The 57,521-nt window shown below is 60.9% G+C and carries 50 protein-coding genes (1 of these 50 running past the window's edge); 27 read left to right on the top strand and 23 right to left on the bottom strand.

What is annotated here, in order from left to right:
• Positions 1 to 162, top strand: partial view of an IS21-like element helper ATPase IstB gene (gene istB / locus J8I87_RS11770; RefSeq protein ID WP_209931628.1) — the end only. 618 nt of this gene lie to the left of the window's left edge; the window shows 162 of its 780 coding nt (coding positions 619-780); its start codon lies off the left edge, out of view; it ends in the stop codon at positions 160 to 162.
• A 1,754-nt stretch (positions 163 to 1,916) separates the two neighbouring features.
• On the opposite strand, the gene J8I87_RS11765 is transcribed toward istB, so the two are convergent.
• Positions 1,917 to 2,465: a hypothetical protein gene (locus J8I87_RS11765; RefSeq protein ID WP_209931627.1), complete on the bottom strand. Its 549-nt coding sequence runs from the start codon at positions 2,463 to 2,465 to the stop codon at positions 1,917 to 1,919.
• 683 nt (positions 2,466 to 3,148) lie between these two features.
• Between J8I87_RS11765 and J8I87_RS11760 the strand changes: the two genes are divergently transcribed.
• The 5 genes from J8I87_RS11760 (at position 3,149) to J8I87_RS11740 (ending at position 10,513) form a co-directional block, all read left to right on the top strand.
• A complete protein-coding gene (locus J8I87_RS11760; protein ID WP_209931626.1) occupies positions 3,149 to 4,039 on the top strand; it encodes a hypothetical protein in 891 nt (296 codons plus the stop codon).
• Positions 4,040 to 4,220: 181 nt separating this feature from the next.
• Positions 4,221 to 5,945: an ATP-dependent nuclease gene (locus tag J8I87_RS11755; protein WP_209931625.1), complete on the top strand. Its 1,725-nt coding sequence runs from the start codon at positions 4,221 to 4,223 to the stop codon at positions 5,943 to 5,945.
• Complete coding sequence (locus J8I87_RS11750; RefSeq protein WP_209931624.1) at positions 5,938 to 7,332, top strand: UvrD-helicase domain-containing protein; 1,395 nt, start codon at positions 5,938 to 5,940, stop codon at positions 7,330 to 7,332. Before J8I87_RS11755 ends, J8I87_RS11750 begins: the two co-directional genes overlap by 8 nt.
• 87 nt (positions 7,333 to 7,419) lie before the next feature.
• On the top strand, positions 7,420 to 9,579 hold the full coding sequence (locus tag J8I87_RS11745; RefSeq protein ID WP_409518747.1) for an AAA family ATPase: 2,160 nt from the start codon (positions 7,420 to 7,422) through the stop codon (positions 9,577 to 9,579).
• The gene (locus J8I87_RS11740; RefSeq protein ID WP_209931622.1) at positions 9,572 to 10,513 is read left to right on the top strand and encodes a hypothetical protein; all 942 of its coding nucleotides are present in this window, start codon (positions 9,572 to 9,574) and stop codon (positions 10,511 to 10,513) included. The genes J8I87_RS11745 and J8I87_RS11740 overlap by 8 nt, the downstream gene beginning before the upstream one ends.
• 197 nt (positions 10,514 to 10,710) lie before the next feature.
• Here the strand turns inward: J8I87_RS11740 and J8I87_RS11735 are convergent, their stop codons facing one another.
• Together J8I87_RS11735 and J8I87_RS11730 are read right to left on the bottom strand one after the other, a co-directional pair.
• Positions 10,711 to 11,142: an SgcJ/EcaC family oxidoreductase gene (locus J8I87_RS11735; protein ID WP_209931621.1), complete on the bottom strand. Its 432-nt coding sequence runs from the start codon at positions 11,140 to 11,142 to the stop codon at positions 10,711 to 10,713.
• Positions 11,143 to 11,390: 248 nt separating this feature from the next.
• Positions 11,391 to 11,627 (bottom strand): hypothetical protein, encoded by a 237-nt coding sequence (locus tag J8I87_RS11730; protein WP_209931620.1) that lies wholly within the window; start codon positions 11,625 to 11,627, stop codon positions 11,391 to 11,393.
• 512 nt (positions 11,628 to 12,139) lie between these two features.
• Between J8I87_RS11730 and J8I87_RS11725 the strand changes: the two genes are divergently transcribed.
• Positions 12,140 to 12,448 carry a hypothetical protein gene (locus J8I87_RS11725; RefSeq protein WP_209931619.1) on the top strand — a complete coding sequence of 103 codons (309 nt, stop codon included), beginning with the start codon at positions 12,140 to 12,142 and terminating at the stop codon, positions 12,446 to 12,448.
• A gap of 604 nt (positions 12,449 to 13,052) precedes the next feature.
• On the opposite strand, the gene J8I87_RS11720 is transcribed toward J8I87_RS11725, so the two are convergent.
• On the bottom strand, positions 13,053 to 14,003 hold the full coding sequence (locus J8I87_RS11720; RefSeq protein ID WP_209931618.1) for a hypothetical protein: 951 nt from the start codon (positions 14,001 to 14,003) through the stop codon (positions 13,053 to 13,055).
• A gap of 244 nt (positions 14,004 to 14,247) precedes the next feature.
• On the opposite strand from J8I87_RS11720, the gene J8I87_RS11715 reads away from it, so the two are divergent.
• Positions 14,248 to 14,415, top strand: a complete 168-nt coding sequence (locus J8I87_RS11715; RefSeq protein WP_209931617.1) for a hypothetical protein — start codon at positions 14,248 to 14,250, stop codon at positions 14,413 to 14,415.
• A gap of 897 nt (positions 14,416 to 15,312) precedes the next feature.
• On the opposite strand, the gene J8I87_RS11710 is transcribed toward J8I87_RS11715, so the two are convergent.
• Both J8I87_RS11710 and J8I87_RS11705 read right to left on the bottom strand, forming a co-directional pair.
• Positions 15,313 to 15,777, bottom strand: coding sequence for a hypothetical protein (locus J8I87_RS11710; protein ID WP_209931616.1), 465 nt, complete (start codon positions 15,775 to 15,777; stop codon positions 15,313 to 15,315).
• An 86-nt stretch (positions 15,778 to 15,863) separates the two neighbouring features.
• On the bottom strand, positions 15,864 to 16,778 hold the full coding sequence (locus J8I87_RS11705; protein ID WP_209931615.1) for a hypothetical protein: 915 nt from the start codon (positions 16,776 to 16,778) through the stop codon (positions 15,864 to 15,866).
• Between the two features lie 516 nt (positions 16,779 to 17,294).
• Here J8I87_RS11705 and J8I87_RS11700 point away from each other — a divergent pair.
• The gene (locus J8I87_RS11700; RefSeq protein WP_209931614.1) at positions 17,295 to 18,077 is read left to right on the top strand and encodes a TIGR02391 family protein; all 783 of its coding nucleotides are present in this window, start codon (positions 17,295 to 17,297) and stop codon (positions 18,075 to 18,077) included.
• A 316-nt stretch (positions 18,078 to 18,393) separates the two neighbouring features.
• Here J8I87_RS11700 and J8I87_RS11695 read toward each other — a convergent pair whose 3' ends face one another.
• The 5 genes from J8I87_RS11695 to J8I87_RS11675 form a co-directional block, all read right to left on the bottom strand.
• The gene (locus J8I87_RS11695; protein ID WP_209931613.1) at positions 18,394 to 19,113 is read right to left on the bottom strand and encodes a HEPN/Toprim-associated domain-containing protein; all 720 of its coding nucleotides are present in this window, start codon (positions 19,111 to 19,113) and stop codon (positions 18,394 to 18,396) included.
• A 76-nt stretch (positions 19,114 to 19,189) separates the two neighbouring features.
• Positions 19,190 to 19,906 (bottom strand): HEPN/Toprim-associated domain-containing protein, encoded by a 717-nt coding sequence (locus tag J8I87_RS11690; RefSeq protein WP_209931612.1) that lies wholly within the window; start codon positions 19,904 to 19,906, stop codon positions 19,190 to 19,192.
• 120 nt (positions 19,907 to 20,026) lie between these two features.
• The gene (locus J8I87_RS11685; RefSeq protein ID WP_209931611.1) at positions 20,027 to 20,824 is read right to left on the bottom strand and encodes a HEPN/Toprim-associated domain-containing protein; all 798 of its coding nucleotides are present in this window, start codon (positions 20,822 to 20,824) and stop codon (positions 20,027 to 20,029) included.
• Between the two features lie 112 nt (positions 20,825 to 20,936).
• Entirely contained in the window at positions 20,937 to 21,602 is a 666-nt protein-coding gene (locus J8I87_RS11680; RefSeq protein ID WP_245253877.1) for a HEPN/Toprim-associated domain-containing protein, read from the bottom strand.
• Positions 21,577 to 21,798 carry a hypothetical protein gene (locus tag J8I87_RS11675; protein WP_209931609.1) on the bottom strand — a complete coding sequence of 74 codons (222 nt, stop codon included), beginning with the start codon at positions 21,796 to 21,798 and terminating at the stop codon, positions 21,577 to 21,579. The genes J8I87_RS11680 and J8I87_RS11675 overlap by 26 nt, the downstream gene beginning before the upstream one ends.
• Before the next feature lie 491 nt (positions 21,799 to 22,289).
• Between J8I87_RS11675 and J8I87_RS11670 the strand changes: the two genes are divergently transcribed.
• Both J8I87_RS11670 and J8I87_RS11665 read left to right on the top strand, forming a co-directional pair.
• Entirely contained in the window at positions 22,290 to 22,778 is a 489-nt protein-coding gene (locus J8I87_RS11670; protein WP_209931608.1) for a hypothetical protein, read from the top strand.
• Positions 22,779 to 23,137: 359 nt separating this feature from the next.
• Positions 23,138 to 23,551 carry a hypothetical protein gene (locus J8I87_RS11665; RefSeq protein ID WP_209931607.1) on the top strand — a complete coding sequence of 138 codons (414 nt, stop codon included), beginning with the start codon at positions 23,138 to 23,140 and terminating at the stop codon, positions 23,549 to 23,551.
• Between the two features lie 106 nt (positions 23,552 to 23,657).
• Here the strand turns inward: J8I87_RS11665 and J8I87_RS45665 are convergent, their stop codons facing one another.
• Complete coding sequence (locus J8I87_RS45665; protein ID WP_280923069.1) at positions 23,658 to 23,780, bottom strand: hypothetical protein; 123 nt, start codon at positions 23,778 to 23,780, stop codon at positions 23,658 to 23,660.
• A 226-nt stretch (positions 23,781 to 24,006) separates the two neighbouring features.
• Entirely contained in the window at positions 24,007 to 25,089 is a 1,083-nt protein-coding gene (locus tag J8I87_RS11660) for a tartrate dehydrogenase (RefSeq protein WP_209931606.1), read from the bottom strand.
• Positions 25,090 to 25,197: 108 nt separating this feature from the next.
• Here J8I87_RS11660 and J8I87_RS11655 point away from each other — a divergent pair, with 108 nt between their 5' ends.
• The 9 genes from J8I87_RS11655 (at position 25,198) to J8I87_RS11615 (ending at position 36,937) form a co-directional block, all read left to right on the top strand.
• Positions 25,198 to 26,118: a LysR family transcriptional regulator gene (locus tag J8I87_RS11655; RefSeq protein ID WP_209931605.1), complete on the top strand. Its 921-nt coding sequence runs from the start codon at positions 25,198 to 25,200 to the stop codon at positions 26,116 to 26,118.
• A 72-nt stretch (positions 26,119 to 26,190) separates the two neighbouring features.
• Positions 26,191 to 26,466, top strand: coding sequence for a hypothetical protein (locus J8I87_RS11650; RefSeq protein ID WP_209931604.1), 276 nt, complete (start codon positions 26,191 to 26,193; stop codon positions 26,464 to 26,466).
• 243 nt (positions 26,467 to 26,709) lie between these two features.
• Positions 26,710 to 28,011: an MFS transporter gene (locus J8I87_RS11645; RefSeq protein ID WP_209931603.1), complete on the top strand. Its 1,302-nt coding sequence runs from the start codon at positions 26,710 to 26,712 to the stop codon at positions 28,009 to 28,011.
• Positions 28,012 to 28,037: 26 nt separating this feature from the next.
• The gene (gene nirB / locus J8I87_RS11640) at positions 28,038 to 30,599 is read left to right on the top strand and encodes a nitrite reductase large subunit NirB (RefSeq protein ID WP_209931602.1); all 2,562 of its coding nucleotides are present in this window, start codon (positions 28,038 to 28,040) and stop codon (positions 30,597 to 30,599) included.
• Between the two features lie 88 nt (positions 30,600 to 30,687).
• Complete coding sequence (nirD, locus tag J8I87_RS11635) at positions 30,688 to 31,035, top strand: nitrite reductase small subunit NirD (RefSeq protein ID WP_209931601.1); 348 nt, start codon at positions 30,688 to 30,690, stop codon at positions 31,033 to 31,035.
• Positions 31,036 to 31,055: 20 nt separating this feature from the next.
• Positions 31,056 to 35,270, top strand: coding sequence for a bifunctional nitrate reductase/sulfite reductase flavoprotein subunit alpha (locus J8I87_RS11630; RefSeq protein ID WP_209931600.1), 4,215 nt, complete (start codon positions 31,056 to 31,058; stop codon positions 35,268 to 35,270).
• A 138-nt stretch (positions 35,271 to 35,408) separates the two neighbouring features.
• Positions 35,409 to 35,870: a MarR family winged helix-turn-helix transcriptional regulator gene (locus tag J8I87_RS11625; protein ID WP_209931599.1), complete on the top strand. Its 462-nt coding sequence runs from the start codon at positions 35,409 to 35,411 to the stop codon at positions 35,868 to 35,870.
• Positions 35,871 to 36,206: 336 nt separating this feature from the next.
• Positions 36,207 to 36,482, top strand: a complete 276-nt coding sequence (locus J8I87_RS11620; protein ID WP_209931598.1) for a hypothetical protein — start codon at positions 36,207 to 36,209, stop codon at positions 36,480 to 36,482.
• 38 nt (positions 36,483 to 36,520) lie between these two features.
• Positions 36,521 to 36,937 (top strand): organic hydroperoxide resistance protein, encoded by a 417-nt coding sequence (locus J8I87_RS11615; RefSeq protein WP_209931597.1) that lies wholly within the window; start codon positions 36,521 to 36,523, stop codon positions 36,935 to 36,937.
• Positions 36,938 to 36,995: 58 nt separating this feature from the next.
• Here J8I87_RS11615 and J8I87_RS11610 read toward each other — a convergent pair whose 3' ends face one another.
• Entirely contained in the window at positions 36,996 to 37,430 is a 435-nt protein-coding gene (locus J8I87_RS11610) for a hypothetical protein (RefSeq protein WP_209931596.1), read from the bottom strand.
• Between the two features lie 460 nt (positions 37,431 to 37,890).
• Here J8I87_RS11610 and J8I87_RS11605 point away from each other — a divergent pair, with 460 nt between their 5' ends.
• From J8I87_RS11605 to J8I87_RS11595, 3 genes are all read left to right on the top strand, one after another.
• A complete protein-coding gene (locus tag J8I87_RS11605) occupies positions 37,891 to 39,216 on the top strand; it encodes a 2-hydroxycarboxylate transporter family protein (RefSeq protein ID WP_209931741.1) in 1,326 nt (441 codons plus the stop codon).
• 100 nt (positions 39,217 to 39,316) lie between these two features.
• Positions 39,317 to 41,200, top strand: coding sequence for an ATP-binding protein (locus tag J8I87_RS11600; protein ID WP_209931595.1), 1,884 nt, complete (start codon positions 39,317 to 39,319; stop codon positions 41,198 to 41,200).
• A complete protein-coding gene (locus J8I87_RS11595) occupies positions 41,190 to 42,554 on the top strand; it encodes a sigma-54 dependent transcriptional regulator (RefSeq protein WP_209931594.1) in 1,365 nt (454 codons plus the stop codon). Before J8I87_RS11600 ends, J8I87_RS11595 begins: the two co-directional genes overlap by 11 nt.
• 16 nt (positions 42,555 to 42,570) lie before the next feature.
• Here the strand turns inward: J8I87_RS11595 and cynR are convergent, their stop codons facing one another.
• The gene (gene cynR / locus J8I87_RS11590) at positions 42,571 to 43,470 is read right to left on the bottom strand and encodes a transcriptional regulator CynR (protein ID WP_209931593.1); all 900 of its coding nucleotides are present in this window, start codon (positions 43,468 to 43,470) and stop codon (positions 42,571 to 42,573) included.
• A gap of 267 nt (positions 43,471 to 43,737) precedes the next feature.
• On the opposite strand from cynR, the gene cynS reads away from it, so the two are divergent.
• Positions 43,738 to 44,208, top strand: coding sequence for a cyanase (cynS, locus tag J8I87_RS11585; protein WP_209931592.1), 471 nt, complete (start codon positions 43,738 to 43,740; stop codon positions 44,206 to 44,208).
• A gap of 121 nt (positions 44,209 to 44,329) precedes the next feature.
• Positions 44,330 to 44,812, top strand: a complete 483-nt coding sequence (locus J8I87_RS11580; protein WP_209931591.1) for a DUF1348 family protein — start codon at positions 44,330 to 44,332, stop codon at positions 44,810 to 44,812.
• A gap of 286 nt (positions 44,813 to 45,098) precedes the next feature.
• On the opposite strand, the gene J8I87_RS11575 is transcribed toward J8I87_RS11580, so the two are convergent.
• The gene (locus J8I87_RS11575; RefSeq protein ID WP_209931590.1) at positions 45,099 to 46,028 is read right to left on the bottom strand and encodes a LysR family transcriptional regulator; all 930 of its coding nucleotides are present in this window, start codon (positions 46,026 to 46,028) and stop codon (positions 45,099 to 45,101) included.
• A 118-nt stretch (positions 46,029 to 46,146) separates the two neighbouring features.
• Between J8I87_RS11575 and J8I87_RS11570 the strand changes: the two genes are divergently transcribed.
• On the top strand, positions 46,147 to 47,004 hold the full coding sequence (locus J8I87_RS11570) for an oxidoreductase (protein WP_209931589.1): 858 nt from the start codon (positions 46,147 to 46,149) through the stop codon (positions 47,002 to 47,004).
• Between the two features lie 85 nt (positions 47,005 to 47,089).
• Here J8I87_RS11570 and J8I87_RS11565 read toward each other — a convergent pair whose 3' ends face one another.
• From J8I87_RS11565 to J8I87_RS11555, 3 genes are all read right to left on the bottom strand, one after another.
• Positions 47,090 to 47,962 (bottom strand): hypothetical protein, encoded by an 873-nt coding sequence (locus J8I87_RS11565; RefSeq protein WP_209931588.1) that lies wholly within the window; start codon positions 47,960 to 47,962, stop codon positions 47,090 to 47,092.
• 257 nt (positions 47,963 to 48,219) lie between these two features.
• Entirely contained in the window at positions 48,220 to 48,525 is a 306-nt protein-coding gene (locus J8I87_RS11560) for a hypothetical protein (protein ID WP_209931587.1), read from the bottom strand.
• A gap of 194 nt (positions 48,526 to 48,719) precedes the next feature.
• Positions 48,720 to 49,553, bottom strand: coding sequence for an NAD(P)-dependent oxidoreductase (locus J8I87_RS11555; protein ID WP_209931586.1), 834 nt, complete (start codon positions 49,551 to 49,553; stop codon positions 48,720 to 48,722).
• A gap of 99 nt (positions 49,554 to 49,652) precedes the next feature.
• On the opposite strand from J8I87_RS11555, the gene J8I87_RS11550 reads away from it, so the two are divergent.
• Entirely contained in the window at positions 49,653 to 50,720 is a 1,068-nt protein-coding gene (locus J8I87_RS11550; RefSeq protein ID WP_245253875.1) for a LacI family DNA-binding transcriptional regulator, read from the top strand.
• A gap of 61 nt (positions 50,721 to 50,781) precedes the next feature.
• Here J8I87_RS11550 and J8I87_RS11545 read toward each other — a convergent pair whose 3' ends face one another.
• The 4 genes from J8I87_RS11545 to J8I87_RS11530 form a co-directional block, all read right to left on the bottom strand.
• Positions 50,782 to 52,068, bottom strand: coding sequence for an MFS transporter (locus J8I87_RS11545; protein WP_209931584.1), 1,287 nt, complete (start codon positions 52,066 to 52,068; stop codon positions 50,782 to 50,784).
• Between the two features lie 313 nt (positions 52,069 to 52,381).
• Positions 52,382 to 54,970 (bottom strand): PAS domain S-box protein, encoded by a 2,589-nt coding sequence (locus tag J8I87_RS11540; protein WP_209931583.1) that lies wholly within the window; start codon positions 54,968 to 54,970, stop codon positions 52,382 to 52,384.
• Between the two features lie 250 nt (positions 54,971 to 55,220).
• A complete protein-coding gene (locus J8I87_RS11535) occupies positions 55,221 to 56,123 on the bottom strand; it encodes an alpha/beta hydrolase (protein WP_209931582.1) in 903 nt (300 codons plus the stop codon).
• Between the two features lie 299 nt (positions 56,124 to 56,422).
• Positions 56,423 to 57,364 carry a LysR family transcriptional regulator gene (locus J8I87_RS11530; protein ID WP_209931581.1) on the bottom strand — a complete coding sequence of 314 codons (942 nt, stop codon included), beginning with the start codon at positions 57,362 to 57,364 and terminating at the stop codon, positions 56,423 to 56,425.
• Positions 57,365 to 57,521 lie beyond the last annotated feature (157 nt).

The following is a 57,521-nucleotide window of genomic DNA, read 5'->3' as shown; positions in this document are numbered from 1 at the left end:
GCATTCCCCGACAACCGCATCCTCGGTGCTGCCACGCTCGATCGGCTACGGCACGGCGCCTACCGTGTCGTCATTGAGGGTGAGAGCTTCCGCAAGCCGAAACCGATGCCCGAAAACGGCGAAAACGTGGTTGCAAAATCAGGCAAAAAAACGCATTCTTGAGTCCCTTCGAAATCGCGTTTCGGGGCCATTCCAGGTGGCCTCATTACGCCGATCATCCCCGGCTCGATTACGCCGATCCGTGACACCATGTAAGTTACGGATCCGGAGCGAGCGATCGACGTGGTGGGCTTCGGTTGACGGCGGTCGGCATTCCTGCTCCAAGTCAGCGGTATAGCCGTCCAGAGGCAGCATGACGGTGCGAGATCCGTGACATTTCAATTTCGCTCGAACATGGAAACGATATCGGCAGCCCAAGCAGTGAGATTTCAGCTAGGGACCATATCGTTGGCAGACGAAGCCTGAGACGACTGGGAACCCTCAGGCCGCCGTGATGGCTTTTCTGAACCCCCGCGATTTAGCGATGCGCTGAGGTGAAGTATCCCGGACCTGCTGTGGCGGTCCGGCTGCAACTGGCGATGTCTTGGGAATGCCTGCAATTTTCCGCAGGCTGAGTCCGCCGTTCCTCTCTGAAGTGGGGCCGATTTCGATGATATACATCGTCTGTCACATGTCGACTGCGCACACTGCCACCGACGTTAGGGCCGCCTCTTCCGAATGAAGAGCTTCCGTGGTGACCGCTAGCGCGGGCGGGTTAGGACCCGTGGCGCCCTCGGGAGATCCGACCACGGGGACGGTTCCCGAGATAACGGACGCGTTGGTGAAGCTAGATGCGCGAGACCTGAAAATAGTCTGGCGGAACTATTGCAGTTAGCGATAGTGGAAGGAACCTCGGCACGAGTGCCTGGGGGCCTTCGGCTATTCCTTTCTATCCTCGATCGAGGATATCTACGCTATACCCTAAGGGAGAATATGTTTGATAAAGCATATGCGCAATCTTTGGAGGCGATATGCGCGCGCGGAAGCTGGTTGCTGCCCAGGGGGACACGTGCCTGCGGAACCGCATCGGGGAGCGTATTCACACGGTACATGCTCAATCTTCTGGGGCGCGGGGATCTGATCTTTTTGCTGACCAGGGAAGGCGTATGTGGCAGGGCACCTTTCAGGGCCGCGAACGCGGTGGCTTTTTCGTCCTCCGGGTAAGGGAGGTACGTTGCCCGTACGCGCAGAGAGAGCCAGCCTTTGGAGCGGATGTGGGCTGCATCGAGCGCGAACGTGAAGGTCTGGGTTTGGTCTGGCTGAGATTGGGCGGCTACACGAAGGCGGTTTTGTCGGGGCATCAAGCGGGCGCGGGTCACTAGCGAAGAACTGCTGGCAGGCACTTGCTTTGCCGGGCCAGAATTGCAAGACTGCTCCGACAACCGCCTTCGACTGCGAGTCGTCAATCAGCCAAGGACGGGGGCTACTGGGATGGTGCTTAGTCAATAATCGACGTACCCGGGCCCGAGCGGCGTCGAATCAAACCTCGTACTTTTCGTGCGATTCGACTCCAGTGTTCGCAACAATGGTCGTGATCGGAAACCGAACCTTAGAGCACGACCGGCTCCCGCTAGCACTCACTCGATAGCGAGGTATAGACCGGCGCGCACGGATTCAGGGGCGTGTTGCGGCATTTTCTAGATGGTCTAATATATTTCCTGTTGCTAGGTGAAGCGTTGCTGGGTACTTTGCCATTATCCTCTCTAGCGAGTCGTGCTTTGACTTTATGTTTTTTATGATCCGACTGGGAGCGGATTTGGGGATTATCTTTGATATCTCTGCGATGACATTCCTTATGCGACTGTATTCTGACGATACCTCCCCAAATGTTTTCCCTAGAAATTCCTGACCATCTTTTCCGTCCACATATAGAACGTTTAGAAAGTTTTTAAAAAACTCGTCATGAGTTTGAAAGAGGCGATTAAAGTGCAAATATTTTGCTCGTTTGATATATTGGGATCGTGGTGGAAAGGGTTAATTAAAAATACTAACTCTATTGAAAATGGTTTCCCATCCAACTTAGGTAGCCATCGCCGTTTTTCGTAATTGTTGTCGTAATTACGCGCATCCCTGTAAAGTGAGCCAATAGATGCAGTCAGAGCGCTTAAGTCATAATTTTTAAGAGTCTCGCGACTTTTCTCCATATTTTCCTGATGTTTTCGTGTCTCTGAGTTGATTTCAGCGCATAAATTTGCAATTTTTATTAAGTCTGAATCGAATTTGTTTAATTCGATAATAAATATCGCCTCCGTTATCTTCGGATCATCTGATTTTCTCTTAATCAATGCCTCTAGGCTTTTGTTGTGTTTTGTTAAGAGTTGTATGAAATTATCGTGGGGTCGCTGACTTATAACAAACTCCAGTAAATTTCGTGGGCTATATTGGAATTTTGTTGTATCGACTTGATCAAGTTTGCTCGATAACATGAGCGCCTCCTTATAATATGAAAGCCTAACGCAGTACATCCCTCGAAATCTGCAAAACGAGGGGCTGTGGAACAATTTGAACGCGAATATTAGACCCGCGCGCTTATTTTGCCGTCCACGCAGTTGTTGGAGCAAGTCCGCGAGCGCACTCTCTGAAAGCCACTTTAGCCGTCGTATCGATCCGTCTTCGATGCAGAGGGAGCAACGCTCACGCGCTTGGCGCCGCAGGCATGGCTGACCGCCTGGGGCTTCGGGGGCAAGAGTCTCCCTTAGGTCGTGCATTGCCGATCGACGTGACTTTCTGGGCAAATCTTAGAAACTCGGAACTTACCGTCGCAAGGCGGACGCTCGGAACTCACCAGTTTCGACTCCTTAAGCGAATCGCGGAAAACGTGGTTGCGCGATGAACACTGAAATCCGGCCAGCCGAGGGGCGCGCGCTTGCATCAGGAAACCGCGTGTTGAGACTTTGCACGACCGTATCACAATCGCCGCGTCGCACCGTGATCCGAGGATGCAACAAAAAATTTTTCAGTGCCGGCCCTAAATTTTGACTTGCTTATGCCGATGTTGTCTTGCCGGGACCTGTCGTTGGGCGGTGTATCCCGAGGCAAATTGACGCTGATTAGTCAATGGCAGGGGTCCATTGCCAGAAGACCAACCGCAATACACAACTGAGGGCACATGGCAGTTTCGTTGAAGTCTGTAATGAGTTTTGGCGCGACCGCGCTAGTGGGCGTTCTTGTCGGATATCTCGGGCAGTTTGAGGCAGCCCTCGATGCCGACAAGGCTGAGAATCACACAAGAATGTTGGATATCCAGAAAGTACCGGAATTGACATGGGGATCACATTCGCCGGTTCCGAATGTGCGTTTCACTTACGAGAACACGCAGACGAACCAACGAATCGACACCATCGCCGGCACCGATGTCTACCTCTATAACTATTCGGATCGAGACGCACCCGAGGTGCAGATCCTCATCACGGCGACGAATGCCGACGGCACGTTGCCTGTGTACGTTGGGGCAAGGATGCTCGACGGGGGCGTCGAAGACTTCGAACTAGAGCAAACGATGAAACCGGTCGCCCACGGCCAAGCTCTCGCATTCTCATTCAAGGTGCCGTCGGTCAACAGACGTGAAGGCGGCGCGGGCAGACAGTTTGAACTCTACTTCGCGGGAAAAGCTGCTCCGCAACTTGCAGTGTCTGCAACTGCCCCCGGTTTCGATAGCCGCCCATGGGATCCCGCGCACTTCTCTGAAAGCCAGGTTGCAAAGCTTCCGTGGCTGCAGCGATACTCTTCTCGCGTGTCGTTTATGGCGCTAGTCATCGGCGCCTTGGCTGCCCTTGTGTTCCAAGCCGTGTTTCTGCGAAACCGTGAGAAAAGGCGAATGTTGGCGTTGACCGAAGTGGTGGACAAAAGTCTTCGTCAAAGCGCATCCACCAATAGTCTTGCGGATGATGAACGACGGGCATTGGCTTCGGATGTCGCCCTGAATTGTTGGCGATCGCTCTATGATTCGATGCTTCGCCTAGAGCAGTGGTTCTCCAGCAAGCCGGAACGGGTTTCGTAATCGAGACGTGTGAAGGCCGCCTGAAGTATCACGGCGGCGCTTCTCGCGGAGTCATTTTTCGGCGTGCCAATGTAGATCGATTGATTGATGGCGAGCATCGACTAAGGGCGTCTGGAGGTACTGTGGACGCTCACGGGATGAAGCATGGGCTATTGGCCTCTAACGCCCCGGAGGGATGGAAATGCAAATACGACAACTTAAGGTCACAAATTTTCGGGGCATCGCATCGTTAGACTGGTCCCCCGGGCTCTCGTTCTGTTGTCTGATTGGCCCCGGTGATTCCGGCAAGTCGACAGCCCTTGACGCGATAGAAGCAACGTTGTCTTCCCGGTGGTTCTCATTTACTGAGGCGGATTTCATCGGCGGTGACACCACGAAGACGATTGAAATCGAAGTCACGGTGGGCGAGCTGTCCAGAACCCTCAAGTCGGATGAGCGGTTCGGGCTTTATATCCGCGGCTGGTCCTCCGAGGGTGCGATCCGGGATGAGGCCGACAATGACGACGAGCCGGTCCTAACCGTTCGGCTCAGCGTAGATGCGACCTTAGAGCCAGTTTGGGAGGTTTGCTGCGATCGAATCGAAGACACACGGACACTTTCCAATCGCGATCGCGCTCTCTTCGGTCTTGTTCGTCTAGCGGGTGATGACGCTCGGCACCTGGCGTGGGGTCAAGGGTCTGTGCTATCTCGACTAACGGGCGACAACGAGGAGGCCTCGGCCAGATTGGCGCAAGCCTACAAGGCTGCTCGAGACAGCGCGGGTTTGCACGAGATCGAGGCTCTGATGGAGGCCGCGACGGCGGCTGAAGGGTTTGCCAAAGGCATGGGTGCCTATGTCGAAGGGGCGTACGCACCCGGGCTAGAACTTGGTCGCGGGGGTCTCTCCACTGGCTCCATCGCCCTGCACGACCTGGGAATTCCTTTGCGAATGGCCGGATTGGGAACCAGGCGCCTGGCGACCCTTGCGATCCAGAAGTCCGCCGTATCGGAAGGCGCCATCGTTCTCGTCGATGAAATCGAACATGGGCTCGAGCCTCATCGCATCATGGGTGCAATCTCCCAGCTTCGGCGGGACCAGACCGTCGCGTCCGAGGCGAATCGACCAGTTGGTCAGATCATCCTTACGACTCATTCTGAGGTCGCATTGGCCGAGGCAGGAGCAGGGTCGCTCTTCGTCTGTCGGACGTCACGCCCGGACCGCGCGACTATGCTGACCAAGCCCGCGGCGCCCGACCCCATCCATGCTCTGATGCGGTTCAACCCGCGCGCGCTGTTCGCGCGCCGCATCCTGGTCAGCGAGGGGATGACCGAAGTGGGTATGCTTAACGGTCTGCGGGAGTTCTGGCCACCACGTCATGAGGATTTGCCATGTGAACACAAGGGGGCGTCGGTTGCGGATGGCAACGGCGGGCAAACTGTGTCAATGGCATTGGGACTGGCACAATTGGGATATTCGGTCGCAGTTTTCCGCGACTCCGATGTGCCGTTGACGGAGGAGGCAGCGGCTTCGCTGGATGGAGCAGAGATTCCGGTGTTTGAGTACGGAGGTGGGTTGGACTCCGAGCACGCATTGTTTTCTGCGGCGACCGACCGGCAGGTTCAGCGTCTGCTTGAATACGCCCGCGAGGAACGTGGGGTAGGGAAGATCAACGACAACCTTTGCGCTGCGTTGGGCCTGAATCGCTTGGTAATAATGGACGATTTTGCGGTGTGGGAGCTGATTTCTGAGTTCAATGGACACGAGTTGCGCGAGAAGATCTCAGGAGTCTTCGGCGCGAAGAAGTGGTTCAAGGATCAACGCATCGGTCGCGGTCTCGCTCCTATTGCGTGGGACATTGCAATGACGCGCCCCGAATCCCCGATGGCACTAGCGCTGGCCGCTGCTGAGGCTTGGTTATATGCTTGAAGCCGAAGAGCTTTTGGGCTTCAGTAAAGGAGCCATCGTCGCGCCGGCAGGGCACGGAAAAACTGAGCAGATCGCCAAGGTAGCGGCGCTCGGACGACGTACGCTAATTCTTACTCATACCCACGCCGGGGTCCATGCCATCCGGTCGAGGCTCAGGCGTTTGAAAGTACCGCATGCGGCGGCAGTGGTTGATACAATCGCTGGCTGGTCAATGCGGTATGCCCATGCCTTCCCCGGAATTGCACAGCCTTGCGAAGGTATGCCGCAAGGGGCGCAGTGGGACGACCTATACAGAGGAACCATTCGAGCTCTTGTTATCGACGCGGTTCGTCAAGTGGTCGAAGCCTCCTACGACCGCATTCTGATCGACGAGTATCAAGATTGCAACGGCTTGCAGCATGAGCTTGCGACGACGTTATCCAACATCGTCCCGACTCTGGTCTTTGGCGATCCGATGCAAGGCATCTTCGAGTTCGCCGGTGCGACTCTCAACTGGGCGACGACCATCTTCCCGTGGTTTCCCCTGGTCGATGAGCTTGATGTTCCTCATCGTTGGGAGAATCGTAATCCGGAGCTTGGAGAGTGGATTGCGGAGGTTCGGGAGAGGCTGATGCGGGGTGAGGGAATTGACCTATCGGTCGGACCGGTCGCTTTCCACCGCGCCGATACGGCGTTCGATATGGGGCCGTTGTTCGATGGGTTCGACGGCGTTCAAGGCAGCGTCGCTGCTATTCATTGCAATAAGGGAATCTGTTACCGACTGGCTCGCGCAGCGGGCGGTGGCTACCAGGCTATTGAAGAGGTGGCTGCGAGGCGGTTGCAAGAGTTCTGCACAGCTTGGGATACTTGCGATTCACGTCAAAGCCGAGTCGATGTCATCACGAGTCTCGTAGACGATTGCGTCAATGTGAAGGCGCTAGAGGATGGCGAGGAGGACAATCTTGCCGATCTGACAACCAATGCGAGAATTAGGCTAGCAGTAGCCAATCTTTTTGGTCCCGGCGCAGCGGAGGCGGGGGCGACAGTCTTGTCGTTGATTCCTCGGCGTGCGCGCTACCAGCTCTACCGCAGAGAGCTTTGGCGCGATGTCGAGCGCGCCATGGCGGATGTTGCGGCTGGCCGCTGTGTATCGATGACAGAGGCTGCTGAGCGAGTAAGGCAGCGTGCGAGCCTCGCGGGACGTCGGCTTCCGCAGAGAACTGTGTCAACGCCATTGTTACTGAAGGGGCTTGAGTTCGATCACGTGGTGGTGCCCGACGCCTCGCATTTCGCCCGAGAGCAACGTGCGCAGGCGAAGCTCTTCTATGTTGCAATTTCCAGGGCTACGCATTCGTTGACCATTTCCGCACCGGACAATTGGGTGCGCTTTCAAAGGCCGGACCTTTAAGCCTATTACATCCTCGGAGGCCGCTGAGGGTTGCTTTGCTTCCTTTAAGAATAACGAATCGCTATCTGGTCAAAGAGATAGGACACAATGCGACAATTGAATCGTTCTCAAGCACGCACTCCGCAGTTTTTTTCTTCCGAAAGGGCGGAATTGTACAGGCAAAAAATTCGTGAATACCTGGAGCGGCCCGATTTTCACAGGCCTCCCGAGTTTGGGTTGGAGAATAATGACCGGGACGAAGTGCAAAGTGCACTGCGCGAGTGGACCTATGGTAAATGCGCTTACTGTGAAAGATACGCTGTAGTCGATAGCAACGTTTGGGGCATAGATCATTTCCGACCCTTACGGGCGGCAGACCGGGGAAGGGGAAGAATAGACCGCCTTCATTATTGCTGGCTAGCGGTGGAGTGGGAAAACCTTTACTACGCATGCCATACGTGCGTATCGATAAAGGGTAATCTATTTCCCATACTTAGAGGGCGTGGCGAATTAGGTGCGAGTTTGGAGTCGTTACGCCGGACTGAGAATCCAGCGCTGATTGATCCAGCCTACGATAGGGTAGAAAAGCATTTGACCGTAGCGCCGTCAGGAAGGATGTATGGTCTCACATGGCGAGGAGCTGAGACAATTTCACTTCTGAACCTGAATCGTCAAGAATTGCTTGACGGTCGCGAGGATGCGCTGGGTGCGTTTGTTTCGAAATGGAATGATGCCTTCGAACGAAGGGAGAGGTCAGGCTCGTCTCTGATGTTCGACCAAGTTAGAGACGTACTTGCGCCTGAGGCGAGCTTCTCGGGCGCGATAGCCCTTCTGTTACATGGGTTGCTGCCAAAAAGAGTTCGTAGGAAGGATTTGCATTCGATATCGGAATCGCATTTTCGAGAAATCCTCGACGCTATCGGGTCGATCAACCCGGACGAGGTTGACCGTGAGATTGAAGCGCGCAACCACGCGAGAGGTTCGCGATATTTTTTTGGGCAAACGCACCGGCGTGCACGGCCGATCCGTCGCATTAAAATCCGAAACTTCAAGGGAATTCGGGAGGCCAACGTTGACTTCCCGATGCCTGAAGGGAAAGACGCCCAATGGGTCGCGTTCGTTGGGGCAAACGGTGTCGGCAAAACTTCTCTGCTTCAGGCTTTGGCGCTTGGACTGGCTGGACCGGTTGTAGCATCGGAGATCATCGACGACGCGAAGACGATTCTCTTCGAGGATGCGTTAGATGGGGAGATAAGGCTCGAGTTCTGGCACTCCGATGAGGCGAACGTCCTGACATTCGAGAAAACTAGTCGTAGGTTTGGCGGATTCGCTTCAGCGCCGTCTCCTGTCCTTGCGTACGGGGCGTACCGCCTGCTAGCTCGGAAAGTCATGTTGCAAAAGCAACGTCGCAATGATTTCCGTCTGCTATCGCTTTTTGATGAACATACAAAGATTAATGGGCCGCACGGCTGGTTCACGAAGCTAAGGGGGCAAAGATTGCGTGATGCAGCAGACCTCGTGCAACAGTTGATGCTGGATCCGACTGCGATGGTGGACATCGTAGACTCGAAGATCGAAGTGCGAGTAAGTGGACGCGAGCAGCCGATCGATGCAATGAGCTCCGGGTTGCAGAATATATTCTCCCTTGCGACCGATATTTTGGAGGTCGTGTACTCTTGGGGGGACAGTGCTTTAGGAGGGCAAGCGACAGTCTTGATTGATGAACTGGACGCCCACCTGCATCCGGCCTGGAGGCTTCGTATCGTAGAGCGACTGCGACGGGCGTTCCCGATGATTCATTTCATCTACAGCACACACGACCCTTTGACCTTGCGAGGCGTCCGTGGACAAGATGTCAAGATCCTGAATGCGTCCCAAGAGGGGACCCTGTCAGCTCGGTCGGCGCCGGGAGACATCGACGGGCTATTCATCGATCAGCTTCTCACATCCGACTTGTTTGGGCTCAATACTACGTTGGACGAGAAACTGGATGGTGAGTTTGTCCGGTACTACGATCTGTTGGCGCGGGGTGATTCTCGTTTGAACGCTGGTGAGCGAGATGAGCTGCGAGGACTTGAAGAGTCTCTGCATGACGAAGGTCTGATGGGCGTGACCCAGCGCGAAAGAATCATGTATCGCGTGATAGACAAACAACTTGCCACCTTGCGAAATGTTGGAGATGGAGGGGAACTTTCGGAGGACGCGATCCAGATCATCGAAGAGCTCGTGCAACGTGATGAAGAGTACAAGGGGCTGCTAGGTGATTAAACGAGACCGGCCATTTGGCAGCGAACCCGGGGTTTTGCGAAGCGACAGCGCGACGAACGAACAAAAGCGAGCTTCTGATTACTACGCGACGAAACCCGCTGGTTTCCCGGCGTTCTCCGGCTTTAATGTTTATCGAAACTCGGAGGTGAAGCAGGCGCTTGACGCGATTTTTGAAAAGAAGTGCGCGTACTGCGAGTCGAGATTCGTGAATCAAGGGGTCCAGGTTGAGCATTTTCGGCCCAAGGGGGGAGTGCAGCTGACGCGAGCCCCTGCAGCTACAATTGGCTATTGGTGGCTCGCCTCGGAATGGACAAATCTACTCCCCGCATGTAGTGATTGCAACACGGAGACTGATCATTTTCTGCCCGACGGATCTGTGAGGAAACTCGGGAAGGGAAACTACTTCCCCTTGATGCCTGGTCAGGGATGTGCGCCCTCGAGGGGATACCTCCATACAGAAACGCCGTTACTCATCAATCCAACGCTCGATGATCCACATCGTTATCTCGAGTTTACTGTCGGGAGTTTTGGTGGGCGAACCCGGTCCTTTGTTCGTCCTGCCGAACTCGACCCTGTTGGTTTGATGAAGGCGGAGGCGACAATAGACGGCTTCGGCCTGAACCGCCGACGGTTGGTCGCAGCACGTACGGCCAGATTGACTTCACTGGAGCGGGAGCTATTTGCTTGGCGAAGGCTGGTAATGTCAGCGGACAAGATGGCGTCCGAAGCTGATAAGGAGGCGACCCTGATGGAGGCGAAGACGCTCCTCAACGATATCCTGAGCAATTTCGTCAAACGAAACAAGCCTTACTCTGCTGCTTGCTTCGCGTTCATCAAAGAGTGGCTGGCAGGCGATCGGCCGGGAACTATGCCTCGGCAGATCAACGACGACGTTGATGACGAAGACGAGGACGACAATGAAATCGTCATCTGACGCGCTGCCCCGTAAACGCCGAGAATGCCGTCCAATACGGGGAAGCTGCAGATAGACATTTGTGATAAGGCCCGTGGGAATCGGACGGGAGGCACGTTCGGGAGAAAACAAGACTGGCCGGGCGATTGAGGCCGGCACCTTGCGACTCGTCCTTGTCCAGTCGTGCCGCCCGTATTCTCTTTCAAACCGTTCGCGCCTCAGCCTTCGGAGACTTCCGCCTGCCTCTTCATCACCGACTCGCGATACCAGCGAGCAACGGTGCTGCCGATGCGCTCGGTCGGTTTCCCTACCTCGGCGTTTTCGAGGTACGCGAGGATGCCCAGCGCGCACTGGCCCGCCGGATGAGCCGCACCGGCGGTGAGTCGACTCCAGAAGTGCTTGACCGCTGCATCGTTGTGGATCGCGACTACGTCGATCAGTTCGTTCTCCAGCGTGGAATCGCTGTAGATGGTGGCATGGATGGGGGCATGCAGCTCGATAATCGCAGCGACGCCGCGCACGTAGTGTCCAAACCTGTTCACGAACGCGGCATCCTCATGGAACAATGCTCCGAGGGACTCCACGTCGTGGCTGTTCCAGGCGGTCTGAAACGCGTGAAGCGCGTCTTCGGGTCGTCTTATTTGAATCATGTGGACTCTCACAACTGCCTATGTTGCGCCGCCGCCAACGGCATTGAGCGCTTGTTGTCGGGCGGCCAAAGTATATTCTGCCCTATCACGGAATGTCTGCTCGTGGGCCGCACGCGGCCTTTAGCTACGGGTGCGAGACGGCTTGCCTTCCTGGTGGTCCAACTACGAGTTCGCGCCTGCCCGCAAACATATCAGGCCCAAACTGGGTGCTTTCCCAGACCGCTTTCCGTGGCGAGCGCGGTTATCGTCTACTCGTGATCGACTCGCGGCAGATCCGCAAGCGTTCGGCCTGGACCGGAATTGTCCGCCACCGTTTCGATCCATTCGCGGCCCACCTCATCCACGACGCTCCGAACCTCGGGACCCGCGACGCGTTGCCCGTCCAGCGGGAAGACGGTCACCACCGTATCGCCTTTGGCCAGCGCGTCGACCACCTCGATCACCGGCGATTCGTGTGGCACAACCTCAAATTGTTCTCCGCTCACGGATACTTGTCCCCAAAGTACGTGGGTGACCCGTCGCGAATCCGGATCAAGTCGAACTGCGGTAATCGCGTGCACTGTCATTTGAAGTTCCTCGTTGGCTGATGAGTCGTGCGATGAAAGGGCTTCTGCTCGGCAACTCGAACTTATGATCCGCCAACAAAGGCGGCTGTCGAGATGAATCGGTCGCTCAAATATCCCAGCGCGTGAAGCAGGAGCATTCATGGCCGACGGCCTTCGGCAGTCTAGCCTATTCGCGCCGACAATCCGGCCAGTCTATCGTTTTCGGTCCGCGAACCGGGCTGAAGCCACGTTATTAGTTTGCAAGTTCTTGTTTCTCATGGAGCCGCGGCATCAGTAATTCCGTCTCTCCGCAGAACGGGCAGCGACACAGCACATCCTGGTCAGCGGCCCTTGCACACAGGGTTGTTTCCACATCTCGCCATGCGACGTTCCAACATGCGTCACACGACGCCCGCAGACACAGCTTCACGCGTCGAAGCGTCGTGCTGAGCATGCCGCTTCATAACCGCGTCGCGCCAGGCTTTCGCAACGATGGTTCCGGTGCGTTCGACGGCAACGCCTTGTCTTGCTTGCTCAAGGCAGCACGCGACGTCGAGCGCCTTTTCGCCGCAGCGCTCGCCATCCGGTCGCGCGAACTCGAGTTGCGTCGTCAGTCCGTTTCTCGCAAGCTCGGCGGCAATCCAAGCGAATGCTGCGGAAGGGTTTCCAGGTCGCTCTCCCACGGGCAGAGCCAGCAACATTTCCGCGTTCGTTTCGTCGAACGCGTTGATGCGGAGAATTCGCTCGAGCTCGCTCAGTAGTTCGTGGGCGGCGCCACCGGTCATCATCGCAGCTGTCGTTCGCCAGTCGGGCATGTGTCGCGACATGGCGTCAACCAGCATTGTGACGTTGAAGTCCCGCCAGAATCTCCGATGCGGCCGATACGCATATTCGAGAGCAAGTGCGAGATGCATCGGCGTTAGGTGCGACTGGTCGAAACGGCAGTCCGCGAAGTAGGAGAGGAGCACGTCGGCGGTATCGGCGTAAATGGCTGTCGCGGGATCGGGCGTGAGATCAGATTTGTTCATCGGGTTACACCAGGTTGAGTTTGCTGGCTATCGAAAAAGCCGTTCCCCGAAGGTCGATTGCAGACCGACTGGAGCCGCAGCTAGCCTCGGAGGTATAGCCCGAAAGTGGGTGGATGTGAGTCGGAAAAAGGACGCCTGTTTGCTCTGCGATTTCTGGCGGCCGAAGAAATTGGCTTGTAGATAACGAGATTTGAGGCGGTCTGGAGCGTCGACCGCGGGGGCCTAGTGGGCTGGGCGGTTCGCGGATTGCGTCCGGACGGCCCGATGAGCGGCGGCCGTCGGCGACTACACTACATCTTGTGTTGTTTGGATGAGCCTATCCGGAATGCATCCGAAATCACATCGGATTCATCGCCGGGCTACTTCCCGTCATATCGAAGGTTACCGACAGCGTTTGCACGGTGGATAGCTTGCGCTCGACGCTGGCATCCAGGCTTACGATGTAAACATCAAAGCCGACACCACCCGACTTGTCTGTGACGACCTCGAAATCTATTTCGACCGTGAGTTGATGTGGCTTAACGCAAGGCTGTATGTTATGGTCCATTCGCAGCAAGCCCTCGCGCACAAGCCACAGCGCGGCCGCCAGCTTGTGGGCGACCAGTTCCGGCGGCACCTTGAGTGGCGGCAGCTTATCCGACGACTCGCTGGCAGATGCAGCGTTCGGCGCAGATGCCGCGTCCGCCGGCGCGCGGTCCGCCGCATCCGCCGCCTCGTTGAGAGTGGCAGCCTCCTCACGATAGATTTGTTGAAGATTCTTCTTCTGCATTTCAATCGCCGCTGCATATTTATCCGCCATTATGCGGTCGCCCTGGTCGGTAAGGGCCAACTTTGCCTTGCTGTATGCCTCGATTTTCTTCGAAGCCGCGTCCGCGTCGGACTGATACTCAGCGGCCGTCTTCGCATGCCGAATGTCCAGGTCGAGTGAAAGCTTTTGCGTTCCGATATCTTGATAGCTAGCGGAAAACTTTGGATCGATTTTCAGGATCGTGCCGACGGGAATCTTCGGACCTACGTCGCCCGATATTGAGTTGGTCGCAACGACATTAAGGCCAACAGTCGCGTTCGCGGGAACAATTACTACCTTCGGTGCACCGGTGGCCATGCAGATAGATGGACCCGCAACTGTCTCTTGTTTCGAATCCTGAAAAGCGCGAAGTTCACCACGAACATAGTTCAGGATAACGCTCACATCCTCCGTATCCGGATTTGGCGCAAAAACGGATTTTCCGGTCGAACAGCAGCCAGCGAGTAGCAGTACGCCGGCAAGTACCTTAGCTGCTTTCATGTCATCGCCCTCGGATTGTTATTGGAGCCGGCTCGTTAGCAGGCGACAGATAGGATGACAGGCAGTGGTTACCGGTGAAAGGTCAGATCTGTTCGGCATCGCACACTTGGCAGCATGATTCGCTGCGAGTGCATAGAGAGGCAAACCAGCAACGTGACGGTTGCGATGATGGCGTGCGGTCCTGCTTCAGTAGCGGGATGCTTCAATACGACTGGCCGACCATATCGACGGCAGACACGTAGGTATGGCGGCGCTGATGGCAGCGCTCAGTCCGAACGTCCTACTCTGGTATCTCGATTCACGAGGACCGATGTCGTTTGGTTGGTTCCATCGCCGCGAATTCGGCGGAGAGGCTCGCTTGAACACCATCAACGAGCTGCGGATTGGGATCGTCGCTGGCGGTAATGCCTGAGTTTTGCCTTCGCATCATTTATGCAAACACGCCCAGGCATGCGATCATTTGCAGCATTTCCGGCCGTTAGCGGTATGCTCTTTACGTATGCTGAATCTGTCGGTTTTTTGTGCGTAAGAAGGATGTAAATGACAATTGGTGAACTGAACTGCTTCGATACGCTGGGCCGTCAGAACATATTCTGTTGCAGCTTGACTCAGACGGGTGATAAATGATTCTTTCGCGTGCGGCCGAAAGGGGCATCGCCCACTAGCGACTTCTTTGAATTGACGGTCGAGGAAGTCGACTGTAGTTGCGTACGCGTAATCATGATGCACAATCACGGCTATGCTCCCGTGAAAGCGAAGAGGATCCCGGACGCGCTAATCCCTGAAATTCGTCGTGTCCTCGGACGCGAGGTGCAGTCTAGCCCGACGTTGGGAAGTTCGCGTGACGTTCGCCGCGAACCGCCGGCAGAGAAAGTCTGGCAGAGGCTCGTTGCCGCCGGTCTTGCTCGCTACGACGCGACGACTGATGTTTTCCACCTTCTTGACTGACATGTACCTTGCAGTTCGGAGACCGGTGACAAGAGCGCAAGCAGGCAATTGACCGCCCGCCGACGAGTTGGTCGCTGCGATAGCATCTCGCCGACGACTCGTTCACCCGTTCGTGCCACGTTGCCGAAAGTGCGGCGAACAAGGTTCTTTGCAAACCGGTGGAACGCGCGCCTCACCGTCGCCGCCGAGACAGCGGGGGGCTGTGCGTGGCCAGGCCGGCTCCGCCAGCGGCCGCAATTGGCAATTCGAGTCACCTTGCTGCGTTGCTCACAGCGCACGCAAGGTGACCGATGGACTGACCGAGAGGTTCGCACACGACGGCCACTCCAAGAGAAGACGATGTGTCCCGGAACGCGGCGCTCTACTCGCGTTCCTGCGCTTTCAAGACATCGTCCAAAGCAGCCTCGGCGTTGTCTTCGGGATCGTCGTATCCGTACAACTCGTCGATCGTTAAAAGCTCGCTGTCGTCTTCGGAATTGGATTCGTCGTCGTTCTCGTTATCTTCTTCGAGCGGTGTGTCTTCAACTCCGGAGTTTTGCGCTGGCGAATAGCTCCTTGCCGAAGCGATCATGTTGACGGCCGCATCTTGAGCGAAGGACTCCGCCTGCGCGCGTTCCGCATGAATATCAAGTTTCGCCTGCACAGCGGCCGCGTTGATCTTGTGCCAGGAAGAGACTTCGTCCGGCATAACGTCTACGCCATGCCTTGCAAGGTTTCTGGCCGTTAATTCGTTCGCAGTCGGAGTCGAATAATCCTGCTGGAGTTTTTCGTACTCGGAATGCTGATGCAGGATGTTCGCAGTGCCTGCCACGATTTCTGACGACATATAAATCTCCGGTTATAGATGGAGGCGAAAATAAGCCAAAATCCGCCGTCGACGAAGGGCTCTGGGCTCGAGAAAACGGTGTTCATTCACGAGGACAGTAAGGCGTATTGCGCCGGGAAGAAAACGCGCATCACGCATTTCAGAAACGGTTCTCGCCGGATACCGAAGTAGTCGGCGAGCGGGAAGGCCGAATCGAGGGGTAGGGTGAACAATCCACGTTCCAGGCTCGTCATCGCTACGGGGTCCACGGGTGGTTCCGTATTGATGCCATCTGCGTTGAGTTTCACCCTTATATCCGTCAGCAGCTGAGCGAATTCGGCCTGTGTGTTTATATTGTCGACATCGACGCGGCGGACTAAAGGTTTGGTTGGGACGAAGCCGCGACGACCGACGAGCCACTGCCGTGCTGAACTCGGGTCGAACTCGACAAGCGCTCCGTCCTTTTTGAAGGCCAAATCGCCGGCCGCCATCGCGTTCCTAACAGTCCGCGCGTCGACGCCTGCAAGGGCAACCAAAGTTTCAACCGTTACCCGGCCAAGCGGACGTTCGAGCTCAAGTCGACCTTCGGAAAGAAAAACCAGATCATTAAGCAACTTTGCCTTATCGGGATACACGGCGCTGAAAAGTGCGGTGATCCTCCGTCCGAATTTGTTTATGTCATACATGCTATGACCGCCCTCATCAGGCATGCCTTTCACTCCGAAATCGTAGATCGCCTTGATGCATTTCCACGCATCCAGCTTCGGCAACTGTTGCTGAATGCGGTGGCGAACGTCAATGTCGAGTGGTTGGCCAAGGTAGGACGGACCAAGCGGGGGGATTTCGAACTGAAACAGGCGTTTGTCCAGACCGGTCTCTCCGAATACGTCATCCAGCGACTTTAGCGTATGGACGAGCAGGTCCACAAAGAGCGACTGCAGCTGCTCTTCGTCAATTGAACGTGGTGTGAGCTCCCAGCCCCGCCAACTGTGTGGCGAAACTATCGAATGCGGTTGCTTCATGATGATTTCCGAGAAACGTTCATTTATGATTAGCGTGGAGGAAAAACTTGCGTTTGTCAACGTTAAATTGATGACTTCCGGGAAATGATCATTTGTGTGTGCGATGCGCTGCTGGAATCAGAATGTGTCGGCGGCGCCTGTGGCTTTCCGCGCGGGTTCGAGATGACCGTGCTCGAAATGTGCCTTGGGTAGCTCCTCGTCGCTCTCGGGTGTAACCCCGCGCGCAGTGTCTACGCGCCGTATTCGCGCTTTAGCGCGGCGCCGACGGCGCTTAGGTAGAGTTCAACCCATGTCGACGCCATCGGATGCACGGGCATTCTCGTTCAATGGAAGCGGACGCTTAGAAACCGGGAGTTCGGCACGCATGGGCCGATAAGCGCGGGTCGACCAGGATTTGCCTGCGCTTCGGTACAACCATGCCTCTTGCTCGGAAGGGTGACCGCACGACGCAATGCGTAACCGGTGTCCGTAGTGACGCTAGAATCGTCGACGGATCAAACTGACGGTTCACCTAGGATGCCGAAATCGAAACTGAGCGTCGCCCAGATGCGCGCTGGGATTCCGAAGCTGAAGAAGCGCATGGGAGAGCTTGCGGCCATTGACGTGCAAGCACTGTCGAATCCCGACGATCCCGCGCTTCATTCGATCGAGAAGAAGCTTCACGACACGATCTCTGAGCTTTACTCAGGATCGTCAGATTGGCAGCAGTTCAGGCCGCGTGCGCTCATCGACGCTCGCTTTCGGATGGGCTACGAAACAAGTGCCCTGAAGATGCGACAAAACCTACGTGACGGCATCGCACGAGAGATCGCAAATATTGAGACCATCATCGAACTTTTCAATGAGAAGCTTGCCGACGGTCACGACTCGCCAGCGGAAAGAGCACAACGTGCTTTCGAAGGCCTATCGCTGCATGCTGATATTGACCGCCACTGCACAAAGCTATTTGAGGATGGACATTATGCGCAGGCTGTTGAGAACGCCTGCAAGGTGCTGGAGATGCTGGTGAAGATGCGCAGCCTTAAGGATGATGCGAGCGGCACAGATCTTATGCAATCAGTATTCAGTCCGAAAAAGGCCGTGTTGAAGTTCAACGAGCAATCCAACGACAGCGAGCGCAGCGAACAGCAGGGGATGATGTTTCTATACGCCGGGGCCATCGCTGCCCTTCGAAATCCCCGAGCTCACGGACTTGTCGAGGATTATCCGGACCAGGCGGTCGAGTATTTGATGTTCATCAACATGCTAGCGAAGGCCCTGGACCGCACCTCGCTGGCTGAGAATCCGGAGAAACCGTGACAAGTGCAACCGGTACAAGAACTGACAGTCATTAAGCGGCAGCGAGCGGTGTCCAAAAGGCGGGGAGAGCGCGGCGGGACGCGTAGCTCGAGAGTTCCGCAAAATAGCGGCGCACCCTGTACACGCCGATATGGCCATGCTGGATGCCGCGGAAAAAGGAATGGCGCGAGGCGAACGTGGACGTGCTGCGCATAACTGAAGACATCGGTACGGGCAAGCCGCGCTGATCTTCGCGCGGAAAACGAAGTCCGAAGCATTTCGGCTAATGTCTTCAGGCATCCGGGTCGCCGATGGCTGGATTCGATGTCGCAAAACATCAAGCTAGTGTGCTTTCTTCGCCGGCAAGTATGAGATCCTCGAAGCAGTACACGCAGTCGTTCTCGACCAGTTCAGTGATGTTGAGCGCACATTCAGCGTCTTCGGGGATGACCTCTAGCATTGCAACGGCCAAGTGGTCGAATGCGGAGCATGGAAAGCCCCACAGCGCGTGGCACGGGATCAGGTCGGCGTCACGTGCCGGAAACTGGTTGGTAAGGATGATGTCGGCCAGTGCCTTCGTGTCAAAGCTCGGGCCAGTTGGCATAGGTGGGCTGATACCATTCTTGAGGCGCGACACTCGGCTCCTGATGACTTCCTGGAGAGCAAGAAGCCAATCGTCGAGAGTTGTTGCTTTGAGAGCGTTTGTTCGCTGAGGGACCTCGACGCACTCATCACCAACGTAGAACGATGGCGCATTATGCCGGATCATTTCGCGTTTGTACCGCTCGAATTCTGCTTCCAGCGCCGGCCGGTCATAACCGCGTTTGCGCTTAAGACGCCAGCCGAGTTCGTCGGCCGTCGTGAGATACAGGTAGTCTGTTTCCGGCTCAAGCCACTCCAGACGATTTTCCGGCAAGTCATGGACAGTCAAATTGCGCTGTCCTTTGGTCCTTTTCCGAATGATCCGATCGTCGCGAGTAAAGAGCCAACGATCGTAGTTATCTTGTTCCCAGCCGACCGGGTAGCTGTCGAACATGTAGTATGCGCGGAAGGTCATGTCTTTAGATGTTCAGTGATGTGTTGAAACAGTAGCGACAATTTCCACTTTGGATTCGCCCCTTCAGACGGTGCGATCACCAGAAATGGCGAATTTGCTCGCTGAAGCCTGCAATTCTTGCGAAATGTCCGGCGGCGCTTTTTCGCTCCATTCCCACAATCAGATCATCGAAGGAGTACGCTCTGCTGCTTAGAACAAGCTCGCTGACATCGAGGACACACTCCGCCGTCTCGGACAGAGCCTCAAGCATCGCCACGGCCATGTTGTCCAGACCGGAACAGGGGAACGCTTTGACGCCGTGCTGCAATTCGATGTGCCCATCGAACAAGAAGTCGTTGCGTGCAATGAGCCCGATTAGAATCTCGACGTCCACAGAGCAGTTCGCTGAATCCGCGGTCTTGCAAGGGGCGTTGAGGTCGTGGCAGCGGTTCGTGAAGTACTCTTTCAGCGCGAAGAGCCAATCGTCGAGCGTCGCTCCTCTGAATGCTCCCATCTGCTCACGTGCCGAATATCTTCCGGCGCAGATGTCGTCCCGGAAATAGAACGGCATCTCTCCCGCCTTGGCAGCGTTCTGCAGGTACCGCAGGAAATCGAGTTCCAGCGAAGTACGGTCGTAGCCTGCGCGCGCGAGACGTTCGCGCAGATTCTTCGAGGACGTAACGTATAGGTATCCAGGGAAGGCGTTATCCCGAATAACCCGGTCGTCACGCGTGAACCGCCATCGACGATAGCAGTCCTCCGTGCTCTTTAGCTCGTAACCATCGATGGTGATACGTGAGATAGGTCGTGTCATGTTTCTTTGGATCTGTGTTGGCGGCATAAAACATAGTCGCGACGGACACGTTACGGGCCTGATAGCGTGAAGGGCTCCCCGGTCTGTGCCATCGATGAGCGACGCGCTCGCCGATCGTTGTCAAGCAAGCGCGCTCTCTTCAGCAGCCAGGATGAGGTCATCGAAGCAGTACACGCAGTCGTTCACCACCAGCTCGGTGACGTCCAGGACGCACTCAGCGTTCGCTGGGATGACCTCTAGCATTGCAACGGCAAGGTGTTCGAGCAGGGAACACGGGAAACCCCACAGATCGTGGTGAGGTCGAAGGTGTGAATTGCAAGGATACTGGTCTGTCAGGATGATGTCGGCCAGCGCCTTCGTATCGAAGGTAGGACCGTTTGGCATAGGAGGACTAGTAAATCCCTTCGCGCGTGTTGCTCCACGCTCAACGACGTCCTTGAGGGCCATTAGCCAATCGTCGAGAGTTGTTCCTCGAAGCGCGTCTGCTCTCTCTGGAACACGCTTCCGCGCGGCTTTCGCTTCTTCCGCGTAGTAGGCCGACGTGCTAACGTAGAACGTGGGTGCCGTGTCGGCGATCATCTCGCGTCTATAGCGCTCAAATTCGCTTCTGAGCGATGTCATGTCCTGGCCATACTTCGTGTCTTCGTCGATGTAGGTGATCGAACTCACTGGGCAGAGGCAAGGGATAAGACTAAGGCGTCGTCGGAGCTCCTCGGCGGTTACGACATACAGGTAGTCCGTTTCCGGCTTATCCCATTCCGCACGATTCTCCGGAAGATCGCGGATGAGAACGTTGCGTTCTCCCTTGGTCCGGTGTCGAATCACTCGATCTTTTCGAGTGAATAGCCAACGGTAATAGCTTTCTTCTACCCAGTGAGCTGGATAGCCATCGAACATGTAGTAGGCGCGAAAAGTCATTTTTAGGGGCGTATAGATTATGAGGACCGGGGAGACGGGGGCAGAGCCTGCACCGCCGAGTCGACGATTTTTTTAATTGACGAATTTCAGGTCTGTTGTGTCAAAGGACCGGTCAAATGTTGTACCTGTCATCACCGGACGTTTCATCTACCGTTGTCAGATCGTCGAAGCAATAGACAAGCTCATGGTTGACCAGGTCCGTAACGTTGAGAATGCATTCGGCACTGTCCGGCACAACTTCGAGCATCGCGACAGCCATACAGTCCAAGCTGGCGCAGGGGAATGCGGTCAGCAGATGCTCCGTCTCGATAGGGTAGATCGTCGATTCACTGTACGTCAGGATATCAATCAGAACGTCGACTTCGGCAGGCCGACCCGGCTCATCGACAAGCTCAGGCGGGTTGGTAAAGCGCGCCTTGCGATTGGTGATGTTTTCCTTCAAAGCGAACAGCCAATCGTTAAGCGACGCGCGCCTGAAGGCCTCAGCGCGTTGGGCGGAGGTGTACCGTCCTATGCAGCAACGAGTGCGGAAGTAGGACTCTGCACCCTCTACCGAAATCTTCTGCAACGTCCTCAGGTACTCCAGCTCCAACGCTGTGCGGTTATAGCCTGCTTCTGCAAGGCGTTTGCGCATGACAGCAGCGGAAGTGACATACGAGTATTTCCGGTGCGACGTGTGACGAATGGCTCGGTCTTCGCGCTTGAATCGCCATCTGCGGTAACGAAACCGCGTGGTTTGTAGTGGATAGCCGTTAATCGTGATGAATGCGCTGGGCATGCCCATAATAGATTTGTGTCAGGTAATTCGGACGGAATCCGAGATTGAGTTGTCGGCGGAACAGCAGTGTTTCCGCCGTCTGTTGAATAAACGATAGCATGGCAATTGCAAAATTCGTGAGATGTCGGACATTATTTTTTGATTTACCGATACTCTTATTAAAATCTCTAAATAAATAAGCGCTGGTTTCTGTCATGGCTCGTTTTGGCGCCCGGGGTGCTGTTCATCTTGTCTGGGTAGCTTTAGAAGAATCGCCTGCTACGCCATGGCGGCCGCGGTCGGTCCGACGTCGGACAGCCCATGGGGCAGGACTCCGCTATGCAAGACCCGATGCCGCTCCAAGCTTACGTCAGCAACGTTCCGCCATCCTGCCTAGCGGCTGCAGAAGAGCGCACGTTGGTTCTGCAAACAGTCAAATTAAAAAAAAGGGTCACAACGTTAGCGAGGGGAAATTTTTTTATGGTCGAAAATCGCTGATAAAAATAAAGTAGATTTTAAAAACTTAAGTTTGAATTGGAAAAATCCTCCTTTTATCGCTTGTCTCGTCCAAAATTCGAATGATATAAATCAGCCCAGACGTCTGACGGCCGATATCGAAGATAGCCGGTAACTTCGTAATCGGGCAGTGGCGACAAAAAGATACCTTGTGGTATTTCGAATAACTGCTTTATTTAAAGAGGTGTTTTCATGAGCGGTCCCGTTTATTTCGTTGCTTGCAAGAACATGGAGAAAGTCGACCGGGAGGCTGTCCTGAGCGATCCGGATTTCGACGAGACCGTGCACGTAGTCACGGAGTCGAATCGGGACTGCCCGAGCATCACGGAAGGCATGGAAGAGGGCGCCATGTATCGATACGACGAGTCAAATTGGTACCGCGTCGCTGACAGGTGGTGGGCGTACGTGGACTGGGTTGTCAAGCTAATGAAACTGGTCGGCCTTGATAACCCGCCTGAGCAAGACAGCACTGTCGCGTTCCGCGACATCTTCAGGTACGGCCGCAACGATTCCGGAACGTTTGGGCCTGTTGCGTCGAAGAAGCTCGCTGAAGACTTCGCTCTTTGGGACGAACGCGCGAGGGCTCTTGGTGACGAGGACTTTTACTACTATTACGGAATGGTCCGCCACATGTTCGAGATGGCTGCTGAAGGCGGCGCGTGCTGGCTTCAGTCGTGGTGAGTTGCCACTGAGACAGGGAATCAACGTCTGCCGGCGTAAGGGCCGTTGCCTGCGCATTGCATGTTGAACACGCCTCCAGCTCGATTCTTCTGGTTGACGTCGATGCGTGAAGTGTTGAGACGTCGCCGGCCAAGATCAGGCTTCCTTCACGAGCTACTTTGACGCGCATCTAAAAGACTTCCCGTGCAGCCGTGGAGTTTTGTTATTGCGTCATCTGCATCACCCAACACTATACCTCGTGCCCGATTAGATAAATCGACGCAAGGGGGCTGTGTGACGCACATGCGCAGCAGCCGAAATGAAAGATGCGAGCAGCCAACTGCTGTTTGCATCGTATCTGGCTTTTCAAGAGGTATGTTATGAGTGTTGTGTTTCGGGCTCGCCGAGGGCTGACGAAATTGCCGGGACTGCAGGATGCCGGTGACTTATCTGACGAGAAGGTGCTTATCGTGGGAAGAGAGCCGATGGTTCAGGACCTTTGGGAGGTGGACGACCAGAAGTACTATGCCGCGTACTCTTGCGCGGAAGTCAGGTACTTTTCGTTTCCTCACTTGTCGGTGTGCCACAACTGGATTGTGGGGCTTGCGTACATGGTTGGCTGCACCGAGGCGCTACTGGAGGCAGGTGCCGCCGTTCCTTTCCGAGATTTCTTTCGATGGTCGGACGAGGGATTGGAAGCCGGTCCCGAAGCTTCTGCGAGCCTAGCTGCGGAGTTTGCGGAATGGGACGACCGAGCAAAGATGGTTGCGTACGAGGGTGATGGCCAATTCTAGCGAGCGCATCATGCGGTGCGCTCGCTTTTTCCGTCTTGCCGGGACTATTGGTACAACCTTTTTTGTCCATGTACAGACTTTTTTGTCTATGTACACGCTTTTTTGTCTATGTGCGGAGTTTTTTGTCTTTGCTTAGATCGAGAAAGCTGACGAAGTAAAGCAGCATCACGAACGGAATGATCCGCCACATGAGCTTGCGCGAAACTCGCGATTCGAGTGCCGATTGCATGTGTCTCCTCCTTGGAGGTTGAGCCGGACCGTGCCGGACAATCCAGGATTTGCGCGCTGTTTGCCGCGCTGTTTGCCGCGGTGTTTGCCCTTTACGGGTCAGTTGTTGTTGTGAGCGCAAATCCCTCGGGCGCGCGTCATTCGAAACAACGCGCGCCGCTTCGCATCGTCCGCTGCCGCAGTGGCGTGAGCCGCGCGGCGACGGACCTGGTCGCGCATGCGACGAGTTACGCGGCTACCGCCACTTTTTCGACGAGCGCGCACACGGCGGCCGTCACTTGCGCCGTCGTTGCCGTGCCGCCGAGATCGCCCGTATGCAGCGACGGGTTTGCCGTGACCGTTTCGATCGCGCTCATCACGCGCTTCGCGGCATCGGATTCGCCGAGGTGTTCGAGCAGCATCACGACCGACCAGAATGTGCCGATCGGATTCGCGAGGCCCTTGCCCATGATGTCGAAGGCCGAGCCGTGAATCGGTTCGAACATCGACGGATAGCGGCGCTCAGGGTCGATGTTGCCCGTCGGCGCGATGCCGAGGCTGCCCGCGAGCGCGGCGGCGAGATCGCTGAGGATGTCGGCGTGCAGGTTGGTGGCGACGATCGTGTCGAGCGACGCGGGACGGTTGATCATGCGCGCCGTCGATGCATCGACGAGTTCCTTGTCCCATTTGACGTCGGGGAACTCCTTTGAAATCTGCAGTGCGACCTCGTCCCACATCACCATCGCGTGGCGCTGCGCGTTGCTCTTCGTGATGACGGTGAGCAGCTTGCGGGGACGAGACTGCGCGAGACGGAACGCGAAGCGCATGATGCGCTCGACGCCGGCGCGCGTGAGAATCGACACGTCGGTGGCGGCTTCGATTGGATGGCCCTGGTGCACGCGGCCGCCCACGCCGGAATATTCGCCCTCCGAGTTTTCGCGCACGATCACCCAGTTCAGGTCTTCGGGCTTGCAGCGTTTAAGCGGTGCGTCGATGCCGGGAAGAATGCGCGTCGGCCGCACGTTCGCGTACTGGTCGAGGCCCTGGCAGATTTTCAGGCGCAGGCCCCACAGCGTCACGTGATCGGGCACGTCCGGGTCGCCCGCCGAGCCGAACAGGATCGCGTCCTTGCCGCGGATCGCATCGAGGCCGTCCGCGGGCATCATCGCGCCATGCTCGCGGTAATAGTCGGCGCCCCAGTCGAAGTTTTCGAATTCGAAGCGAAAGCGGTTGCTCGTGCGCGCCAGCGCTTCCAGCACTTCCTTGCCCGCCGGCACGACTTCCTTGCCGATGCCGTCACCCGGGATCGTCGCGATGCGATAGGTCTTCATGTCTCGCTCCTTCAAATGATAGGGAATGGGACCGACTTTACCTAACCGGGAGTGCAGTAACCGGTGCTAGACTCAAAGCATCTTTAACTTCATTTCACAAATCGAACCGTGTCCGAGACCGTTCAGCCCACCGACCTGAGTTTCTTTTCGACGCTCGGCGCGTCCGGCAGTCTGAGCGCGGCGGCGCGCGAGCTGGGGTTGACGCCCGCCGCCGTGAGCAAGCGTCTGACGCAGATGGAGCAGCGCGCGGGCGTGCCGCTCGTCAACCGGACGACGCGCCGGATGATGCTGACCCCGGAGGGCGAGGTGTATCTGGAGCATGCGCGCCGGATACTCGATGAGATCGATGCGCTTTCCGAACTGCTCGGCAGCGCGAAGAAGAGCCCGAAGGGACTGCTGCGGGTGAATGCGACGCTCGGCTTTGGGCGCAGTCACGTCGCACCTGCCATCTCGCGCTTCGTCAACCGGCACCCGCAGGTTGCGGTGCAATTGCAGTTGTCGGTCGCGCCGCCACCCCTCACCGACGATGCGTTCGATGTCTGCATCCGTTTCGGCGAGCCGCCCGATAGCCGTGTAGTCGCGCGGCGTCTTGCGCCGAATCGGAGGCTGCTGTGCGCGGCGCCTTCGTACATCGCGGAATATGGCATGCCGCTTACCCCGCACGAGCTGGTGAGGCATAACTGCATCGGCATTCGCCAGGGCGATGAAGCGTATGGCGTGTGGCGATTGACGACGGGCCGCGGCGCGGCGCGCAAGACGGAGGCGGTGCGCATCAACGGCAATCTGACGACTAACGATGGCGAGATCGCGGTGAAATGGGCGCTCGAAGGGCACGGCATTCTGATGCGCGCGGAGTGGGATATCAACGAATATCTCGCCGATGGAAGGCTCGTGCAGGTGCTGCCCGCGTATGAGACGCCGGGCGCGGATATTTTCGCTGTTTATTCGCAAAGGCATCAGATGTCCGCGCGGATTCGCGCGTTTGTCGATTTCATTGCGGCGGAGTTGAGGGAGGCGCGGGCGGGGTAGGAGTGTTGATTCGATTGGACTTGACGTTCATGGAGGTTGCGACGCCATGCCAGGCATACCCCTTCTGTTCATGTGACGAACGATTCGGAAACCTATGCTTTGAATGCTCAATGCGCCGCTCATAATCGCGTGCAGGAACTCAACGCCGTCTTCTTCGGTTTCGTGGTCAGCTGTTTCGCCGGTGCGCTCGGCACCGCTATTCCGTCATTTGTGATGTCGCCTCGCAAGACCCGTCCCGGTCAACTCGTCATCTCTCGCACCCGCGACGGTCGCACCGATATCGGCACCAACAACGCACACGCACAGTGCTGCGCCGCACCACCGCTGTGCCGCGAGGCATCATCATGAGCCAGCGCGCGTGCCCGGCGACCCGCCCTCCAAAACCCCGCCAACGCAATCCCAACAAGCCTCGCAGCGCCTGAGTATCCGCATGGCACACCCCTTGCGTTGATACCCCGCGTTGCGACCTCAATGACGAGCCGCACAGCAGCATCCCCAAGTAGTGACACTGACGAATTGGACAACGGCGTCCCCTGAATCTGGTCTCGCACCAGCTTCGTGGGACGCCGCAGTCGTTTACAGGCCCGCAATATGACCGACAAAGCCACCTCGATCGATCTGCTGAACTGGCGCACGCCTGCCATGCGCGCGTTCCACTTCGCGTGGATGGCGTTCTTCGTCTGCTTCTTCGCGTGGTTCGCGTGCGCGCCGCTGATGCCGCTCATCAAGCAGGAATTCCATCTGTCGGCGGATCAGGTGGCGAACATCAATATCGCCGCTGTCGCGATCACCATTCTCGTGCGCCTGATCGTCGGTCCGATGTGCGACCGTTTCGGCCCGCGCAAAGTCTACGTCGCGTTGATGGCAGCGGGCGCGCTGCCCGTGCTCGGCGCGGCGCTCGCGCACAGCTATACGGCATTCCTGTTGTGCCGCCTGGGTATCGGCGCGGTCGGCGCGAGCTTCGTGATCACGCAGTACCACACGTCGGTGATGTTCGCGGGCAACGTGGTCGGCACGGCAAACGCGACCAGCGCCGGCTGGGGCAATGCAGGCGCGGGCGCCGCGCAGATGCTCGTGCCGCTGATGCTCGCGGGCATCGTCGCGATGGGCGCGAGCGATTCGCATGCATGGCGCCTGACGCTCGTGCTGCCCGGCATCGCGATGCCCGTCATGGCCGCGCTCTACTGGCGCTATACGCAGGATTGCCCGCAAGGCAACTTCGCGCAACTGCGCGAGCGAGGCATCGCCATCGACAGCGGCAAGAAGGGTGGCTGGTCCAGTCTGCTCGCGGCGTCGCGCAACTATCGCGTATGGATGCTGTTCGTCACCTACGCCGCGTGCTTCGGCGTCGAAGTGTTCATCCACAACGTCGCGGCGATCTACTACGTCGATCATTTCCAGCTGTCGCTGCGCGATGCCGGACTCGCGGCAGGCAGCTTCGGTCTGCTTGCCGTGTTCGCGCGTCCGCTGGGCGGCCTCGCATCCGACTGGAGCGCGAAGCGTCGCGGCCTGTCCGCCCGCTCGATGCTGCTGTTCGCCCTCATCGCCGGCGAAGGCGCGGGCCTGCTGCTGTTTTCGCAGGCGAGCCACGCGGGGCTCGCCGTGTTGGCGATGCTCGTGTTCGGACTCTTCACGCACATGGCCTGCGGCGCGACCTATGCGCTCGTGCCGTTCATCGATCGCAAGGCGCTGGGCGGCGTTGCGGGCATCGTGGGCGCGGGCGGCAACGTCGGGGCCGTCGCCGTGGGCTTTCTCGCGAAGGGCATGGGCGACCTGCATCAAACACTGCTCACGCTCGGCGGGCTCGTCAGCGCATCGGCGATCTGCGCAATCGCGGTGCGCTTCTCCGCCGAGCACGCCGCACGCGAAACCGCGCTCGGCGCAGCCAATTGAATCTCCTCTCTGACAGGATCGGCGACATGAAAGTCATCGTTATCGGCCACGGCATGGTCGGCCACAAACTGCTCGAATGCCTCGCGGAACAGTCCGCCGCCCGCCCCGACATCACGGTGCTGTGCGAGGAGCCGCGTGCTGCGTACGATCGCGTGCATCTGTCGGAGTTCTTCTCCGGCAAGAGCGCCGACGACCTGTCGCTCGTCGCGCCGGGTTTCTTCGATCGCGACGACATGGTGTTGCGCCTGAATGCAAAAGCCGTGTCGATCGATCGCAACGCGCATACGGTGACGGTATCGACGGGCGAGACGCTCGCCTACGACAAGCTCGTGATCGCGACGGGCTCGTATGCATTCGTGCCGCCCGTGCCCGGCAAGGATCGCACCGACTGTTTCGTGTATCGCACGATCGAAGACCTCGAAGCGATGCAGGAATGCGGCGCGCGTTCGAAGACGGGTGTCGTCGTGGGCGGCGGCCTGCTGGGTCTCGAATGCGCGAAGGCGCTGCGCGACATGGGCCTCGACACGCACGTGGTCGAATTCGCGCCGCGCCTGATGGCGGTGCAGGTGGACGACGGCGGCGGCAAGATGCTGCGCGGCAAGATCGAAGAACTCGGCGTGAGCGTACATACGCAGAAGAACACGCTCGAAATCGTCGATGGCGAAGCGGGCACGCACCGCATGCGGTTCGCCGACGGCAGCCATCTCGACACCGACATGATCGTGTTCTCCGCTGGCATTCGTCCGCGCGACGAGATCGCGCGCGCGAGCGGCCTCGCTGTCGGCCCGCGCGGCGGCATCGTGATCGACGACCATTGCCGCACGAGCGACGCCGATATCTATGCGATCGGCGAATGCGCGCTGTGGAACGGCCAGATTTTCGGCCTCGTCGCGCCCGGCTATGAAATGGCGCGCGTGACGGCGAAGCATCTGCTGGGCGAGCAGGCCGAGTTCGGCGGCGCGGACATGAGCACGAAGCTGAAGCTGATGGGCGTCGATGTCGCGAGCCTCGGCGATGCGCACGGCGCGACGGCGGGCAGCCGCACCTATCAGTTCAGCGACGAGCGCAAACAGGTCTACAAGAAGCTCGTTGTGTCCGATTGCGGCAAGTATCTGCTGGGCGGCGTGATGGTCGGCGACGCAAGCGAGTACGGCACGCTGCTGCAAATGATGCTGAACCGGATCGAATTGCCGGAGTCGCCTGAATTCCTGATCCTGCCGCAAGCGGACGGCAACGCGAAGCCCGCGCTCGGCGTCGATGCGTTGCCCGGGAGCGCGCAGATCTGCTCGTGCAACAACGTGTCGAAGGGCGCGATCTGCGCGGCCGTCTGCGCGGGCGCGACGACGATCGGCGACGTGAAGAACGCGACGAAGGCGGGCACGGCTTGCGGCGGCTGCGTGCCGCTCGTCACGCAGGTGATGAAGGCCGAGATGAAGAAGCAGGGCCTCGCCGTCAACAACCATCTCTGCGAGCACTTTGCGTTTTCGCGCCAGGAGCTGTATCACCTCGTACGCGTCGAACGCATCAAGACGTTCGGCGCGCTGCTCGACAAGCACGGTCATGGTCTCGGTTGCGATATCTGCAAGCCTGCCGTCGCTGGCATTCTGGCGTCGTGCTGGAACGACTTCGTGCTGAAGAAGGAGCACGCGAGCCTGCAGGACACGAACGACTACTACCTCGCGAACATCCAGCGCGACGGCACCTATTCCGTCGTGCCGCGCATGCCCGGTGGCGAAGTGACGCCGGAAGGGCTGATCGCCGTTGGACAGGTCGCGAAGAAATACGGTCTTTACACGAAGATCACGGGCGGCCAGCGCGTCGATCTGTTCGGCGCGCGCGTCGAGCAGCTTCCGTCGATCTGGGAAGAGCTGATCGCAGCGGGCTTCGAGTCGGGCCACGCGTACGGCAAATCGTTGCGCACAGTGAAGTCGTGCGTGGGCTCGACGTGGTGTCGCTATGGCGTCGACGATTCCGTCGGTCTCGCCATCGATCTCGAGAACCGCTACAAGGGCCTGCGCGCGCCGCACAAGATCAAGTTCGGCGTGTCGGGCTGCACGCGCGAGTGCGCGGAAGCGCAGGGCAAGGACGTCGGCGTCATCGCGACGGAGAAGGGCTGGAACCTCTATGTGTGCGGCAATGGCGGCATGAAGCCGCGCCACGCGGAACTGATCGCATCGGATCTCGACCGCGAAACGCTGACTCGCTACATCGATCGCTTTCTGATGTTCTACGTGCGCACGGCCGACCGCCTGCAACGCACGAGCGTATGGCGCGACAACCTCGAAGGCGGCCTCGACTATCTGATCGACGTCGTCATCAACGACAGGCTCGGCATCGCGGCGGAACTCGAAGCGGAGATGCAGCACGTCGTCGATACGTACGAATGCGAATGGAAGAAGGCCGTCACGGACCCGGAGACGCGCAAGCGCTTCCGTCACTTCGTCAACAGCGACAGCGGCGACGACAACGTGAGCTTCGTCGCGACGCGCGGCCAGATCCGCCCGGCAACGCCCGACGAGCGCCGTCAGCGGCCGGTTCGCATTCCCGTCGTCGCGCAACAGCGGGCGGAGCCCGCCGAAACGGTCTGAGCGGACCAGCGATATCGACACCAACACCGTCGTTCACTCATCGACAGAAATCATTCACAGAAATTCATCGACAAGAACGGAGCCTGACATGAACAACGATCGCCTGCCCACCACCTGGACCTCCGTCTGCACGCTCGACGACATCGTGCCGAATACGGGCGTGTGTGCGCTCGTCAACGGCGAGCAGGTCGCCGTGTTCCGCGTGGAGGGCGAGCGTGGCGGCGTGTTCGCCATCGACAACTTCGATCCTGCTTCGCAGGCGGCCGTGCTGTCGCGCGGGTTGATCGGCAGCCTCGGCGAGCGCGTCGTCGTTGCGTCGCCGATCTACAAGCATCACTTCGATCTGCGCACGGGCGAATGCCTCGAAGCGCCGGACAAGTCGGTCGGCGCGTTCATGACGCGCGTCGAAGATGGGCGCGTCTGGGTGTCGGCCTGAGTCTTCAACGGATCTTTGCCATGGCGTGCGAGAACATCAAGACGGTTTGCCCATACTGCGGCGTCGGTTGCGGCATGGTGCTGCACGTCGAGGACGGGCAGGTCATCAAGATTTCCGGCGACAAGGATCATCCGACCAACTACGGGCGCCTGTGCACGAAAGGTCAATCGGCGCATGTCGCGCTGCGCAAGTCGGGCCGCCTCGAAAGCGCGTTCGAGCGCCGCAGCCGCGACGAAGACCCGATACCCGTTGCCGTCGATCAGGCGATCCCGGCGACGGCGCGGCGTCTGCGCGCGATACTCGATCAGCACGGTCCCGATGCGCTGTCGTTCTATGTGTCGGGCCAGATGTCGATCGAGGCGCAGTATCTCGTCAACAAGCTCGCGAAGGGCTTTATCGGCACCAACAACATCGAGTCGAACTCGCGTCTGTGCATGGCGAGCGCGGGCAGCGGCTACAAGCTTTCGCTGGGCGCGGACGGTCCTCCCGGCTCATATCAGGACTTCGACAAGGCGAACCTGTTCTTCGTGATCGGCGCGAACATGGCCGACTGTCATCCGATCCTCTTTCTGCGCATGATGGAGCGCGTAAAAGCGGGCGCGAAGCTGATCGTCGTCGATCCGCGCCGCAACGCGACGGCCGACAAAGCGGATCTCTTCATGCAGATCCGCCCGGGCACCGATCTCGCGCTGCTCAACGGCCTGCTGCATCTGCTGCACAAAAATGGTCACACGGACGCGCGCTTCATCGCCGGTTTCACGGAGGGCTGGGACGCGATGCCCGCGTTCCTCGACGACTATGCGCCGCAGAAGGTCGCCGCCATCACGGGCATCGACGAGGCCGCGATCCGCCAGGCCGCGCAGTGGATCGGCGAAGCGCCCGAGTGGATGAGCTGCTGGACGATGGGTCTGAACCAGAGCACGCACGGCACGTGGAGCACGAACGCGATCTGCAATCTGCATCTCGCGACGGGCAAGATCTGCCGTCCCGGCAGCGGTCCGTTTTCGCTGACGGGCCAGCCGAATGCAATGGGCGGGCGCGAAATGGGCTACATGGGCCCGGGCTTGCCGGGCCAGCGCTCGGTGCTCCTCGAAGAAGACCGCGCATTCGTCGAAGACTTGTGGCAGGTGCCGCACGGCACGCTGCAAACGGCGACGGGCACAGGCACCGTCGATATGTTCTCGCGCATGGCGGCAGGCGGCATCAAGGCTTGCTGGATCATCTGCACGAACCCGGTGGCGAGCGTCGCGAACCGTCAGAACGTGATAGCCGGATTGCAGGCCGCCGAGCTCGTGATCGCGCAGGACGCGTTTCTCGACACGGAGACCAACCGGTACGCCGATGTATTGCTGCCCGGCGCGCTCTGGGCGGAGGCGGAAGGTGTGATGATCAACTCCGAGCGCAACATGACGCTGATGCAAAAGGCCGTCGATCCGCCGGGCGCCGCGCTCGCCGACTGGCAGATCATCGCGCGCGTTGCGTGCGAGATGGGTTTTGCGCAGGCGTTCACGTATGCGTCGGCGGCGGAGGTGTTCGATGAGATCGTGCGCGCGTCGAATCCGAAGACGGGCTACGATCTGCGCGGCGCAAGCCATCAGCGTCTGCGCGAAACGCCGCTGCAATGGCCGTGCGCGCCCGCTGCCGCAGACGGGCGAAACCCGCTGCGCTATCTCAACGACGGCGTCAGCCAGACGCTGAAAGTGCTGCCCGACGGCACGCGTCCCGCGCTCGCCTTTCCGACCGCGAGCGGCAAGGCGGTGTTCTTCGCGCGTGCGCATGTCGATCCCGCCGAAATGCCAGGCGCGGAATTTCCCATTGTGCTGAACACAGGCCGTCTGCAACACCAGTGGCACACGATGACGAAGACCGGCAAGGTGCCGATGCTGAACCGGCTGAATCCCGCGCCCTTCGTCGAGCTGCATCCGGAAGACGCGGCGACGCTCGGCATCCGCGACAAGGATCGCGTCGAGATCCGTTCGCGCCGCGGCCGTGCGGTGCTGCCCGCTGTCGTCAGCGAACGCGTGCGGCCCGGCAACTGCTTTGCGCCGATGCACTGGAACGATGTGTACGGCGACGACCTGTGCATCAACGCCGTGACGAGCGATGCCGTCGATGCGATCTCGCAGCAACCCGAGCTGAAGTTCTGCGCAGTGGCACTGACGCGCGTCGAGCCTGGGCTGGCGGGCGCGGCGCACGGCGCTGACGAAGACATTCGCGAAGATACTCACGAAGACATTCACGCAGCGCCGGCAGCCGCGAGCGGAAGTCCCGCCGCACTGGCCCGTCAGCAACAGGAACTGGATATGTCCCGAATCGACGCTTTTGCCGCCATGCTGGGTATCACCGACATGCCCGCGCCGACGCTGGACGATGCGGCCCGTGTCTACGTGGCCGGCTTCGTCAGCGGCCTGCGTTCGTCGAAGGGCGAGGCGCGCGGCGTGCCTGCGTTGCCGCTCAACGCACCGTTGCCCGCCAGCGCGCGGCTGTGGTTCGACGGCGTGCTCGCGGGGCTGTTCAGCCGCACTGCGCCGCACGCAGCCGATCTGCCCGCCGTGCCGACGCCGGCGCACCAGCCTGCGGCGGATGGCGCGCCCGCCGTGCGCATCGCGCATGCTCGGCCCAAGGTCGTGTTGCTGTGGGCATCGCAGACGGGCAATGTCGAATCGTTGACTGAGCGTTACGCGACGCAACTGATGGAGTCCGGCTTCGAGATCCGCATGTCGTGCATGGCGGACTATCGCGTCGCCGCGCTCGCGCAGGCGAAGTACGTGCTGTTGATGACGAGCACGTTCGGCGACGGCGATGCGCCCGACAACGGCCAGAGCTTCTGGACCGCGTTGCAGGCGTCCAATGCGCCGCGCCTTGCCGATCAGCAATACGCGGTGCTCGCGTTCGGCGATCCCGCGTACGACCAGTTCTGCGGCCACGGACGCAAGCTCGATGCGCGCTTCGCGGAACTGGGCGCGCAGCGTCTTTGTCCGCGCGTCGATTGCGACACGGACTTCGAAAGCGCTGCCGACAAATGGCTCGACGCCGTGATCGCGAAGATCAAGCAAGACGATGCGTCGTTGTATGCGGTGCCCGCCGATGGCGTCATTCCCGCCGTGCTGCCGGGCGCGACGCCTTCGAAGACGAGTCCCGCCCAATCGCGCCTCGTCGAGAATCTGCGCCTGAATCGCAATGGCTCGAAGGACACGCGCTATTTCTCGCTGGCGACGAGTGGCACGGACCTCGAATACGAAGTCGGCGATGCATTGGGCGTGTGGCCGAAGAACTGCCCCGAGCTGGTCGACGAGCTGATCGATCTTTCCGGCGTGAAGGCCGAGGCGACGGTCCATGTGCCGGGCGCCGGCGACATGCGCATCGCCGACGCGCTGAGCCGCCACTACGAGATCGCGCGGCCGAGCGCGGAGGCGTTGCAACTGATCGCATCGCGCAGCCGTGACGATTCGCTCGCGAAACTGCTTGCAAACGAGCGCAAGGCCGATCTGAAGAAATGGCTGTGGGGCCAGCAGCTCGCCGACGTGCTGCACGAGTTTCCCGTCGATCTGTCGGCGGGTGAGTTGCTCGGCGTGCTCAAGCGCCTGCAGCCGAGGCTCTATTCGATCGCATCGAGCCCGAGCGCGCATGCGGGCGAGGTGCATCTGACCGTCGCGGCCGTGCGATACAACAACGGGCGGCGCAATCGCAAGGGCGTGTCGTCGACGTTTCTCGCCGATCGCGCGGACGACGTCAGCGTGCCCGTGTTCGTGCAGAAGTCCGCGCACTTCCGCCCGCCGCGCAACGGCGATACGCCGATGATCATGGTCGGCCCCGGCACGGGCGTCGCGCCGTTTCGCGGCTTTCTGCACGACCGCGCGGCGCGCGGCGCGAAGGGTCGCAACTGGCTCTTCTTCGGCGAGCAGCACGCGGCGACCGATTTCTACTATCGCGACGAACTGGAAGGCATGCAGACGGGCGGCCTGTTGACGCGCCTCGATCTCGCGTTCTCCCGCGACCAGAAGGACAAGGTCTACGTGCAGGACCGCATGCGCGAGCAGGGCGCGAGCCTTTGGGCCTGGCTCGAAGAAGGCGCGCACTTTTACGTGTGCGGCGACGCGAGCCGGATGGCGAAGGACGTCGATGCCGCGCTGAAGGACGTCGTCATGCAGCACGGCGGCATGAGCGTCGAGCGCGCGGACGAATACGTGAACGCGATGACGAAGGACCGGCGATACGTGCGGGACGTGTACTGAGCAACGGGCGCGGTCTGCCCGTCGCGGGCGGCGCAGCGCCCGCAACCCGCGCCGAATGTCAAGCATTTCCGATTAAATCGCATCCGATGTATAATGGGGCATTAGCGGGACCTCCGTCTCGCGCCGATGAGGATGCAAATGAAGACTACCGCGAAGGCAGAAGCCGCGAATCCCGTGCTCGCCGAGTACCTGTGCTTCGCCGTTTACTCGGCGAATCTCGCGTTCGGCAAGGCCTATAAGCCGATTCTCGAAGAATTGGGGCTGACCTATACGCAATACATCACGGTGATCGCGCTGTGGGAGGAAGACAACCAGACGGTCAGCAGTCTCGGTGAAAAACTGTTTCTCGAATCGAACACGCTCACGCCGATCCTGAAGAAGCTCGAGGCGATGGGCTATCTGGAGCGGCATCGCGATCCCCAAGACGAGCGCCAGGTGCGCGTGAGCCTGACGAAGAGCGGCCGGCGCCTGCGCGAAAAGGCATTCGGCATGGACCTTGTCGAAGCATGCGGTCTGTCGCCCGACGAGTTCACGAAGATGCAAAAGGGCATCGTCACGCTGCGCAACAACCTGATCAAAGCGGTGAACGAGCAGGAATGAGCGCGGCGGCGGGTCGCAGCCGGGTGCGGCGCGGCCGCCGTGCCCCCGCGGCGAGCCGGCGCAACGCGGCGCGAATGAACGTGAATTGGCATGAATCGGCATGAATCGGCGTAAAGCGGCCTCGGGCCGCTTTTTATTTCCCTATATAAATCGGACGCGATTTAATCGCATGCTTGACAAGCGGATTTTTTCCTCTAGAATGCATCGTACGCGATCTAATCGTGTGCGGTTAAAGAGGTGGCAGCGGCCCCGGCCGGCATGCACCACCCGATCAAACAGCGTTTTCTTATCGACATTGCGCCCTCAGCCGAGGGCCTTCAACTAGCGGAGTTAAAGATGAACAAGTTCTTCAAGGTCGCAGTCTGGTTTGCTTTCGGTGTGGCAGCTTCCACGTCCGCTTTCGCGAGCGGTTATGGCCCCGCGCCGCACTACAACCCGCTGCAGGGCGCGCCCGCGTCCCAGCAAGGCCCCGCTGCCATCGTCGCCGAGGCGGGACGTGATGCCGTCAGCCAGGACATGGCGGCAGTGGGCGGGGTAGCCGATCAAGCGTTCCAGGCGGGCCGCCGTACCGTCACGAACGAATTCCTCGGCTCGACGTTCAAGCATCACTAAGCCGCACACGACAACGCACGCAAATAAAGGAAAACATCATGGCACGCATCGAAAACGTTCTGTACACGGGCAAGACGCACACCACGGGCGGCCGCGAAGGTGCGGCGCGCAGCTCGGACGGCCGTCTGGACATCCAGCTTTCGTCGCCCGGCTCGAATGGCAAGGGCACGAATCCGGAGCAACTGTTCGCGGCGGGCTGGTCGGCGTGCTTCATCGGCGCGCTGGGTCTCGCGGCGCGCGCGTTGAACGTGACGCTTCCGGCTGACACGGCCGTGGACGCCGAAGTCGATCTCGGCACGGGCGAGGGCGGTTACTTCCTGCAAGCGCGCCTGAACGTGAGCCTGCCGGGCGTGAGCCGCGACGTTGCGCAAAAGCTCGTCGATACGGCCCATCAGACTTGCCCTTACTCGAAGGCGACGCGCGGCAATATCGACGTCGAAATCGCGCTGGTTTGACGCGCGCGCGGGCGGCGGGTCCACGGCACCTCAGATCCGGCTGAGGCGCGTGGACCCGCTAGCGCCCGTCAGGCCGCGACCGCGGCGGCTGAGGATTGCTGGCGGGATTGGTGTCGTACCTGAAAACCCGTTCGATGCCCGCGTCGCGATCCAGCGCCGACAGCGCTGCTTCCAGCGAATCGGCGGCTTGCTTGCCGTACACCTCTTCGCCTTCCACATACACGGTGAACGATCGCAGGTATTTCGCCTTTTTCCCGGCGTTTTCGATTGTTTGCCGGGTCCACTCGTAGAGCGGATACGCTTGCGTCCCGGCCGCTTCAGCTTCGTTGACGTAGTCGGCGAACGCGTCGAACTGGCATTTCAACGATGCGCGGTGCCGTCGCAGTACGTCGCGCAGCGGCGCATACGAGTCCGATGCCGGGTCCGTCCGCAACGCTTTCGCGCGCTGGTCGGAAACCGTGATCCGGATCTGGAACTGCCACGTGTCGTGCATGATTGCTCCGCTTCGATCGCTCGCGCAATTCTATCGAATGGCTGAAATCTCAGCCTCGCCTTTGGGCTGATTCTGAAATCTCGGAACGCGATGCTCAGTTGCGCCTTTCGCGTCGAAATAAACCATTAGAAATCAGTGGGTTGAGATGTGTCGGCCAGGCTCGAACATTGGCATGGGCCTTGCACTATAGGCGTCCACTGGCCGCGAGGCCATCACGCGACCCAAAGAACACATCGATGGAGACAAGCTCAATGGTTACCCCCAATTCCCCGCGCCGTTTCACGCGCCGCTAGCCGCCAGCCGCCGACGCGCGACCGCACAACCCGTTTTGCCGCCGGAGCGCGGCCCGTTTCATCGAATCGCTGACGCCGCCCCCTCGGCCGGCCATGCGGTCCGCGACCGACAATCAAGGAGACACGCTTTGCAAACCACTTCACACGCCCCCGACATTTCGCAGCCGATGCCTGCCCATCAGCCCGTCACCAAGACCCGCTTCTGGCCGGAGGGCTGGTGGAAGCTGATGGAATACCGGATCGGCATCATTCCGCTGCCCGTCTATTTCATCCTGCTCGCGCTGATCGCGGGCTTTGCGGTCACGGGCAAGGTGCCCGGCGAGATTTCGATGGCGATCGCCGTGCTCGCGTTCTTCGGCTTCACCTGCGCCGAACTGGGCAAGCGTCTGCCCATTCTGCGCAACATCGGCGCGGCGGCGATCTGCGCGACCTTCGTGCCGTCCGCGCTGACCTACTACCATCTGTTGCCGAAGCCCGTCCTCAACCTGACGACCGAGTTCACCAAGTCCACCAACTTCCTGTACCTGTTCATCGCGTCGATCATCGTCGGCAGCATTCTGAGCATGGACCGGCGCGTGCTGATCCAGGGCTTCCTGAAGATCTTCGTGCCGCTCGCCGTGGGCTCGATCGCGGCCGCCATCGTCGGCACGGCTGTCGGCGCCGCGTTCGGCATGGGCGTGCGCCACACGCTGCTGTACATCGTCGTGCCGATCATGGCAGGCGGCGTCGGCGAAGGCGCGATCCCGCTGTCGATCGGCTACTCGGAGATCATGCATTTGCCGCAGGGCGAGCTGTTCGCGCAGGTGCTGCCGCCCGTGATGCTCGGCAGCCTCACGGCGATCGTGCTGTCGGGCGCGCTCGACATGCTCGGCAAGCGCTTCCCGCATCTGACGGGCGATGGGCGTCTGCAGGTGGGTGAAACGGACGATATGAATCCCGTCGAAGAGGAAATCCGCGGCCATATCGATGTCACGCATATCGCGGCCGCCGGCATCACCGCGATCACGCTGTATCTGCTCGGCCTGATGTGCCGCAACCTGTTCGGCCTGCCCGCGCCCGTCGCGATGCTGTTCCTCGCGGTGCTCGTGAAGCTCGCGCGCGCCGTGTCGCCGCAGTTGCAGGAAGGCGCGTTCGTCGTCTACAAGTTCTTCTCGACGGCCGTCACGTATCCGCTGCTGTTTGCGATCGGCGTGGCGATGACGCCTTGGGACAAGCTGATCGCCGCGTTCACGTTCGCCAACATCGTGACGATCGTCGCGACGGTCGCGACGCTGATGGGCACGGGCTTTGTGGTTGCGCGCCTGTTGAAGATGTACCCTATCGACACGGCGATCGTGAACGCCTGCCACAGCGGCCAGGGCGGCACGGGCGACGTCGCGATCCTGACGGCGGCGAACCGCATGACGCTGATGCCGTTCGCGCAAATCGCCACGCGTATCGGCGGCGCGATTGTCGTGACGCTGACGCTGATCGTGCTCGCGCATTTCGGATGACGTGTCCGATGCGGCGCGACGGCAGGGCGGCGCGCCTCGCGCGCGCTACGCCGTTTCGCGCCCGGCTTACGCGCATTCCGACAGCCGGGGCTGGGCATCGATGAGGTTGAACGTGCGCGTGAGAATAAAAGGGATTCCGTTGTGGGGCTGGGCCGCGGCGGCCGCGCTGTATTTCGGCGCGGCCGCCGCGGCCGTCGAGTTTGCATGGGACCGCGCGATCGATGCGCTTGCCGAAGTCGGCGCGCATCGGCTCGATCTGTACGCGGCCAGCCTGAAAAGCGAACTCGGCCGCTTCGAGATGATGCCCGCCATCGTCGCGCGCCAGGACAGCGTGCGCGCGCTGCTGGGCGCGGGCCCCGCCGCTTCGCCCGAGCTGCTGCGCGAAGTCAATGCGTATCTGCAGGCGGTGAACGACGAGGCCGGCAGCCTCGCCGTCGATGTCATCGACCTGCAGGGTTCCGTGATTGCCGCGAGCAACTGGAATCAGCCGCTCACCTTCGTCGGCACCAACGTTTCCTACCGCCCGTATTTCAAGGACGCGCTCGCGCACGGCTCGGGGCGCTTCTTCGGCATCGGCACGAACACGGGCATGCCCGGACTCTACTTCGCGAGCGCCGTGCGCGACGCGGGCAAGCCGATCGGCGCGGCAGCCGTGAAGCTTAGCGTCGATGCGCTGGAATCGGCGTGGCGCACGCCGGGCGAGGCGGCGATGGTGATCGACGGCAACGGCGTGATCGTGATCTCGACGGTGCCGGGATGGAAATTCACCGCGTTGCGGCCGATCACCGCGCAACAGCAACGCGACATTCAGGCGTCGCGGCAATACGCGGGCCGCAATGTCGATGCGTTGCCGTATCGCCGTACGGGCGACTGGAACAGCAACGCATGGCTCGGGCGCTTTCCGGATTGGCGCCGTCCGGGCCGCACCACGCGGTTTCTGGTGATGTCGCGGCCCGCGCCGCAAGCAGGCGACTCGGTGATGGTGCTGCTCGACGTCGCGGGCGCGCGCCGTCAGCAGCAACTCGCGCTCGCGTTCGTGACGGGCGCGTTTCTGATCGCCGGGCTGTATGCGTTGTACGCGATCCAGCGCCGCCGCACGATCGCCGAAAAGCTCAACGCGCAGGACGCGCTGCGGCTCGCCAACGATCGCCTGGAGATGACGGTCGCGCAGCGCACGGCCGCGCTGACGACGGCGAACGAGCGCATGCAGCAGGAGATCGTCGAGCGCAAGCGGACCGAGCAGCGGCTGCGCGATTCGCAGCAGGAGGTCGTGCATGCGGGCAAGCTCGCCGTGCTCGGACAGATGGCCGCGGGTCTCACGCATGAGCTGAACCAGCCGCTCGTCGCGATCCGCACGCTCTGCGACAACGCGCGCAAGTTCGTCGAGCGCGATCAGCCCGCGCAGGCTGTCGCGAATCTGGAACGCGTCGCGCGGCTCGTCGACAGCATGGCCGTGCTGACGGGCGAGCTCAAGACGTTCGCTCGCAAGCCGGACGTCGAGCGAGTGGCCGTCTCGCTGAACGAAGCCGTTGCCCATGCACGGCTCATCTACGAAGCGCGCATTCGCGACGAACGCGTGCAGCTCGACGTGAACATACCGTCCGGCACGACCGTATGGGCCGAATCGAGCCAGTTGCAGCAGGTGATCGTCAATCTGCTCGGCAATGCGCTCGATGCCGTGCGCGATGAACAGAAGCGCGCGATCACCATCGCGGCCGCCGAGCCCGACGAGCGCGAGCGCGTGCTCTTCACGATCGCCGACACGGGCGCGGGCATCGCGCCGGAGGTGCTCGCGCATCTGTTCGAGCCGTTCGTCACGACCAAGCCGCGCGGGCATGGACTGGGCCTCGGGCTCGCGATCACGTCGCGCATCGTCGAAGGATTCGGCGCGAGAATCGCCGCGTCGAATCGAGCGGACGGCGGCGCACAATTCACTATCGAATTCGCGGCAGCGACGTCGCAAAGGATGGTCCATGGGAGATGAGATTCGAGTGCTCGTCGTCGAGGACGACGAGAACGTGCGCTTCGGCGTCGAGCAGGCGGTCGCGCTGGCGGGGTTCCCCGTGAGCGCCTACGGGTCGGCGAAAGAGGCGCTCGCGGAACTCGGGCCGGGCGCGCCGCTCGTTATCGTGTCGGACGTCAGGATGCCGGGCATCGACGGATTGCAGCTGCTCGACAAGGTGATGGCGATCGATGCGCAGATTCCCGTCGTGCTGATCAGCGGGCATGCCGATATCTCGACGGCCGTGGGCGCGATGCAGGTCGGCGCCTACGATTTCATCGAAAAGCCGTTCTCATCCGACCATATCGCGGGCCGGGTGGCGCGCGCCGTCGAGAAGCGCCGTCTGACGCTCGAAGTGCAAGGCCTGCGGGCCGCGCTGCAAAACTGGCAGGGCATCGAGGCGCTGGTGCTCGGCAAGTCGCCTGCGATGGCCGAAGTGCGTAAGAAGATCCTGCGTCTGGCGGGTACGTCGGTGTCGGTGCTGATCACGGGCGAGACGGGCACGGGCAAGGAACTGATCGCGCGCAGCCTGCATGACTTCGGTGGCCGGCGCGACAACCATTTCGTCGCGCTCAATTGCGGCGGCTTGCCCGAGCAGGTCTTCGAAAGCGAGCTATTCGGCCACGAGGCGGGCGCGTTTACGGGCGCGATCAAGAAGCGCATCGGCAAGATCGAATGGGCGAGCGGCGGGACGCTGTTCCTCGACGAAATCGAAACCATGCCCGTCGCGCTGCAGATCAAGATGCTGCGCGTGCTGCAGGAGCGCACGCTGGAACGGCTGGGCGCGAACGAATCGATCGCCGTCGATTGCAGGGTGATCGCGGCGTCGAAGGCCGACCTCGCGGAGCTGGCCGCCGACGGGCGCTTTCGCGCGGACCTGCTGTACCGGTTGAACGTCGCGCAGATCGAGCTTCCGCCTTTGCGCGAGCGCCGCGAAGACGTGCCGCTGCTATTCGAGCATTTCGTGCTGGCGGCCGCGCGCCGCTTTGGGCAGCCTGCGCCCGTCGTGTCCGCGTCGCAGGTGTCGGAGCTGATGACCCACAAGTGGCCCGGCAATGTGCGAGAACTGCAGAACGTCGCCGACCGCTTCGTGCTCGGACTGACGGGCGACAGCCTGCTGGCCGAGGGTGGCCGCGCGGCAGCGAACGGCGGCACGCTCGCGGAGCAGCTTGCGTACTTCGAGCGCATGCTGATCGAGGACATGCTGCGCCGTCATGGCGGCAACGTCGCGGATACGAGCGACGCACTCGGCATGCCGAAGAAGACGCTTTATCACAAGCTACGGCAACTCAAGATCGCCGCGCGCGACGCGCAGGGCGAAGAGATGGACACGTAGACCGTCAGATGTTCGACTAAGGCTTGCTCGCTGCCGAACGTTTGAAGCTTGCGATCAACACCTCGGCGAACGCCTTGCTCGCCGCCGTCCGATAAGCGCCCTTGCGCTGCAGGAGCGCGGCTGTGCGGGCGGGCAGCGGCGGGTCGAGCGGGACGGGGCGCAGGTCGCCGTGTTCTCGCGCGATTGCGTCGGGCAAAACGGTGGCGAGCCGTCCACGGCGCACGATCTCTACGATCGCGCTGATCGAATTCGCCTCGACCGCAACCTGCGGGCGAACGCGATGCTGCGCGCAGTACTCGTCGATGTAGCCGCGCGTCGCGAACGCCCTGTTCAGAAGCACCAGCGGTTCCGTCGCGAAGTCCTGCACGGTCAGCGGCTTGCGGCGCGTCGCGCGCGGATGGCCGCCGCCGACCACGAGGCTCAAGGTCTCCCGAAACAACGGCTGGCTTTCGATTTCCGCAGTGTGAACGGGCTCGAACGCGATGCCCGCGTCGAGCTTGTCGTCGGCAAGCTGCGCTTCCATCTGATCCTGCGTGATCTCCTGAATGTCGATCGCGATGCCGGGATGCGCGCCGTAGAAGCCGTCGATGACGGGGCCAACCAGATACGCGGTGAACGTCGGCGTCACAGCGAGACGCAAATTGCCCCGGCTCAGCTCGCCGACATCGTGAATCGCCCTGACGCCCGCATCGAGATCCTGTAGCGCAAGCTTTGCGTAGCGCATCCACGCCGCGCCCGCGTCCGTCAACTGCACGGTTCTGCCCGTGCGGTCGAGCAGCGGCGTGCGCAGCGTGTCTTCCAGTTGCCTGATCTGCTGGGACAGCGTGGGTTGGGAGACGTGCAGCGCCTGCGCCGCGCGGGTGAAATTCCGGTGCTCGGCGACAGCCAGAAAATAGCGGATATGACGTAGCAGCATGTCGGCCTCATCGCGTCGTAGTTATTGGTCCTGCCTATAGTCATCATCATAAACCGGTCTTGGACACTATGGCTGATCGCGTTCATCCTACGTTCATCGCATCGCACTCATCGATGCGCTCGACAGCACGACACGCCAGTTCGTATCGCTGTCGGAGCATCCGGATGTTTCCGCGGCGCCTGCTGAGTCCGTCGCTGCGCATTGATAGTCGGCTCATTCGTTCAATACGCCGGCCTTATTCATGTTCATCAAGCAAGGAGCAACATCATGACCCAATCTCAAGTCAGCCAGAACGCACGCGAAGCGCTCACGGAAGCGATCATCGACGCGAAGGTTCGCAAGAACCTGACGTTCGAAGCCATCAACGAAGGCACGGGCCTGAGCGTCGCATATACGACGGCGGCGCTGCTCGGCCAGCACGCGCTTCCCGAAGCCGCGGCGAAACTGGTTGCCGAGCGTCTCGATCTGGACGACAACGCGGTTCGCCTGCTGCAGACCATTCCCGTGCGCGGCAGCATTCCCGGTGGCGTGCCGACCGATCCGACGATCTATCGCTTCTACGAGATGGTGCAGGTGTATGGCTCGACGCTGAAGGCGCTCGTGCATGAGAAGTTCGGCGACGGCATCATCAGCGCGATCAACTTCAAGCTCGATATCCAGAAAGTGCAGGACCCCGAAGGCGGCGAGCGCGCGATCATCACGCTCGATGGCAAGTATCTGCCGACCAAGCCGTTCTGATTGCGCGAGCTGAACACGTTTCGAGGCGGCGCGGCTGCGCTCGCCTCGCCCCGTTGTCCGATCAGGCGGAGAGCAAGATCGAACTCCGCACCCTGGCAACAGTCTTTCAAGGAGAGTAGAAATGACATCGCAACAACAGGAAATCCGTCCGCCGCTTCCTCCGTTCACGCTGGAAACAGCGACAGAAAAAGTGCGCCTCGCGGAAGACGGCTGGAACAGCCGCGATGCCGCAAAGGTCGCGCTCGCCTATTCGCTCGATACGAAATGGCGTAACCGCACGGAGTTCGCGAATAACCGGCAAGAAGCGCAAGCGTTTCTCGAGCGCAAATGGCGCAAGGAACTCGACTACCGTCTGATCAAGGAATTGTGGGCGTTCGGCGGCAACCGGATCGCCGTGCGCTACGCCTACGAGTGGCGCGACGACGCGGGCAACTGGTTCCGTTCGTATGGCAACGAAAACTGGGAGTTCGGCGAGGACGGCCTGATGCAACGCCGCTTTGCCTGTATCAATGACATGCCGATCAAGGAGACCGAGCGCAAGTTCTTTTGGCCGTTGGGCCGTCGCCCGGACGATCATCCGGGATTGAGCGAGCTGGGTCTCTGAGCAGTCCGAATGGATACGCGCCGCCTTTGCACCTGATGGCGTGACGCGTGTCCCGTTTGTTTCGCCTCCTACAGCAACGGCGCGTCGTCCGATGCAGGTCGCGCCGCAAGCGCAGCCCGTTCGTCCCGTGCTGCGCTACCAGGTGCAAGCTCAAGCCGCGCAACAAGGCGGAATAAACGGCGCGGGCCGTTCGCGTCCGCTGGACGTGTGATTCGCGCGCTTGCCCGCGTCATGCGGCCAAGCGCGCGAAGTCATGTCTGAGCGCGACGCAGATGGGCCTCTCGCGTTATCGCGTCAGTTCGGATGGGTCGAGAAAGAAGTCGTTGTTGTCCGCGACCCGCGAGATCATAAAGTCGATGAAAGTGCGCACGCGCAGCGGCTGCTCGGTTCGATGACGGTAGTAGATGTAGATCGACTCGCGCTGTGTCATATGTTGCGTCAGGAGCGGCATGAGCCGCGCGCCGCGAATGTGCGAAACGGCCGAGAAGCTGCCGAGCTGCCCGATCGCGAGACCCGCGAGGACTGCCTCCGTCTCCGCATCGATATCGTTCGCGCACAGCGACGCTGCAATGTCGCGATAGACAATTTCGTTGCCGATCAGAAATTCCCACGGCGCCTCTTTGCCCGTGTTCGCGCGCCGATAGCCCGTGCAGCGATGCGCAGCGAGATCGTCGACGGTGTGCGGTGTGCCGTGCCGTTCGAGATAGGCCGGCGACGCGCACACGATCAACTGGATGGGCAGCAGACGCCGGGCAATCGCACCTTCGGACGGCGGCGATCCGCCGCGAAAGCCGACGTCGGCGCGATCGCTGACGAGATCGGTGAAATGATCGTCGAAACGCACGTCGAGTTTCACGTCGGGGTAGAGCGCCGCAAACTGCAGGATGGACGGCCACAGCACCGTCCGCCCGAGTGCCTTTGGCGCGCTCACCCGCAAGGGTCCCGCGACTTCGTCCTTCGAGCGGCGGGCGTCGTCCAGGGCCGACGACAGCGTGGCGAGCGCCGGCTCCACGCTTTGCAGCAGGCGTTGTCCTTCTTCCGTCAGGCTCAGTTTGCGCGTGGTCCGATGAAACAGCCGCACGCCCAGCGTTTTTTCCAGCTGCATCACGGCATGGCTGGCCGCCTGCGGCGAGATGCCCTGATCGACAGCCGCCTTGCGCAGACTGCCGAGCGCCGCCGCGCGGACAAAGATCGAAATGGCCCGGACTTCGTTCATCAGCGTCCCCCGATTCGCAAAGAAAAGTTGATTATCAGTCTAGCAATTGACGGCTAGTTCGTGCGAATCGGGCGCCCTATGCTTCGTTTCACCTTCACGACGAACTTAGGAGCACACCATGAGCAATGTCACGAAACAGCAGTTCAAGCGCGTCTGGTTCATCACGGGCGCATCGCGCGGGCTGGGCGCGTTGATCGCGAAAGCGGCGCTCGCCGACGGCAACGCAGTGGTCGCGGCGGGGCGCAATGCGGCCGCGATCGCCGAGCGGCTCGGCGAGTCGCCCGCGCTGCTGCCCGTGGCGCTCGATGTCACCGACGACGCGCAAGCCAGAGCGGCTGTCGCGGCCGCCGTCGAGAAGTTCGGCCGCATCGACGTGTTGATCAACAACGCCGGGTTCGGCCTGCTCGCGGCCGTCGAGGAATCGAGCGACGCCGACGTGCGCCGCATGTACGACACCAACGTTTTCGGCCTGCTCAACGTGACGCGCGCCGTGCTGCCCGTGATGCGGGCGCAGCGCTCGGGACATGTCGTCAACATGTCGTCGATCGGCGGTTATCGCGCGGCAGCAGGGTTTGGCGTGTATAGCTCGACGAAGTTCGCGGTCGAGGGCATCACGGAGGCGTTGCACGCCGAGCTGAAGCCGCTCGGCATTCATGCGACGGTGGTCGAGCCGGGTTATTTCCGGACCGACTTCCTGGATGCATCGTCGCTCGTCGTCGGCAAGGAAATCATCGACGACTACGACGAGACGTCGGGCAAGGTGCGCCGCTTTGCCGTCGGAATGAACCACAATCAGCCGGGCGATCCCGAGAAGCTGGCGACCGCGATGGTGGCGCTCGCCGACGCACAGACGCCGCCGCTGCGCCTGCCGCTCGGCACGGACACGCTGAAGGCCATCGCGCACAAGAACGCGTACGTGACAGAGGAAACGCAGACGTGGATGACGTTGTCGGCATCGACCGATTTCGCGGTCTGAGCCGTTTTGAGCAGACGAAAGTGAGTCGCGACAGCGCCGCTGCGAAAGCAACGGCGCTGTCTTGGCTTGAGCGCGTGAAAGCCGGTTATTTCGGCGGCGGCAGCGAAGGGTCGAGCTTGGCCGAGTCCCTGACGAGCTGCTCCGTCATAGCGGCCGCGACCGGGTTCGAGCCCGCGCCCGGCTTCGCGATGCGTTGCTCGGTGGCGGTGCGGACAGCGGACATATCGGGCGGCGGCAGCGAGGGATCGGTCTTCGCCGGGTGACGCACCAGTTGGTTGGTCATCGCCGCGCCCGATTGAGATGAGCCGTGCTGATTCGTGCTCGGGCGGGCACCCGGATTGGCATCGGTGCTGATGTCGACGGGCGGCATCGACGCAGGCGGCGGCAAAGAAGGATCGAGCTTCGCTGATTCGCGCACCAGTTCATCCGTCTCCGGCGTCGGGCCTTGGAGCGCCGCCGGTGTGCGACGTTCGAGGCTGTCGCGTCCGCGTTGCGTGCGCGGCGACGGAACCACCTTCGGCGCGCCCGCGTCCGGGGCGTGGATCGAGGCGACGGCCGTCGACGGTTGCGCGGGTTGTAGCTGGGGCTTCGGCTGTTCGGCTGCTGGAGCGGGGCTGGGTGCGGGTGCGATGGCCGCAGTCGACGGGCTCGGCGCGGGCGCGACGGCCGCAGGCGCGGGAACAGGCGCCGGTGCAGGCGCCGGCAAAACCGGTTGCTGCGTGACAGCCGTGCTCTTCGAGACCGCACTCGACGGCCTCGACATGCTGATGCTGCCTTCCGTCACATGACTTTCGCTGACGCGCGAATCGACGGCAGCCGCGGGCGTGGATTCATCCATGCCGGCCGTCGCTTCGGCTGTCGCCCGGCGGTCTGCCTGAAGCAGCATCAGGTACGTGGTCCCTGCTGCACCCAGCAGGAGCCCGACAAGGATCATCACTATCTTACGGGTAGTCATCATACGTGCAGATGGCGTTCAAACGGCGTGAACCAGCAATGGAAAACGATGGCTCGCGCCTTTCATCAGAACCATAAAAGCAATAGACGGGCCTGATGAGACGGAATGGACGAGCGACAACCAGAGAAGCACGCGTCAAAAAAGATGCGCCGAACGCCGCGCGACAACGGCGGCGGGTGGAAGGTTCTCCGATTATCGGACGCTTCGGTTTAGCTTGCGTGTCGAGCACGCATGCCGTTTGCGACGCAGCTATCGTCCGATCAATCCCGCGGACTGAACTCGGACAGTGACGCCGGCCGGCGCATGCCGTGACGCAGGAACCAGTGCCGCACGGCATTCAGCTTGCGCGGCAATCCGGGGATCAGATTGCCTTCGATGCGGGCTTTAGCGCACGACGTCGCGTACTCGATCGCTTCTTCCTCGGAAGAAAAGTAGCCGAGGATGCCAAAGGCCTTGCGCCGTCCGCTCGGGCCGGTGACGAACACGCTGGCCGCGTACCCGCGAGTGCCGACGGACGCAAGTGGGATGATGACGTGGCGCCTGTAATGCACTGCATGCCTGTCCATGTTCATCCTCCACTGGGTTTTGCCCTGGTCACATGGTACACGCAGCCAAACGGCCGCGGCAATTCATTGCGGTCACGCAAAATGGGGAACGGTTGTGTTTTTCCGCTATCCAGCGCGGCGCGCGACACGGTTTTTCGCGCGCCGTGTGGCCGCCGCACCCGCGCTCTGGGGGCGAGGCGCGTCTGGATGGCGGCTTATTGGCTGCGTTCCATCGGCTCGCCCAGCACGAAAGCGCCGCCCTGGAAACGCTGCGCCGGATCGTCGAATTCGGCATTGGGCGCCGTGGCGGGGAAGCGTTCCGCGAATTGCGCCGAACTGTCGCGCGGACGGAAGCCGAGGAAGCCGGCCTTCGTGTTGTCCCACCACTTGACGGGATTGTCCGAGGCGCCGTAGACCACCGCGTGTCCGACGCGATTCGTGAACAGCGAGCAGCGCACCAGTTCGATGAAATCCCGATAGCTCAGGTACGTGACGAGCATGCGAGGATTTTTCGGCTCCTCAAACGACGAACCGATACGCAAACAAACCGTCTCGATGCCGAAGCGGTCGTAGTAGTAGCGCGACAGCGACTCGCCGAAGCATTTCGTCACACCATACAGGCTGTCCGGGCGCTGCGGCGCGTCGGCGTCGAGCACTTCCGTGACGGGATGAAAGCCGATCGCGTGATTCGAGCTTGCGAACACGACGCGCTTCACGCGATGCGTGCGCGCCGCCTCGTACAGGTTGTACGTGCCCCGGATATTGGCCTCGATCAGATCGTCGAACGGCGCGTCGATCGAGATGCCGCCCAGATGCACGATCGCATCGACGCCCTCGACCATGTGCATCACGGCCTCGCGGTCTGCGAGATCGACGATGCTCGTTTCTTCATGCGAAGCCGCGTCGCCCGTCGGCACGATGTCGCTCACGCGGACGATGTCGGCCCATTTCGCCAGCGCGCCGCGCAACTGACGGCCCAGATTGCCGCCCGCGCCCGTCAGCAGCAGGCGGCGGAACGGCTTGCGCGACACAGCAGTTGTCTCGTTCATGAATGATCCTCCAACAATTTTGGAAAACGTTTTCCGACTATAAATGTGACGACGGTATCGCGTCAATCGCCGCTTTGATAAGCCCACGCGGCAGCGCGGCTGGTCGACGGGCGTCCGGGCGGCACCGTTTTCTGCGACAATCTCCTCACGGCAAAAGAAAACGTTACCTTTCGAATGAAAAAAGTTTCCCCGACGATTCGCGATGTCGCTGGCGAAGCCGGCGTGTCGGTTGCGACGGTGTCGAAGTACATGAACGGCGCGCAACGCTTTTCGCCTGCCGTCGAGGCGAGGCTCAAGGAAGCGGTCGAGCGACTCGGCTACCGTTCGAATCCGCTCGCGCGCTCGATGATCACGGGGCGCACGCGCACCATCGGTCTCGCGATTCTCGACATCAGCAATCCGCACTTCACGAACGTCACGAAGGGCGCGAACCGCGTCGCGTTGCAGCACGACTACACGCTGCTGCTCGTCGACACGGAAGAAAACCAGGCGCGTGAACGCTCGCTGATCGAGGCGCTCGCGCAACGCGTCGACGGGCTCATCGTCAGTTCGCGGATGCCCGACGAAGAGTCGCAATGGATGCTCGAACTCAACAAGCCGCTCGTGCTGCTGCGGGGCAGCCCGGGCTTGGCGATTCCGAGCGTCGGCATCGACAACCGTCTGTCGACCTACATGCTCGCGCGGCATCTGCTGAATCTCGGACATCGCCGCATCGCCTATCTCGGCTTCGGCCAGGCCCGCATCAACGACGAACGGATTCGCGGCGCGCGCGACTGCCTGACGGAAGCGGGCCTCACACTCGACGTGCATGACGCGCACGCACCGACCGCGAAGGCGGGCGAGCAGGCGTGCTCGCGCGTGATGCTCGGACCGCAGCGGCCGCAGGCGGTGATCTGCTACAACGACCTGATTGCGCTCGGCTTCATGAAAGAGGCCGCGTCGCTCGGCTTCAAGCTGCCGCGCGATGTCTCCGTGACGGGCATCGACAACGTCCCATACGGCGAGTACTCCGCGCCCGCGCTCACCACCGTGGACATTCAAAGCGAACAAATGGGCGAACTGGCGATGCACAAGCTCATCGATGCGCTCGCCGGCTGCTCCGAGGCCGAGCATTCGATGTTCGAGCCGCGTCTGATCGTGCGCGAGTCGACGGCGGCTTGCGGCTGAATCGAGCGGCCCGCGTGACATGGCTGCACGCGCGCCGCGCGATGCGGCGCGGCATTCCCGGTCAGGCATCGAGTTTTGCGGGCGTCATGCGGGGCGTGAGCGTGTGCATGACGGCCAGCGCGATCAGGTAGGCGAGCGCGCCGATCGCGAATAGCACCCAGTAGTGGCCCGTGCGTTGCAACACCTGGCCGATCACTTCGGAGAACAGCACACCGCCGATCGAGCCCGCCATCCCGCCGATGCCGACCACGGCGCCGAGCGCGCGGCGCGGGAAGAGATCGGAGGCTGTCGTGAACAGATTCGCCGACCAGCCCTGGTGCGCGGCGGCAGCAAGCCCGACGATGCCGACGGCGGCCCACAAGTTGTCGACTTGCGACACGAACGCGATGGGCAGCACGCAGCACGCGCAGATCAGCATTGCCGTCTTGCGCGCGGCGTTCACGCTCCAGCCCTTGTGCAGCAGCGTCGACGAAATCCAGCCGCCGATGCTGCCGACCGTCGTGATCGCATAGATGACGACGAGGGGCAGGCCGATGTGCTGCATGTCCATGCCGTGCGATTCGTTGAGCCACTTCGGCAGCCAGAACAGATAGAACCACCAGACAGGATCGGTCAGAAACTTGCCGATCAGGAACGCCCACGTTTCGCGCTTCCTGATCAGCACGCCCCACCCGGGCGAGCCGGCGTTTGCGTTGCGGGCGTCGAGCGCTTCGACTTCGTCGCGCGGGTCGTCGAAGTCTTCGCCCTGCGCGCTGCGGTCGGCGGGACGGTAGACGGCGAGCCACACGGCAAGCCACACGAGGCCGATCGCGCCGATGATGATGAAGGCCGCGCGCCAGCCGTACAGGACGGAGAGGGGCGGAATGATGGCGGGCGCGAACACCGCGCCGATGTTCGCGCCCGAGTTGAAGATGCCCGTCGCGAGCGCGCGCTCGCGGCGCGGAAACCATTCAGCCGTGGTCTTGATGGCAGCCAGAAAGTTGCCGCCTTCGCCGATGCCGAGCAGCGCGCGCACGGCGGCGAAGCCCATCACCGAGCCGACGGCCGCGTGCAGCATGGCGGCCACGCTCCACACGAGCATCGCGCCCGCGTAGGAAATGCGCGTGCCCAGCCAGTCGACGACGCGCCCGAAGCACAGCAGGCCGATCGCATAGAAAGCGGAGAACGCGATGACGATGCGGCCGTACTGCACCTGTGTCCAGCCGATTTCGTGCTGGAGCACGGGCGCGAGCAGACCGAGAATCTGCCGGTCCATGTAGTTGATGACGGTCGCGAAGAAGAGCAGCGCACAGACTGTCCAGCGGAACCGGCTGGCGGCGCGTACGACGCCGACGACGGCAGATTGCATGTATGTCTCCGTTTTGCGGCATCGCTTGTCGCGCCGCATCTTTCCGATGGCCGGCGACGAGCGCCGGGCAGGGCGCAGCGCGCCGTCTGCGCATACGGCGCGTGCGTAATTCCGCGAGGTGTGGAAAACGTTTGTCTAACAATAGGAGGTTTGGCGCCGGTTGGCTATTACGTGTTTTCAGGGATTCTGAGCGTAGGCGGCTGCTAATGACCCGGCCGTTGCGTTGACGAAGTTAATCGTTTTCTTCCGGGCGCATTTGCCAAGCCAAGCCAAGCCAAGCCCGTCCACGACAACGCGGATGGCCGGACCTGCTTCAGTCGCGCACGCGCGCGACGGCGATCCGCAACACGCTTTCGAGTTCGGGCAAGCCGACGGGCTTGGTCAGATGCAGATCGAAGCCCGCCGCCTCCGTTCGCGCGCGGTCTTCGCTGGTGCCAAGCCCCGTCATCGCCGCGATGACGGCGCCCGGCGACACGAGCGCGTGGCGGATATGGGGCAGCGCGTCGAAGCCCGTCATCTTCGGCATCGACAGATCGAGCAGCACGAGATCGGGCTGCAGCGTCTGCGCCAGTTCGATTGCGGCCGCGCCGTCATAGACGGTGTGCGCTTCGTGGCCGAGCGCCTGGACGAGCGTCGCCATGCTGTCAGCGGAATCGACGTTGTCGTCGACGACCATCACCTTCAGATCGGCAAGCCGCGGCGGCGCGGGCGCCTCATCGCGCGCGCCTGCGTCGGCGATCGCATGATCCGATTCCGGCAGCCAGACGGTGAACACGCTGCCTTTGCCGCGCCCTTCGCTGTGCGCTTCGATATGGCCGCCGTGCAGATCGACGATTGCGCGCGCAAGCGTCAGGCCGATACCGAGGCCGCTCTTGTCGGCCTGTTCTTCCGTCGGCGTTTCCTGTACGAAAAGATTGAAGACGGCGTCGATCGCGTCCGGATCGATGCCTCGCCCCGAGTCGGTGATGCGGATCGCGAGCAGGCGGCCCGAGCGGAAAATCCGCAGTCCGATCGACGCGCCGTCCAGACTGAACTTCGATGCGTTGTTCAACAGGTTCTGCACGACCTGGACCATCCGCGTCAGATCGCCTGCGATATACAGCGGCGTGTCGGGCATCGACACGTCCAGCGTCTGCCCGCGCGACGACAGCAGCGGCGCGCTGCCTTCGATGCTCAGTTGCGCGATGGCTTGCAGCGACACCGGCTTCGGCGCGATCTGCACGCGTCCGAGCGTGACGCGCCCGGCATCGAGCAGATCGTCGACGAGGCGCGTGAGGTGCGACAACTGCCGGTCGATCAGTTCGTGCTCGGGCACGAGCGCGCGATGACCGTCGGACTTCAGTTGCAGCATGCTGACGGCGTTGCGCAGCGGCGCAAGCGGGTTACGCAGCTCGTGGCCGAGCAGCGCGAGGAACTGGCTCATCCGCTGGCTCGATGCTTCCAGTTCTTCGAGACGCCGCCTGCGCGACATGTCGCGCGTGATCTTCGCGAAGCCTTGCAGCGCGCCGTTGGAATCGCGCAGCGCAGTCGTGATGATGTTCGCCCAGAAGATCGTGCCGTTCTTGCGCACGCGCCACTCTTCCGTTTCGACGCGGCCTTCGCGCGCGGCGAGCTCGAGATCGCGCTGCGGACGGCCCGCCGCGATATCCTCGGGTGTATAGAACAACGCTGCCGGTTCGCCGAGCATCTCGTGTGGCTCATAGCCCATCACCTGCGTCGAGCCTGCGCTCCAGGTCGTGATATGGCCGCTCGCGTCGAGCATCGTGATCGCGTAGTCCTTGATCGCGTCGACGAGCACGCGAAAGCGCTTGTCGAGTTCGCGCGCGTTGAAGCGCTCGGTGACGTCGCGCATGAAATACGCGAGCTCGGTATTGCCGTCGTACTGAACGGGACAGACGGACAGTTCGACGGGAAACTCGGTGCCGTCGATGCGGCGCGCGACAAGCTCCGTGCGGCTGCGATTCTTGCCGCTTGAGCCGCTCGTGCCATGCGTGCTGTTTTGCGCATGCGGGTCCTTGCCTGCTTCGACAGCCTGTGACGGCGCGATCCCGAAGACGTCGAGTTCGCCATAGCGTGCGCGTCTGCGCGCCGGAAACAGTGCTTCGAGTATCGGGCGGCCCATCACCGCGTTGCGCGCATAGCCGAACGTGCGCGTCGCGGCATCGTTCCAGTCGATGATGATGCCCTCGGCGTCGGTGCACACGAACGCGTCGTGGGTCGTGTCGAGCACGAGACGGCGGCGCCGCAACGATGCTTCGAGCTTGCTGTCGGCGGCTTCGCGCAAGCTGATCTCGGTGCGCAACCGCGCGATCGTCATCGCGTTCTGCTCGATCAGCGCGCGGTTCTCGACGAATACGCGCTGATGCGCCATGCCCGATGCGACGAGCGACGTGATCCGCTCCAGCGTTTCGATATCCTCGCTGGAGAACGCTTGCGTGCGGTCGGACATCAGCTTCACGACGCCCGCCACTTCGGCCTGGTAAAGGAGCGGCGCGACCACCATCGAGGTGGCGCCCACGCGCTTGCATGCCTGCGCATCGACGCGCGGATCGTTCGACGTATCGCTGCTGTACAGCAGATGCTTTTCGAGCGAGCAGAGACCCGACAGGCTGCCGTCGCGCTTGAGCCGCAAACCGACGTGATGCGCGATCGTGCCGCTGCATGCGCGATACACCATCTCGTCGTCGTCCACCCACTCGACCACGGATGCATGCGCAGCGGGCACGAGTTCGAGCAGCGCATCCGTGACGACGGACAAAAAGCGGTCGAGGTCCAGCTTCGCGGCAGCGATCCGCGAGTGCGCATCGATCAGCTTTCTCAGGCGCGCATTCGCCGAGCGCTCGCGATTGAGTTGCGCGGCAATATCGGTCGTGTCGATCTGACGGTCGTGACTGGCATTCATCGTGGGGCGGCTCCGTGTGACGCCAGTGGCGCTTGCATGATTGAGCGGAGCAACGGGCGCTGCGCGCAGCGTGGTTGGAATGGCGTCAACGGTCCTGACTGTGCGCATCAAACATACCTATGCACGATGCATAGATACGCATCGACACGCCGCTCGCTCTTTCGACGTTTATACACGCTGACGCGATCCCGCGTCCAAGGTTCCGGCACGTGATGGGCCCGGCGCGTCCGGCGCCACGTCCGGCGCCGGGTCACGCAGCTTCGGGATCGGGATTGAGCATCGCGTGAACGAACGCGCCCATCGAGGCGAGCGAACGCTGTCCGTCATCGAGTTGCTGATAGAACAGACTCCACGCGTGAATCATGTCGGGCCAGGCCTCCAGCGTGACGCGCACGTCCGCTTCGGCTGCGCGGCGGGCGACGCGCAGCGCGTCGTCGAGCAAGGTTTCGGCCGTGCCGACCTGGATGAGCATCGGCGGAAGCTCGCGCAGGTTCGCGTAAAGCGGCGACGCGAGCGGGCTGCGCGGATCGGCGCCGTTCAGGTAAGCCGCAGCGGCTTCCTGCAGATACGCCTTCTGGATCAGCGGATCGACGGCGGACTTGGACACCATTGTTTCGCCCGTCATTTCCAGATCGACCCACGGCGAACTGAGCCACAGACACGCGGGCAGCCCGATGCCCATGTCGCGCAGCGAAACGAGCGTCGCGAGCGCGAGGCTGCCGCCCGCGCTTTCGCCCGCAAGTGCGATGTTCGCGGGTTCATAGCCATGCGTGAGAAGAAATTCATAGCCCGCGATCGCATCGTCGACGGCGGCGGGAAACGGATGCTCGGGCGCGAGCCGGTAGTCGAGCGCGAGTGTTTGCGTGCGCGCCTCGCGGCCCGCTTGCGCGACCATGTGCCGATGCGTGGCCAGTCCGCCGGCGATGTACGCGCCGCCATGCAGGAACAGCACGACGCGCGTCGGATCGGCGGCGGGCGTGCTGGTCCATTCGGCGCGCACGCCGTTCGCATCGACGGCCTCGACATAGACGTCGGAGGGCAACGGATAGCCGCCGAATAGCGACACGAGGCGTTCGCGCCGCTCGGCGAGTCCGGCTGGACGCGGCGCCGACGCGAGCAGGTTGCGGATGATCTCGATCTGTGCGTCGGCCATGTCGATTCTCCTCGTGCAGGGCAGTCGGCCTGTCGTTTCGCTGACGGTCGCAGCGTCGGGCAGACATGTCCAGACCCTAGCACTCTATGCCACGCCGACTGCGAATTCAAAGCGGCGGCGCCGCGCCGCGGCGGATCGAGTCAACAATAAAAAATGTACTCCGTTCAGATCGCGCGCAAGCAGACCGTAATAGGCGGGCAGACGAAGGAACGCGTCCTCACCGCCAGCATTTTTTCCGCGACGGGTCGACCGGCCGATCTGGGCTCGTGCCCCTATCGTCTTCTTCTGATGGCGTCGCCCTAAACGGGAAATCCGTTCGCGAACCGCTCGCGCAGATAGCCGACGAACAGCCCGACCGCGCGCGGCACATGCGACGCATACGGCCGCACGATATAAAGCTGCTCGGCGAACGCACCCGTGACTCGCCAGTCGGGCAGCACGACCACCAGCTTGCCCGCCTGCACGGCGGCCTGAGCGGTGAAGTCCGGCACCAGCGCAATGCCCAGGCTTTCGAGCGCGGCGTCACGCAGCGTCTCGCTGTTGTTCGCGGAAAACTGCCCGTTCACGGGCAACGTCACAGGGCGCGCCGCTTTCCTGCGCGCGGCGTTGCGCTCGAACGACCACATCGGTTCCCCTGTCGAGCGCGGATAGAAGAGACAGTCGTGGGCAGCGAGATCCTCCGGCGTTCGCGGCGTGCCGCGCTTTCGCAGATAGGCGCGCGTCGCGACGATCACGGAATGCGTGTCGCACAGCTTCCAGGCAACGTGCGTATCGGGCGGCTCGGCCGTGTGACGTATCGCCAGGTCGAAGCCTTCCGTCGCCAGTGAAACGAGCCTGTCGGATACCTCCAGCTGCACGCGGACCTGCGGATTCGCCGACAGGAACTCAGGCAGCTTCGGCACCAGTTGCTGACGCGCGAACGCCACGGGCGCCGTCACGCGCACGAGGCCGCGCGGCACGCCCGATAGCTCACGGACCCGCGCGAAGCTGGCGGCGATCTGCGCATATTGGCCGCGCGTGCTGTCGACGAGCTGCTGCCCGGCTTCCGTCAGGCGGACGCTGCGTGTAGTGCGCTGCACCAGCGAAATGCCCGCCGCGCGTTCGAGTTCGGAAATGCGCTGGCTCATCGCGGCCTTGCTGACGCCGAGGCGTGCCGCCGCCGCCGTGTAGGTGCCCTGTTCGGCGAGCATCGTGAGCCAGTGCAGATGTATCCAGAGATCTTCGATATTTTGCGTATCCATACACTCATTGTTCACTGTGGAAAACAGTGAGTTCAATGGTAGCCTCTTTCCATCGCATTCGCTGCTTCCTACACTGCTTCTAAGGAAAGTGTTCAAAACTCGCCCATATCATGCTGTTCAACCCGAAGCCTGCCAGGCACAATAAGCGCATGAAACA

Origin of the sequence: Paraburkholderia sp. LEh10 (genome assembly GCF_017814945.1) — a bacterium.
GTDB lineage: Bacteria > Pseudomonadota > Gammaproteobacteria > Burkholderiales > Burkholderiaceae > Paraburkholderia.
This window is presented reverse-complemented; position numbering and strand designations above follow the sequence as displayed.

Coding starts and splice junctions, on each gene's coding strand:
- J8I87_RS11575 (WP_209931590.1), bottom strand. CDS start 46,028: ATGAACGAAGTCCGGGCCATTTCGATCTTTGTCCGCGCGGCGGCGCTC.
- J8I87_RS11535 (WP_209931582.1), bottom strand. CDS start 56,123: ATGGCCGACGCACAGATCGAGATCATCCGCAACCTGCTCGCGTCGGCG.
- J8I87_RS11695 (WP_209931613.1), bottom strand. CDS start 19,113: ATGACCTTCCGCGCATACTACATGTTCGACAGCTACCCGGTCGGCTGG.
- J8I87_RS11765 (WP_209931627.1), bottom strand. CDS start 2,465: ATGTTATCGAGCAAACTTGATCAAGTCGATACAACAAAATTCCAATAT.
- J8I87_RS11615 (WP_209931597.1), top strand. CDS start 36,521: ATGGCACGCATCGAAAACGTTCTGTACACGGGCAAGACGCACACCACG.
- J8I87_RS11760 (WP_209931626.1), top strand. CDS start 3,149: ATGGCAGTTTCGTTGAAGTCTGTAATGAGTTTTGGCGCGACCGCGCTA.
- J8I87_RS11625 (WP_209931599.1), top strand. CDS start 35,409: ATGAAGACTACCGCGAAGGCAGAAGCCGCGAATCCCGTGCTCGCCGAG.
- J8I87_RS11675 (WP_209931609.1), bottom strand. CDS start 21,798: ATGACAGAAACCAGCGCTTATTTATTTAGAGATTTTAATAAGAGTATC.
- J8I87_RS11665 (WP_209931607.1), top strand. CDS start 23,138: ATGAGTGTTGTGTTTCGGGCTCGCCGAGGGCTGACGAAATTGCCGGGA.
- J8I87_RS11595 (WP_209931594.1), top strand. CDS start 41,190: ATGGGAGATGAGATTCGAGTGCTCGTCGTCGAGGACGACGAGAACGTG.
- J8I87_RS11545 (WP_209931584.1), bottom strand. CDS start 52,068: ATGCAATCTGCCGTCGTCGGCGTCGTACGCGCCGCCAGCCGGTTCCGC.
- J8I87_RS11755 (WP_209931625.1), top strand. CDS start 4,221: ATGCAAATACGACAACTTAAGGTCACAAATTTTCGGGGCATCGCATCG.
- J8I87_RS11610 (WP_209931596.1), bottom strand. CDS start 37,430: ATGCACGACACGTGGCAGTTCCAGATCCGGATCACGGTTTCCGACCAG.
- J8I87_RS11605 (WP_209931741.1), top strand. CDS start 37,891: ATGCCTGCCCATCAGCCCGTCACCAAGACCCGCTTCTGGCCGGAGGGC.
- J8I87_RS11645 (WP_209931603.1), top strand. CDS start 26,710: ATGACCGACAAAGCCACCTCGATCGATCTGCTGAACTGGCGCACGCCT.
- J8I87_RS11705 (WP_209931615.1), bottom strand. CDS start 16,778: ATGAAGCAACCGCATTCGATAGTTTCGCCACACAGTTGGCGGGGCTGG.
- J8I87_RS11750 (WP_209931624.1), top strand. CDS start 5,938: ATGCTTGAAGCCGAAGAGCTTTTGGGCTTCAGTAAAGGAGCCATCGTC.
- J8I87_RS11560 (WP_209931587.1), bottom strand. CDS start 48,525: ATGGACAGGCATGCAGTGCATTACAGGCGCCACGTCATCATCCCACTT.
- J8I87_RS11540 (WP_209931583.1), bottom strand. CDS start 54,970: ATGAATGCCAGTCACGACCGTCAGATCGACACGACCGATATTGCCGCG.
- J8I87_RS11715 (WP_209931617.1), top strand. CDS start 14,248: ATGGCGGCGCTGATGGCAGCGCTCAGTCCGAACGTCCTACTCTGGTAT.
- cynR (WP_209931593.1), bottom strand. CDS start 43,470: ATGCTGCTACGTCATATCCGCTATTTTCTGGCTGTCGCCGAGCACCGG.
- J8I87_RS11700 (WP_209931614.1), top strand. CDS start 17,295: ATGCCGAAATCGAAACTGAGCGTCGCCCAGATGCGCGCTGGGATTCCG.
- J8I87_RS11565 (WP_209931588.1), bottom strand. CDS start 47,962: ATGATGACTACCCGTAAGATAGTGATGATCCTTGTCGGGCTCCTGCTG.
- nirD (WP_209931601.1), top strand. CDS start 30,688: ATGAACAACGATCGCCTGCCCACCACCTGGACCTCCGTCTGCACGCTC.
- J8I87_RS11530 (WP_209931581.1), bottom strand. CDS start 57,364: ATGGATACGCAAAATATCGAAGATCTCTGGATACATCTGCACTGGCTC.
- J8I87_RS11745 (WP_409518747.1), top strand. CDS start 7,420: ATGCGACAATTGAATCGTTCTCAAGCACGCACTCCGCAGTTTTTTTCT.
- J8I87_RS11660 (WP_209931606.1), bottom strand. CDS start 25,089: ATGAAGACCTATCGCATCGCGACGATCCCGGGTGACGGCATCGGCAAG.
- J8I87_RS11620 (WP_209931598.1), top strand. CDS start 36,207: ATGAACAAGTTCTTCAAGGTCGCAGTCTGGTTTGCTTTCGGTGTGGCA.
- J8I87_RS11680 (WP_245253877.1), bottom strand. CDS start 21,602: ATGCCCAGCGCATTCATCACGATTAACGGCTATCCACTACAAACCACG.
- J8I87_RS11710 (WP_209931616.1), bottom strand. CDS start 15,777: ATGTCGTCAGAAATCGTGGCAGGCACTGCGAACATCCTGCATCAGCAT.
- J8I87_RS11670 (WP_209931608.1), top strand. CDS start 22,290: ATGAGCGGTCCCGTTTATTTCGTTGCTTGCAAGAACATGGAGAAAGTC.
- J8I87_RS11555 (WP_209931586.1), bottom strand. CDS start 49,553: ATGAACGAGACAACTGCTGTGTCGCGCAAGCCGTTCCGCCGCCTGCTG.
- J8I87_RS11685 (WP_209931611.1), bottom strand. CDS start 20,824: ATGACTTTTCGCGCCTACTACATGTTCGATGGCTATCCAGCTCACTGG.
- J8I87_RS11725 (WP_209931619.1), top strand. CDS start 12,140: ATGCCGCTTCATAACCGCGTCGCGCCAGGCTTTCGCAACGATGGTTCC.
- J8I87_RS11630 (WP_209931600.1), top strand. CDS start 31,056: ATGGCGTGCGAGAACATCAAGACGGTTTGCCCATACTGCGGCGTCGGT.
- J8I87_RS11690 (WP_209931612.1), bottom strand. CDS start 19,906: ATGACACGACCTATCTCACGTATCACCATCGATGGTTACGAGCTAAAG.
- J8I87_RS11570 (WP_209931589.1), top strand. CDS start 46,147: ATGAGCAATGTCACGAAACAGCAGTTCAAGCGCGTCTGGTTCATCACG.
- cynS (WP_209931592.1), top strand. CDS start 43,738: ATGACCCAATCTCAAGTCAGCCAGAACGCACGCGAAGCGCTCACGGAA.
- J8I87_RS11600 (WP_209931595.1), top strand. CDS start 39,317: ATGAGGTTGAACGTGCGCGTGAGAATAAAAGGGATTCCGTTGTGGGGC.
- nirB (WP_209931602.1), top strand. CDS start 28,038: ATGAAAGTCATCGTTATCGGCCACGGCATGGTCGGCCACAAACTGCTC.
- J8I87_RS11720 (WP_209931618.1), bottom strand. CDS start 14,003: ATGAAAGCAGCTAAGGTACTTGCCGGCGTACTGCTACTCGCTGGCTGC.
- J8I87_RS11735 (WP_209931621.1), bottom strand. CDS start 11,142: ATGATTCAAATAAGACGACCCGAAGACGCGCTTCACGCGTTTCAGACC.
- J8I87_RS11580 (WP_209931591.1), top strand. CDS start 44,330: ATGACATCGCAACAACAGGAAATCCGTCCGCCGCTTCCTCCGTTCACG.
- J8I87_RS45665 (WP_280923069.1), bottom strand. CDS start 23,780: ATGCAATCGGCACTCGAATCGCGAGTTTCGCGCAAGCTCATGTGGCGG.